This window comes from Salmonella sp. NW884 (assembly GCF_051700745.1).
Taxonomy (GTDB): domain Bacteria; phylum Pseudomonadota; class Gammaproteobacteria; order Enterobacterales; family Enterobacteriaceae; genus Salmonella; species Salmonella enterica.
Genome location: NZ_JAMMDE010000003.1, coordinates 173,015 through 229,947 on the forward strand (window position 1 = coordinate 173,015; position 56,933 = coordinate 229,947).

The 56,933-nt window shown below is 53.2% G+C and carries 55 protein-coding genes, 1 other RNA gene and 1 pseudogene (2 of these 57 running past the window's edge); 29 read left to right on the forward strand and 28 right to left on the reverse strand.

Annotated elements, in window-relative coordinates; genetic code table 11:
* Together NA197_RS08775 and NA197_RS08780 are read right to left on the reverse strand one after the other, a co-directional pair.
* Positions 1 to 492 carry the 5' portion of a nucleoside-specific channel-forming protein Tsx gene (locus NA197_RS08775; protein WP_000752021.1) on the reverse strand. 372 nt of this gene lie to the left of the window's left edge, so 492 of the gene's 864 nt are visible here — the first part of the coding sequence; the start codon lies at positions 490 to 492; its stop codon lies off the left edge, out of view.
* Positions 493 to 791: 299 nt separating this feature from the next.
* Positions 792 to 1,331, reverse strand: a complete 540-nt coding sequence (locus NA197_RS08780; RefSeq protein ID WP_000198484.1) for a DUF3251 domain-containing protein — start codon at positions 1,329 to 1,331, stop codon at positions 792 to 794.
* A gap of 151 nt (positions 1,332 to 1,482) precedes the next feature.
* Here NA197_RS08780 and nrdR point away from each other — a divergent pair, with 151 nt between their 5' ends.
* The 6 genes from nrdR (at position 1,483) to pgpA (ending at position 5,590) form a co-directional block, all read left to right on the forward strand.
* Positions 1,483 to 1,932: a transcriptional regulator NrdR gene (gene nrdR, locus NA197_RS08785; protein WP_000543533.1), complete on the forward strand. Its 450-nt coding sequence runs from the start codon at positions 1,483 to 1,485 to the stop codon at positions 1,930 to 1,932.
* A gap of 3 nt (positions 1,933 to 1,935) precedes the next feature.
* Positions 1,936 to 3,039, forward strand: coding sequence for a bifunctional diaminohydroxyphosphoribosylaminopyrimidine deaminase/5-amino-6-(5-phosphoribosylamino)uracil reductase RibD (gene ribD, locus NA197_RS08790; RefSeq protein ID WP_001150216.1), 1,104 nt, complete (start codon positions 1,936 to 1,938; stop codon positions 3,037 to 3,039).
* Positions 3,040 to 3,127: 88 nt separating this feature from the next.
* Complete coding sequence (ribH, locus tag NA197_RS08795) at positions 3,128 to 3,598, forward strand: 6,7-dimethyl-8-ribityllumazine synthase (RefSeq protein WP_001021372.1); 471 nt, start codon at positions 3,128 to 3,130, stop codon at positions 3,596 to 3,598.
* 20 nt (positions 3,599 to 3,618) lie between these two features.
* A complete protein-coding gene (gene nusB / locus NA197_RS08800) occupies positions 3,619 to 4,038 on the forward strand; it encodes a transcription antitermination factor NusB (protein ID WP_000801129.1) in 420 nt (139 codons plus the stop codon).
* Between the two features lie 78 nt (positions 4,039 to 4,116).
* Positions 4,117 to 5,097, forward strand: coding sequence for a thiamine-phosphate kinase (gene thiL, locus NA197_RS08805; RefSeq protein ID WP_000752133.1), 981 nt, complete (start codon positions 4,117 to 4,119; stop codon positions 5,095 to 5,097).
* Positions 5,075 to 5,590, forward strand: coding sequence for a phosphatidylglycerophosphatase A (gene pgpA / locus NA197_RS08810; RefSeq protein ID WP_000154063.1), 516 nt, complete (start codon positions 5,075 to 5,077; stop codon positions 5,588 to 5,590). The genes thiL and pgpA overlap by 23 nt, the downstream gene beginning before the upstream one ends.
* A gap of 7 nt (positions 5,591 to 5,597) precedes the next feature.
* On the opposite strand, the pseudogene NA197_RS08815 reads toward pgpA, so the two are convergent.
* The 5 genes and pseudogenes from NA197_RS08815 to xseB form a co-directional block, all read right to left on the reverse strand.
* Positions 5,598 to 5,686: pseudogene (locus NA197_RS08815) on the reverse strand (hypothetical protein); the annotation flags it as partial.
* A gap of 7 nt (positions 5,687 to 5,693) precedes the next feature.
* Entirely contained in the window at positions 5,694 to 6,668 is a 975-nt protein-coding gene (locus NA197_RS08820; protein ID WP_064043346.1) for an aldo/keto reductase, read from the reverse strand.
* Positions 6,669 to 6,724: 56 nt separating this feature from the next.
* Positions 6,725 to 8,587, reverse strand: a complete 1,863-nt coding sequence (gene dxs / locus NA197_RS08825; RefSeq protein WP_000006777.1) for a 1-deoxy-D-xylulose-5-phosphate synthase — start codon at positions 8,585 to 8,587, stop codon at positions 6,725 to 6,727.
* A gap of 23 nt (positions 8,588 to 8,610) precedes the next feature.
* Entirely contained in the window at positions 8,611 to 9,510 is a 900-nt protein-coding gene (gene ispA / locus NA197_RS08830; RefSeq protein WP_000348074.1) for a (2E,6E)-farnesyl diphosphate synthase, read from the reverse strand.
* On the reverse strand, positions 9,511 to 9,753 hold the full coding sequence (gene xseB / locus NA197_RS08835; RefSeq protein WP_001124944.1) for an exodeoxyribonuclease VII small subunit: 243 nt from the start codon (positions 9,751 to 9,753) through the stop codon (positions 9,511 to 9,513).
* A 209-nt stretch (positions 9,754 to 9,962) separates the two neighbouring features.
* Here xseB and thiI point away from each other — a divergent pair, with 209 nt between their 5' ends.
* On the forward strand, positions 9,963 to 11,411 hold the full coding sequence (gene thiI / locus NA197_RS08840; RefSeq protein ID WP_020898476.1) for a tRNA uracil 4-sulfurtransferase ThiI: 1,449 nt from the start codon (positions 9,963 to 9,965) through the stop codon (positions 11,409 to 11,411).
* A 43-nt stretch (positions 11,412 to 11,454) separates the two neighbouring features.
* Here thiI and phnV read toward each other — a convergent pair whose 3' ends face one another.
* The 5 genes from phnV to phnR form a co-directional block, all read right to left on the reverse strand.
* Entirely contained in the window at positions 11,455 to 12,252 is a 798-nt protein-coding gene (gene phnV, locus NA197_RS08845; protein WP_000909792.1) for a 2-aminoethylphosphonate ABC transport system, membrane component PhnV, read from the reverse strand.
* Between the two features lie 2 nt (positions 12,253 to 12,254).
* A complete protein-coding gene (gene phnU / locus NA197_RS08850) occupies positions 12,255 to 13,115 on the reverse strand; it encodes a 2-aminoethylphosphonate ABC transporter permease subunit (protein ID WP_000052716.1) in 861 nt (286 codons plus the stop codon).
* Between the two features lie 2 nt (positions 13,116 to 13,117).
* Complete coding sequence (gene phnT, locus NA197_RS08855; RefSeq protein ID WP_000928801.1) at positions 13,118 to 14,227, reverse strand: 2-aminoethylphosphonate ABC transport system ATP-binding subunit PhnT; 1,110 nt, start codon at positions 14,225 to 14,227, stop codon at positions 13,118 to 13,120.
* Between the two features lie 5 nt (positions 14,228 to 14,232).
* A complete protein-coding gene (gene phnS, locus NA197_RS08860; protein ID WP_000778008.1) occupies positions 14,233 to 15,246 on the reverse strand; it encodes a 2-aminoethylphosphonate ABC transporter substrate-binding protein in 1,014 nt (337 codons plus the stop codon).
* Positions 15,247 to 15,443: 197 nt separating this feature from the next.
* Positions 15,444 to 16,163: a phosphonate utilization transcriptional regulator PhnR gene (phnR, locus tag NA197_RS08865; protein ID WP_000836268.1), complete on the reverse strand. Its 720-nt coding sequence runs from the start codon at positions 16,161 to 16,163 to the stop codon at positions 15,444 to 15,446.
* A 139-nt stretch (positions 16,164 to 16,302) separates the two neighbouring features.
* Between phnR and phnW the strand changes: the two genes are divergently transcribed.
* Together phnW and phnX are read left to right on the forward strand one after the other, a co-directional pair.
* Positions 16,303 to 17,406, forward strand: coding sequence for a 2-aminoethylphosphonate--pyruvate transaminase (phnW, locus tag NA197_RS08870; protein WP_000203969.1), 1,104 nt, complete (start codon positions 16,303 to 16,305; stop codon positions 17,404 to 17,406).
* A 9-nt stretch (positions 17,407 to 17,415) separates the two neighbouring features.
* Positions 17,416 to 18,225, forward strand: coding sequence for a phosphonoacetaldehyde hydrolase (gene phnX / locus NA197_RS08875; RefSeq protein ID WP_021000005.1), 810 nt, complete (start codon positions 17,416 to 17,418; stop codon positions 18,223 to 18,225).
* 96 nt (positions 18,226 to 18,321) lie between these two features.
* On the opposite strand, the gene yajL is transcribed toward phnX, so the two are convergent.
* Both yajL and panE read right to left on the reverse strand, forming a co-directional pair.
* On the reverse strand, positions 18,322 to 18,912 hold the full coding sequence (gene yajL, locus NA197_RS08880) for a protein deglycase YajL (protein ID WP_001275806.1): 591 nt from the start codon (positions 18,910 to 18,912) through the stop codon (positions 18,322 to 18,324).
* On the reverse strand, positions 18,875 to 19,786 hold the full coding sequence (panE, locus tag NA197_RS08885; protein ID WP_000705814.1) for a 2-dehydropantoate 2-reductase: 912 nt from the start codon (positions 19,784 to 19,786) through the stop codon (positions 18,875 to 18,877). Before panE ends, yajL begins: the two co-directional genes overlap by 38 nt.
* Before the next feature lie 125 nt (positions 19,787 to 19,911).
* On the opposite strand from panE, the gene NA197_RS08890 reads away from it, so the two are divergent.
* Positions 19,912 to 20,403: a YajQ family cyclic di-GMP-binding protein gene (locus tag NA197_RS08890; RefSeq protein WP_001138913.1), complete on the forward strand. Its 492-nt coding sequence runs from the start codon at positions 19,912 to 19,914 to the stop codon at positions 20,401 to 20,403.
* Positions 20,404 to 20,449: 46 nt separating this feature from the next.
* Here the strand turns inward: NA197_RS08890 and NA197_RS08895 are convergent, their stop codons facing one another.
* Positions 20,450 to 21,814, reverse strand: coding sequence for an MFS transporter (locus NA197_RS08895; protein ID WP_001000938.1), 1,365 nt, complete (start codon positions 21,812 to 21,814; stop codon positions 20,450 to 20,452).
* 524 nt (positions 21,815 to 22,338) lie between these two features.
* Between NA197_RS08895 and NA197_RS08900 the strand changes: the two genes are divergently transcribed.
* Complete coding sequence (locus NA197_RS08900) at positions 22,339 to 23,850, forward strand: tetratricopeptide repeat protein (RefSeq protein WP_020437365.1); 1,512 nt, start codon at positions 22,339 to 22,341, stop codon at positions 23,848 to 23,850.
* 11 nt (positions 23,851 to 23,861) lie between these two features.
* Complete coding sequence (locus tag NA197_RS08905) at positions 23,862 to 25,355, forward strand: tetratricopeptide repeat protein (protein ID WP_000595930.1); 1,494 nt, start codon at positions 23,862 to 23,864, stop codon at positions 25,353 to 25,355.
* Positions 25,356 to 25,436: 81 nt separating this feature from the next.
* Here the strand turns inward: NA197_RS08905 and cyoE are convergent, their stop codons facing one another.
* The 7 genes from cyoE to NA197_RS08940 form a co-directional block, all read right to left on the reverse strand.
* Positions 25,437 to 26,327 carry a heme o synthase gene (gene cyoE, locus NA197_RS08910; protein WP_000971352.1) on the reverse strand — a complete coding sequence of 297 codons (891 nt, stop codon included), beginning with the start codon at positions 26,325 to 26,327 and terminating at the stop codon, positions 25,437 to 25,439.
* Between the two features lie 11 nt (positions 26,328 to 26,338).
* On the reverse strand, positions 26,339 to 26,668 hold the full coding sequence (locus NA197_RS08915; RefSeq protein ID WP_000019878.1) for a cytochrome o ubiquinol oxidase subunit IV: 330 nt from the start codon (positions 26,666 to 26,668) through the stop codon (positions 26,339 to 26,341).
* Entirely contained in the window at positions 26,668 to 27,282 is a 615-nt protein-coding gene (locus NA197_RS08920) for a cytochrome o ubiquinol oxidase subunit III (protein WP_000179833.1), read from the reverse strand. The genes NA197_RS08915 and NA197_RS08920 overlap by 1 nt, the downstream gene beginning before the upstream one ends.
* Complete coding sequence (gene cyoB / locus NA197_RS08925) at positions 27,272 to 29,263, reverse strand: cytochrome o ubiquinol oxidase subunit I (RefSeq protein ID WP_000467158.1); 1,992 nt, start codon at positions 29,261 to 29,263, stop codon at positions 27,272 to 27,274. The genes NA197_RS08920 and cyoB overlap by 11 nt, the downstream gene beginning before the upstream one ends.
* Before the next feature lie 10 nt (positions 29,264 to 29,273).
* Complete coding sequence (cyoA, locus tag NA197_RS08930) at positions 29,274 to 30,230, reverse strand: cytochrome o ubiquinol oxidase subunit II (protein ID WP_001239448.1); 957 nt, start codon at positions 30,228 to 30,230, stop codon at positions 29,274 to 29,276.
* 452 nt (positions 30,231 to 30,682) lie between these two features.
* Positions 30,683 to 32,158, reverse strand: a complete 1,476-nt coding sequence (gene ampG, locus NA197_RS08935; protein ID WP_000098473.1) for a muropeptide MFS transporter AmpG — start codon at positions 32,156 to 32,158, stop codon at positions 30,683 to 30,685.
* Positions 32,159 to 32,201: 43 nt separating this feature from the next.
* On the reverse strand, positions 32,202 to 32,780 hold the full coding sequence (locus NA197_RS08940) for a lipoprotein (RefSeq protein ID WP_001537832.1): 579 nt from the start codon (positions 32,778 to 32,780) through the stop codon (positions 32,202 to 32,204).
* A gap of 303 nt (positions 32,781 to 33,083) precedes the next feature.
* Between NA197_RS08940 and bolA the strand changes: the two genes are divergently transcribed.
* The 9 genes from bolA to fadM all read left to right on the forward strand — a co-directional run bounded on the left by bolA (position 33,084) and on the right by fadM (position 43,648).
* The gene (gene bolA, locus NA197_RS08945) at positions 33,084 to 33,401 is read left to right on the forward strand and encodes a transcriptional regulator BolA (RefSeq protein ID WP_000973433.1); all 318 of its coding nucleotides are present in this window, start codon (positions 33,084 to 33,086) and stop codon (positions 33,399 to 33,401) included.
* A gap of 346 nt (positions 33,402 to 33,747) precedes the next feature.
* Positions 33,748 to 35,046 (forward strand): trigger factor, encoded by a 1,299-nt coding sequence (gene tig, locus NA197_RS08950; protein ID WP_001198403.1) that lies wholly within the window; start codon positions 33,748 to 33,750, stop codon positions 35,044 to 35,046.
* Between the two features lie 246 nt (positions 35,047 to 35,292).
* Positions 35,293 to 35,916: an ATP-dependent Clp endopeptidase proteolytic subunit ClpP gene (gene clpP / locus NA197_RS08955; protein ID WP_000122257.1), complete on the forward strand. Its 624-nt coding sequence runs from the start codon at positions 35,293 to 35,295 to the stop codon at positions 35,914 to 35,916.
* A gap of 251 nt (positions 35,917 to 36,167) precedes the next feature.
* On the forward strand, positions 36,168 to 37,439 hold the full coding sequence (clpX, locus tag NA197_RS08960; RefSeq protein ID WP_000130314.1) for an ATP-dependent protease ATP-binding subunit ClpX: 1,272 nt from the start codon (positions 36,168 to 36,170) through the stop codon (positions 37,437 to 37,439).
* Between the two features lie 185 nt (positions 37,440 to 37,624).
* Positions 37,625 to 39,979 carry an endopeptidase La gene (gene lon, locus NA197_RS08965; protein ID WP_001067723.1) on the forward strand — a complete coding sequence of 785 codons (2,355 nt, stop codon included), beginning with the start codon at positions 37,625 to 37,627 and terminating at the stop codon, positions 39,977 to 39,979.
* 190 nt (positions 39,980 to 40,169) lie between these two features.
* The gene (hupB, locus tag NA197_RS08970; protein WP_254888479.1) at positions 40,170 to 40,460 is read left to right on the forward strand and encodes a nucleoid-associated protein HU-beta; all 291 of its coding nucleotides are present in this window, start codon (positions 40,170 to 40,172) and stop codon (positions 40,458 to 40,460) included.
* Between the two features lie 290 nt (positions 40,461 to 40,750).
* Positions 40,751 to 42,622, forward strand: a complete 1,872-nt coding sequence (gene ppiD, locus NA197_RS08975; RefSeq protein WP_000969434.1) for a peptidylprolyl isomerase — start codon at positions 40,751 to 40,753, stop codon at positions 42,620 to 42,622.
* 149 nt (positions 42,623 to 42,771) lie between these two features.
* Entirely contained in the window at positions 42,772 to 43,146 is a 375-nt protein-coding gene (locus tag NA197_RS08980) for a helix-hairpin-helix domain-containing protein (RefSeq protein WP_000680322.1), read from the forward strand.
* A gap of 103 nt (positions 43,147 to 43,249) precedes the next feature.
* Positions 43,250 to 43,648 (forward strand): long-chain acyl-CoA thioesterase FadM, encoded by a 399-nt coding sequence (gene fadM / locus NA197_RS08985; protein WP_001194543.1) that lies wholly within the window; start codon positions 43,250 to 43,252, stop codon positions 43,646 to 43,648.
* A gap of 105 nt (positions 43,649 to 43,753) precedes the next feature.
* Here fadM and queC read toward each other — a convergent pair whose 3' ends face one another.
* Positions 43,754 to 44,449 carry a 7-cyano-7-deazaguanine synthase QueC gene (queC, locus tag NA197_RS08990; RefSeq protein ID WP_000817201.1) on the reverse strand — a complete coding sequence of 232 codons (696 nt, stop codon included), beginning with the start codon at positions 44,447 to 44,449 and terminating at the stop codon, positions 43,754 to 43,756.
* 64 nt (positions 44,450 to 44,513) lie between these two features.
* The gene (locus NA197_RS08995) at positions 44,514 to 46,214 is read right to left on the reverse strand and encodes an SgrR family transcriptional regulator (RefSeq protein WP_001238163.1); all 1,701 of its coding nucleotides are present in this window, start codon (positions 46,212 to 46,214) and stop codon (positions 44,514 to 44,516) included.
* 100 nt (positions 46,215 to 46,314) lie between these two features.
* Here NA197_RS08995 and cof point away from each other — a divergent pair, with 100 nt between their 5' ends.
* Entirely contained in the window at positions 46,315 to 47,133 is an 819-nt protein-coding gene (cof, locus tag NA197_RS09000; protein WP_000113030.1) for an HMP-PP phosphatase, read from the forward strand.
* A 49-nt stretch (positions 47,134 to 47,182) separates the two neighbouring features.
* On the opposite strand, the gene cdsH is transcribed toward cof, so the two are convergent.
* On the reverse strand, positions 47,183 to 48,238 hold the full coding sequence (cdsH, locus tag NA197_RS09005; RefSeq protein ID WP_000987850.1) for a cysteine desulfhydrase: 1,056 nt from the start codon (positions 48,236 to 48,238) through the stop codon (positions 47,183 to 47,185).
* Positions 48,239 to 48,350: 112 nt separating this feature from the next.
* On the opposite strand from cdsH, the gene decR reads away from it, so the two are divergent.
* The 5 genes from decR (at position 48,351) to amtB (ending at position 54,265) form a co-directional block, all read left to right on the forward strand.
* Entirely contained in the window at positions 48,351 to 48,809 is a 459-nt protein-coding gene (gene decR / locus NA197_RS09010; RefSeq protein ID WP_023234242.1) for a DNA-binding transcriptional regulator DecR, read from the forward strand.
* A 40-nt stretch (positions 48,810 to 48,849) separates the two neighbouring features.
* Positions 48,850 to 50,622, forward strand: coding sequence for a SmdA family multidrug ABC transporter permease/ATP-binding protein (locus NA197_RS09015; protein WP_001235560.1), 1,773 nt, complete (start codon positions 48,850 to 48,852; stop codon positions 50,620 to 50,622).
* Positions 50,615 to 52,396 carry a SmdB family multidrug efflux ABC transporter permease/ATP-binding protein gene (locus tag NA197_RS09020; RefSeq protein WP_001256082.1) on the forward strand — a complete coding sequence of 594 codons (1,782 nt, stop codon included), beginning with the start codon at positions 50,615 to 50,617 and terminating at the stop codon, positions 52,394 to 52,396. Before NA197_RS09015 ends, NA197_RS09020 begins: the two co-directional genes overlap by 8 nt.
* Before the next feature lie 212 nt (positions 52,397 to 52,608).
* Entirely contained in the window at positions 52,609 to 52,947 is a 339-nt protein-coding gene (gene glnK / locus NA197_RS09025; protein ID WP_000780341.1) for a P-II family nitrogen regulator, read from the forward strand.
* A 31-nt stretch (positions 52,948 to 52,978) separates the two neighbouring features.
* On the forward strand, positions 52,979 to 54,265 hold the full coding sequence (amtB, locus tag NA197_RS09030) for an ammonium transporter AmtB (RefSeq protein ID WP_000684912.1): 1,287 nt from the start codon (positions 52,979 to 52,981) through the stop codon (positions 54,263 to 54,265).
* Positions 54,266 to 54,364: 99 nt separating this feature from the next.
* Here amtB and tesB read toward each other — a convergent pair whose 3' ends face one another.
* Complete coding sequence (tesB, locus tag NA197_RS09035; RefSeq protein ID WP_000084176.1) at positions 54,365 to 55,225, reverse strand: acyl-CoA thioesterase II; 861 nt, start codon at positions 55,223 to 55,225, stop codon at positions 54,365 to 54,367.
* Positions 55,226 to 55,439: 214 nt separating this feature from the next.
* Between tesB and NA197_RS09040 the strand changes: the two genes are divergently transcribed.
* Entirely contained in the window at positions 55,440 to 56,009 is a 570-nt protein-coding gene (locus NA197_RS09040; protein WP_000779802.1) for a YbaY family lipoprotein, read from the forward strand.
* Positions 56,010 to 56,041: 32 nt separating this feature from the next.
* Here NA197_RS09040 and NA197_RS09045 read toward each other — a convergent pair whose 3' ends face one another.
* Positions 56,042 to 56,431, reverse strand: a complete 390-nt coding sequence (locus NA197_RS09045) for an MGMT family protein (RefSeq protein ID WP_000961285.1) — start codon at positions 56,429 to 56,431, stop codon at positions 56,042 to 56,044.
* 84 nt (positions 56,432 to 56,515) lie between these two features.
* On the opposite strand from NA197_RS09045, the gene ffs reads away from it, so the two are divergent.
* Positions 56,516 to 56,612: signal recognition particle sRNA small type (gene ffs / locus NA197_RS09050), an RNA gene on the forward strand.
* 49 nt (positions 56,613 to 56,661) lie between these two features.
* Here the strand turns inward: ffs and NA197_RS09055 are convergent.
* Positions 56,662 to 56,933: the 3' end of an EAL domain-containing protein gene (locus tag NA197_RS09055; RefSeq protein WP_052932475.1), read on the reverse strand. Its footprint extends 1,279 nt past the window's final position; the window shows 272 of its 1,551 coding nt (coding positions 1,280–1,551); the start codon falls outside the window, past its right edge — the gene reads right to left on this strand; the stop codon is at positions 56,662 to 56,664.

A 56,933-nucleotide genomic window follows, 5' to 3' on the forward strand; every position in this document is an offset into this window, starting at 1 on the left:
CAGCGACAGGCCCATCGGCAGGCCGGTGTCGATATCGGTCCCCAGACCCATATACCACGTGCTCTGGCGGCTGGCTTTGTTATCGCCCATATCGTAGATGTAGTTGTTGGCGAAATACCACTCTTTAAACGGGCCGAAGCTCAGGTCTGCGCCGGTCAGCTTATCAATCGAGAAACGCGGTTCGATTTCCATGAACAGCGGAGAACCGTCGGACCAGATACCTTTATCGTTGCCGTTACCCCAATCAAAGGTTTTGGGAATATCGATATAGCCGTAGAAATCAAACCAGTCTTTTTTGGCAAATGCTTCATATTCCAGATAGACGTCGTTGTTCAATTTCGGCGAGAAACGGGTATGGTAGCTGCCTACCACGTTTACGCTCTGGTGCCACCAGTCGGACAAATACTGCGGCTGATCATTTTCTGCTGCGTTAGCAGTAAAAGATGAGGTGAGCGCCAGCGCTGCGCTGACTGCGAGTAAAGTTTTTTTCATATGTATGCCACTGTTTGAAATCCCTTACGGGAGTGAAAAGAACGCAATTTGCGTTTCTAAATATTTCGTGTTTCTGCGGAGCCTATTATAAAAATCATTGCTCACAAAAATATGTCTTGTTTCACATATCTATCATTTACGTAATCGATTGCGTTCACGTTTGCGCATTTTAGACGCGGCGACAGTACTATCTTTCATGAATATTACCAATCAATGTCATAAATGACGGAAATGTCAGTAGGGCAACAAAAGTCGCGCGGGGGATGTTGCGGAACGCACAAAACGCTCCGCCAGAACGTTTATTGATTAACAGGCTGAATATCATGGATGCGAATGAAGCCTAACTGCGCCGGTGTGATCCCCTTCAACGGTAACGAAATATTGACATCACTGGGCGCCAGCAAGCTGGCAGGGGCATTTACCAGAAGGCTCTGTGCATTCACCTCCTGATAGTTCTCCGTAGTGCCCTGAAGTTGCCCGTACTCTACGGTAGCGCTGAATGCCGGCAGCGGATCGCGGGACTCGCCCTGAATGTGTAACGTTGCGTGAGCGCCGTCTGCGACAGGCGTAATTTCCAGCAATGTCATACGTAGCGTACCGATCTGGCTCTCCAGCCGGGCAGGCGTATTGGCGCCAGGCAACAAATAGACGCCGCGGGTTGACTCCGCATTCAGCTTATTTTGTTGGGTAATTTTTACCGTTTCCTGATTCAGTTGGGTCATCTCTTTATTCAGGGTGCTAATGCTTTGATGCATCTGGCGAACTTCGCTCTGCGGCGCGCAGGCGGTCAGGCTCAAGAGACTTCCCACCAGGAGAATTCTTAGGTAACGTCTTGTCATGTCGATCATTTCCTTCATGGTTCGATAGCGTAATGGTAGTGCGCTATACGCACAAAGGCACCGATCCTTTATCTCAAAAGCGCTCCGCCTTTGTTGTCGCGCCAGTTCAGGGTAAAATAGCATTTCCTAAATCATCTGGTCAGGACGCTGTATGCATTGCCCATTTTGTTTCGCCGTAGATACCAAAGTCATTGACTCTCGTCTTGTAGGCGAGGGCTCGTCCGTGCGCCGCCGTCGGCAGTGCCTGGTGTGTAATGAACGCTTTACGACCTTTGAAGTGGCTGAACTGGTCATGCCGCGCGTGATAAAAAGCAACGATGTGCGCGAACCCTTTAATGAGGATAAGCTGCGTAGCGGCATGTTGAGAGCGCTGGAAAAAAGACCCGTCAGCGCAGATGATGTTGAAATGGCATTGAACCATATTAAGTCACAATTACGTGCCACTGGGGAGCGTGAAGTTCCCAGCAAGATGATTGGCAACCTGGTCATGGAGCAGCTGAAAAAACTCGATAAAGTCGCGTATATTCGCTTTGCCTCCGTCTATCGCAGTTTCGAAGATATCAAAGACTTTGGCGAAGAAATCGCTCGCCTACAGGACTAAGCCATGCAGGATGAGTTTTACATGGCGCGAGCGCTCAAACTGGCGCAGCGTGGACGTTTCACCACTCACCCGAACCCTAATGTCGGCTGTGTCATTGTTAACAATGGCGACATCGTCGGCGAAGGTTATCACCATCGCGCCGGAGAGCCGCACGCCGAGGTCCATGCGCTGCGGATGGCGGGCGCAAAAGCCAAAGGCGCAACCGCCTATGTCACGCTTGAACCCTGTAGCCATCATGGGCGAACGCCGCCATGTTGCGATGCGCTGATTGCGGCCGGCGTCGCGCGCGTGGTCGCCGCGATGCAGGACCCGAACCCACAGGTCGCCGGGCGCGGGCTGTATCGCCTGCAACAGGCGGGTATTGCGGTCAGCCACGGGTTAATGATGAGTGAAGCGGAGGCGCTCAATAAAGGCTTCCTCAAGCGGATGCGTACCGGATTCCCTTACCTTCAGCTTAAACTGGGCGCCTCCGTGGATGGACGGACGGCGATGGCCAGCGGCGAAAGCCAGTGGATCACCTCGCCGCAGGCCCGGCGTGACGTTCAGCGCTTGCGTGCGCAAAGTCACGCTATCTTAACCAGTAGCGCGACGGTATTGGCTGACGATCCGGCCTTGACGGTGCGTTGGGCGGAGTTAGACGCCTCTACGCAGGCGTCTTACCCGCAGGAAAATCTGCGCCAGCCGGTGCGAATTGTTATCGACAGCCAAAACCGGGTAACGCCTGCGCATCGTATTGTGCAGCAGCCTGGCGAAACGTGGATTGCGCGTACCCAGGAAGATAGCCGCGCGTGGCCCGATGCGGTTCGTACTATCAGCGTGCCGGCGCACAACGGACATTTGGATCTGGTTGTACTGATGATGCAGTTAGGCAGGCAGCAGATTAATAGCATATGGGTTGAAGCCGGACCGGGACTGGCAGGCGCGTTGCTGCAAGCTGGGCTGGTGGATGAACTGATTGTCTATGTCGCGCCTAAATTGTTGGGAACCCAGGCGCGGGGATTATGCGAATTGCCGGGGCTTGAGAAGCTCGCCGACGCGCCGCAATTTACCTTCAGCGAAATACGTCATGTCGGCCCGGATGTTTGCCTGCATATGGTGAGCGCATGAGTTCTCCCGTCGAAAGGGGAGCAGCGCTCAAATTATTATGATAAAATCCGCCCCCCTGCGGGGCCAAATGAACCCTGGAAGAGAGAATATGAACATTATTAAAGCTAACGTTGCAGCCCCTGACGCTCGTGTCGCCATCACTATTGCGCGTTTCAATCAGTTTATCAACGACAGCCTGCTGGATGGCGCGGTTGATGCCCTGACGCGTATTGGTCAGGTAAAAGATGATAATATTACCGTAGTGTGGGTGCCTGGCGCTTATGAACTGCCGCTGGCGACCGAAGCGCTGGCGAAAAGCGGTAAATATGACGCCGTGGTTGCGCTGGGAACCGTGATTCGCGGGGGGACTGCGCACTTTGAATATGTGGCAGGCGGCGCCAGCAATGGCCTGGCAAGCGTTGCCCAGGACAGCGGCGTGCCGGTAGCCTTTGGTGTTCTGACCACCGAGAGTATTGAACAAGCCATCGAACGTGCTGGTACAAAAGCCGGTAATAAAGGCGCAGAAGCTGCGCTGACCGCGCTTGAAATGATTAATGTATTGAAAGCCATTAAGGCCTGATTTTTTGTAAGGGGAATTCCGTGAAACCTGCTGCTCGTCGCCGCGCCCGTGAGTGTGCCGTCCAGGCGCTTTACTCCTGGCAGTTGTCCCAGAACGACATCGCTGATGTTGAATACCAGTTCCTGGCGGAACAGGACGTAAAAGACGTCGACGTTCTCTATTTCCGTGAACTGCTATCCGGGGTGGCGACTAACAGCGCGTACCTGGATGGTTTAATGAAACCGTATCTGTCCCGCCTGCTTGAAGAGCTGGGACAGGTTGAAAAAGCCGTGCTGCGTATTGCGTTGTTTGAGCTGTCAAAACGCAGCGATGTGCCTTATAAAGTGGCCATCAACGAAGCGATTGAACTGGCGAAAACCTTTGGCGCTGAAGACAGCCACAAATTCGTCAACGGCGTACTGGATAAAGCAGCTCCGGTGATTCGTCCCAACAAAAAGTGATTCACAGGCCGGAAAGATAGCGGGCGATCGATACCCGCCGTCTCCGGCCTTTTCTTTTTTTCTGCTGAGGCATAACGTATGGCATGTGGCGAGTTTTCCCTGATTGCCCGTTATTTTGACCGTGTAAGAAGCTCTCGTCTTGATGTTGAAACCGGTATTGGCGACGATTGCGCGCTCCTGAATATTCCTGAAAAACAGACCCTGGCGATCAGTACCGATACGCTGGTGGCAGGCATCCATTTCTTACCCGATATCGATCCTGCCGATCTGGCGTATAAAGCGCTGGCGGTGAATTTAAGCGATCTGGCGGCGATGGGCGCCGATCCGGCATGGTTAACGCTGGCGCTCACGCTTCCTGACGTCGATGAGGCGTGGCTTGCCGCGTTCAGCGACAGCCTGTTTGAACAACTGGATTACTACGACATGCAGCTCATTGGCGGCGATACCACGCGCGGCCCGCTGTCGATGACGCTAGGTATTCATGGCCTTGTGCCAGCCGGTCGGGCGCTGAAACGTTCTGGCGCAAAACCGGGCGACTGGATTTATGTTACTGGCACGTTGGGCGATAGCGCTGCCGGGCTGGCGATTCTACGGGGTGATTTTCGCGTGGGAAGCTGGGGGGATGCCGACTATCTGGTCAAACGCCATCTGCGCCCGACGCCGCGTATTTTACAAGGGCAGGCGCTACGCGATCTCGCCAGTTCAGCGATCGATCTTTCCGACGGTTTGATCTCCGATCTTGGTCACATTCTGCAAGCCAGCAACTGCGGCGCGCGAATCGATTTGGAGGCGCTGCCTGACTCCGAAGAACTGTGGGGACATGCCAATGATCCCGAACAAAAGCTTCGCTGGATGTTATCCGGCGGCGAAGATTATGAACTGTGCTTTACCGTCCCGGAGCTGAACCGTGGCGCGCTGGATGTCGCGCTTGGTCATCTGGGCGTGCCGTTTACCTGTATCGGGCAAATGACGGCGGATATCGAAGGGATCGCCTTTGTGCGTGACGGAGAACCTGTCACTTTTGACTGGAAAGGATATGACCATTTTGCCACGCCATAAAGATGTTGCGAAAAGTCGCCTGAATTTGCGCAATCCGTGGCACCTGCTCGCTACCGGCTTTGGCAGCGGGCTGAGCCCCGTGGTGCCGGGCACGATGGGCTCGCTGGCGGCGATCCCCTTCTGGTATCTGATGACGTTTCTGCCGTGGCAGCTTTATTCGCTGGTCGTGATGTTTGGGATCTGCATTGGCGTTTATCTTTGCCATCAGACGGCGAAAGATATGGGCGTACACGACCACGGCAGTATTGTCTGGGATGAATTTATCGGTATGTGGATAACGCTAATGGCGTTGCCGACGACGGACTGGCAGTGGGTGGCAGCCGGGTTCGTTATTTTCCGCATTCTGGATATGTGGAAACCCTGGCCGATCCGTTGGTTTGATCGCAACGTGCACGGCGGCATGGGGATTATGATCGATGATATCGTCGCCGGCGTGATATCCGCCGGCATACTGTATTTTATCGGTCATCACTGGCCGCTCGGTATTATTTAAAGGGGTTGCCGGATGGCGGCGTAAACGCCTTATCCGGCCTATCCCCGAACAATATGTCGATTTCGCAGGCCCGATAAGCGCCGCGCCATCGGGCAATGGCGGATTATTTAAATCCCACCACCGGATGCTGTTTGTACGGTGTTTCGAGTTCGGCAATCTGCTCCGGTTTGAGCGTTAAATCAACGGCATTCAGCAACTCATCTAACTGCTCTTCACGCGAAGCGCCGATAATCGGCGCGGCGACGCCTCGTTTGCTGAGCAGCCAGGCCAGCGCGACCTGCGCTCGCGTTGCGCCAAGCGCCTCGCTGACGCCAGCCAGCCGTTCCGCTATTTGCGCATCATTTTTATCGCTTTCAGCGTATAAATTTTTGCCCACGTCATCCGAGACCAGCCGGGCCGTGGTTTCTCCCCAGGGGCGAGTTAAGCGCCCGCGCGCCAGCGGGCTCCACGGAATCACGGCGACGCCTTCCTGCCAGCACAGCGGTAGCATCTCACGCTCTTCCTCGCGGTAGATCAGGTTATAGTGATCCTGCATGGTGACAAACGGCGCCCAGCCGTGTTGTTTTTGTAGCGCCAGCGCCTGGGCAAATTGTGAGGCGTGCATTGAGGAAGCGCCGATATAGCGGGCTTTACCCGCCTTCACCACGTCGCTTAGCGCTTCCAGAGTTTCTTCTATCGGCGTGGTGTAATCCCAGCGGTGGATTTGCAGGATATCGACATACTCCATTCCCAGACGGGTGAGGCTATCGTCAATAGAGCGCAGGATTTGCGCGCGGGACAATCCTTCCGGCAGATCGCCGACGCGATGGAAGACTTTCGTCGCTACCACCACCTCGTCGCGCCGGGCGAAATCACGCAGCGCGCGACCGACAATCTCTTCGCTGCTGCCGTCGGAGTAGCTGTTGGCGGTATCAAAAAAGTTAATGCCGCCCTCAAGGGCGCGCTTGATGATGGGACGGCTGCTCTCTTCGGGAAGCGTCCAGGCGTGATTGCCGCGACTCGGCTCGCCGAATGTCATACAGCCCAGACAAAGGCGGGACACCCGAAGATCGGTATTTCCTAACGTATTGTATTGCATGACTCCGCTCCTGTTATACCCGTCACTCTTCAAGCATAGCAGGAGCAAAGAGGGGATTATGCCAGCCAGGCCTTGATTTTGGCTTCAATGCCTGCGGCGTCAAGCCCCAGTTCCGCGCGGGCTTCTTCCTGCGTTCCTTGCGGGATAAAGAAATCCGGAAGACCGATATTCAGCACAGGTACAGGTTTACGATGGGCCATTAGCACTTCGTTTACGCCGCTGCCAGCGCCGCCCATAATGGCGTTTTCTTCCAGCGTCACCAGCGCGTCATGCTGCGCGGCCATCTCCAGAATTAGCGTGTCGTCCAGCGGCTTAACAAAGCGCATGTCGACCAGCGTGGCGTTAAGCGCTTCGGCGACTTTCGCCGCCTCAGGCATTAAGGTGCCAAAGTTCAGAATCGCCAGTTTTTCGCCATGACGCTTCACAAGGCCTTTACCAATAGGCAGTTTTTCCAGCGGGGTTAGCGCCACGCCCTGCGCATTACCGCGTGGATAACGTACTGCCGTCGGGCCGTCGTTATAGTGATACCCGGTAAATAACATCTGGCGACATTCGTTTTCGTCGCTTGGCGTCATGATCACCATATCCGGGATGCAGCGCAGATAGGAGAGATCGAACGCGCCCTGGTGTGTTTGCCCATCCGCGCCAACGATACCGGCGCGATCGATGGCGAACATGACCGGCAGTTTCTGGATAGCGACGTCATGGATGACCTGATCGTAGGCGCGTTGCAGGAAAGTAGAGTAGATCGCCACGACGGGCTTATAGCCGCCAATCGCCAGACCTGCGGCGAAGGTGACGGCATGCTGCTCGGCGATGGCGACGTCAAAATAGCGATCCGGGAATTTACGTGAAAATTCCACCATGCCGGAACCTTCGCGCATTGCCGGGGTGATCGCCATCAGCTTGCTGTCTTTGGCGGCGGTTTCACACAGCCAGTCACCGAAGATTTTTGAATAACCTGGCAGACCGCCGCTGCTTTTCGGCAAACATCCGCTGGAAGGATCAAATTTAGGCACCGCATGGAAAGTGATCGGATCTTTTTCCGCGGGCTCATAGCCGCGGCCTTTCTTGGTCATGATATGCAGGAACTGCGGGCCTTTCAGGTCGCGCATGTTCTTCAATGTGCTGATAAGCCCCATGACATCGTGACCATCGACCGGCCCGATGTAGTTAAAGCCCAGCTCTTCGAACAGTGTTCCCGGCACAACCATGCCTTTAATATGTTCTTCGGTACGCTTGAGCAGTTCTTTAATTGGCGGTACGCCGGAGAAGACCTTTTTTCCGCCTTCGCGCAGAGAAGAGTAAAGCTTACCGGAAAGTAGCTGCGCCAGATGGTTGTTGAGCGCGCCGACGTTTTCCGAAATCGACATTTCATTGTCGTTCAGAATGACCAGCATGTCGGGCCGGATATCGCCTGCGTGATTCATTGCTTCAAACGCCATACCGGCGGTGATGGCGCCGTCGCCAATCACACAGACGGTGCGGCGATCTTTGCCTTCTTTCTCCGCCGCCACGGCAATACCGATACCGGCGCTGATGGAGGTGGAGGAATGCCCAACGCTCAGCACATCGTATTCGCTTTCTCCGCGCCACGGGAACGGGTGCAGACCGCCTTTCTGGCGAATGGTGCCGATTTTGTCGCGACGACCGGTAAGGATTTTATGTGGATAAGCCTGGTGTCCAACATCCCAGATTAGCTGGTCAAACGGGGTGTTGTAGACATAATGCAGCGCCACGGTAAGTTCTACCGTGCCCAGCCCGGAAGCGAAATGCCCGCTGGAACGGCTTACGCTGTCGAGTAAGTAGCGGCGTAGCTCGTCGCAGAGTTTCGGCAGACTCTCTTTCGGTAACAGTCGTAACTCCTGGGTGGAGTCGACCAATGCCAGGGTAGGGTATTTGGCTATATCAAAACTCATCGCAAGCTCATTGGATATGGGGTTTATTTATCACGCTGGATTATGTAGTTCGCTAGCGCTTCCAGTGCCGAGGTGTCCAGTGATTGCGCGGCCAGCTGATGTAACGACTGACGGGCGTCCTCTATCAGGTCCCGGGCTTTATTCCGGGCTTGCTCAAGACCCAGAAGTGCAGGGTAGGTACTTTTGCCAAGCTGCTGGTCTGCGCCCTGACGTTTACCTAACGTTGCAGTATCGCCCACCACATCCAGAATGTCATCCTGAACCTGGAAGGCAAGGCCGATACTCTCTGCATAGCGGTCAAGTATCGGCAGAGTATTCCGTCCTTTATCGCCCGCGCTCAACGCGCCAAGTCTAACGGCGGCGCGAATGAGCGCGCCGGTCTTATGGCGATGAATGCGTTCCAGCGCGTCCAGAGTGATCCGCTGGCCTTCTGCCGCCAGATCCAATGCCTGACCGCCGCACATACCGGCGATACCGCTGGCGTTCGCCAGTTCGGCGATCATCGCGATACGATCGCGATCGGCGACTTCCGGCATCGGCGCGTCGCTGATAATGGCAAACGCCAGCGTTTGCAACGCGTCTCCCGCCAGGATTGCGTTGGCTTCGCCAAATTTAATATGGCAAGTCGGCAGGCCGCGACGCAAATCGTCATCGTCCATTGCTGGCAGGTCGTCATGGATCAGCGAATAGGCATGAATGCATTCGACCGCCGCAGCTGGCGCATCCAGCGTTGCCGTACTGACGCCAAACATTTGACCGGTGGCGTAAACCAGAAATGGCCGCAGGCGTTTACCGCCTAATAATGCGCCATACTGCATGGCTTCGACCACGGGAGTGTTCTGAAAGGGCAGTGGCGCGATAAAACGGCTCAGCGCCTGATTCGCTTGCGTTACGCAAGCCTGTAGCTGCTGCGTAAAGTCCATTTACTCATTATCCGCGATAAAAGGCTCAGGTGAAGCCTCTTCATTATCAGACAGCAAAATTTGCACGCGCTGTTCCGCCTGCTGCAGTTTTGCCTGCCCCTGACGCGCCAGTTGTACGCCGCGCTCGAATTCATTCAGCGCGTCTTCCAGCGGCAAATCGCCGCTTTCCAGGCGGGTAACAATATGTTCCAGCTCGCTCAGCGCAGTTTCAAAGCTGGCGGGCGCCTCATTTTTCTTCGGCATGATGACTGTTTGACTCTCTGTAATGGCAGTACAAGTCTATGGTAACGGACTCACACTGATAAGCAAATAACGCGCAATGGTAAGGGGAAATGCGCAAGATGTCCGTGATAGTGATATACTTCCGCGCCTGGATGCAGCCGTAGGTATGGGCTGCTGTACTATTTCTCCACGACAAGCCTTAGATAGCTTGCTAAAGAACCATTGCCGCCATGAAGTTTATCATTAAATTGTTCCCGGAAATCACTATCAAAAGCCAATCTGTGCGTTTGCGCTTTATAAAAATTTTAACCGGGAACATCCGTAACGTTTTAAAGCACTACGATGAGACCCTCGCGGTTGTCCGTCACTGGGATAACATTGAAGTTCGCGCCAAAGATGAAAACCAGCGTCTGGCGATTCGCGACGCGCTGACCCGCATCCCGGGGATTCACCATATTCTTGAAGTCGAAGATGTGCCGTTCACCGATATGCACGACATTTTCGAGAAAGCGTTGGCGCAGTATCGCGAACAGCTTGAAGGCAAAACCTTCTGCGTGCGGGTAAAACGTCGCGGTAAGCATGAGTTTAGCTCCATTGAAGTGGAGCGCTATGTTGGCGGCGGATTAAATCAGCATATTGAATCGGCGCGCGTGAAGCTCACTAACCCGGATGTGACGGTGCATCTGGAAGTGGAAGATGATCGCCTGCTGCTGATCAAAGGGCGTTATGAAGGTATTGGCGGTTTCCCGATTGGCACCCAGGAAGACGTGCTGTCGCTGATCTCCGGCGGTTTTGACTCCGGCGTCTCCAGCTATATGCTGATGCGTCGCGGCTGTCGCGTACACTACTGCTTCTTTAACCTTGGCGGCGCGGCGCATGAAATCGGCGTTCGCCAGGTGGCGCATTACCTGTGGAACCGCTTTGGCAGCTCCCATCGCGTGCGTTTTGTGGCGATTAACTTCGAACCAGTGGTTGGCGAGATTCTGGAGAAAGTTGACGACGGCCAGATGGGCGTGGTGCTCAAACGTATGATGGTACGCGCGGCGTCGAAAGTGGCGGAACGTTACGGCGTACAGGCGCTGGTGACCGGCGAAGCGCTGGGCCAGGTGTCCAGCCAGACGCTAACCAACTTGCGCTTGATCGATAACGTGTCTGACACGCTGATCCTGCGCCCGCTGATCTCTTACGATAAAGAGCACATTATCAACCTGGCGCGCCAGATTGGTACGGAAGATTTTGCCCGTACGATGCCGGAATATTGTGGCGTGATTTCAAAAAGTCCGACGGTGAAAGCCATTAAAGCGAAAATTGAAGCCGAAGAAGAAAATTTCGACTTCAGTATTCTCGATAAGGTGGTAGAAGAAGCGAACAACGTCGATATTCGTGAAATCGCCCAGCAGACCCAGCAGGAGGTGGTGGAAGTAGAAACCGTGAGCGGTTTTGGCGCCAACGATGTGATTCTGGATATCCGTTCTGTCGATGAGCAGGATGACAAGCCGCTGAAAGTGGAAGGCGTCGACGTCGTTTCGCTGCCTTTCTACAAGCTGAGCACTAAATTTGGCGACCTCGATCAGAGCAAAACCTGGCTGCTGTGGTGCGAACGCGGGGTAATGAGCCGCCTGCAGGCGCTCTATCTGCGCGAGCAGGGCTTTGAAAACGTGAAAGTGTATCGTCCGTAATTCCTTTGCCGGGTGGCGGCTATGTCCTACCCGGCCTACCGTTTTATTTCTGCCCCAACCGTTTTGCAATGCGCTCCAGCTTCATCATCAGCAGCAGCGTCATGGCCACCAGCACAATGGTCAGCGCCGCGCCGTCGGCGATATTTCCACGGTCGGTCAGGCTAAAGATAGCTACCGGCAGCGTCGTCCAGCCCGGCGGATAAATCATCATCGTCGCGCCCAACTCCCCCATGGAGAGCGATAAACTCAGCGCTAGCGCTGACATCATCCACGGCATCAATAACGGCAACGTCACGTGACGCAGACGATACCAGGGCGATGCCCCCAGACTCGACGCGACGTTTTCAATATCGGCGGAAATTCGCGCCAGTCCGGTCGACACGTTACTGAAGGTAAAGGCGGAAATCAGCACAAAGTGCGCTGTCAGCACAATCCATAGGGTGCCGTTCATTTGCAATGGCCCCTGGCTGAAAGCAACCAGAATGCCCAGGCCCACGGACACAGACGGAATCGCACTCGGCAGATAGAACACCATACTTAACCATTTCTGCGTTTTCACCCCATATTGACGCAGCGCCAGCGCCGCCCAAACGCCGCAAAGCAGCGCAAACAGGCTGGCGCAAAAGCCAATCGTGAGGCTGGCAAGTAGGGCATCCCATGCCGCACCGTGCAGAGCGTTAACAAAGTGGTTCAGCGTGAAGCCACTCGGCAGAATACCGTTCCACTGCTGGCTAAGGCTGGACATCAGAATCACCGCCAGCGGCAGGAAAAAGAACACGATAAACAGTACGCTAGCCACAACGCCCGCCGCTGCGCGTCCTTTAGGTGACCAAATTAGCATGGCTAGCTCCTTACGCCGGTACGCGATGCCGCCAGGCGATAGAGGGAGAACAGCCCCAGCGACAAGACAATGTTAATCAACGCAATCATGCAGGCGACCGTATAGTCGGACTCCAGAATCGCTTTGCTGTAAACCATCATCGGCAGGGTGTTAACCCCTTTCGCGCCAATAAACAGTACGATGCCAAACTCGTTAGTGGTCAACAGCAGGCACAGGCTGCCACCAGCCATCAGCGCCGGTAGCGCCGCCGGGAAAATCACCTGCCCAATCACCCGTAACGGGTGCGCCCCCAGAATGCTGGCTGCTTCTAGCTGGCTTTTATCAATTTGCCGCAGCGCGGCCATCAGTGGCCGCATCACCAGCGGAGTGAACACCGTGATCTCCGCCAGAATGACGCCCTGCATCGAGTAGAGAAAATCTACCGGCGGTAGCTCAAAGGCAAACAGGCTCATCAGCGTACCGTTGAGCAGACCCGCTGACCCATAAATAAAGGTGAACGCCAGCGTAATCAGGAAGGTCGGCAGCGCAATAAAAGTATCGACGACCCGACCAATCAACTCGCTACCGGGGAAAGGAATAAACACCAGAATCAGCGACATCACGCTGCCCAGCAGCAGGCAACCGGCGGTGGCGAAAAAGGCGATTTGCAACGTGTTCAGCAACGCGCCGACAAAGCGTTTCGAGTCGACCACCTGCCGGAAGGTCTCGAGCCCGATCTCGCCATTGGCACCGCGTAGCGCCTGTTCAACGATGAGCGACAGAGGCCAGAAAAACAGCGTCGCCAGCACCAGCAACGGGAGCAGCAGCCACAGCAGTGGGCGTAGGTTAAGCGCCGGTTTTTCCAGAGGTAAAATGAGTGACATGGTTATACCTCAATCAGGACCGCATCATCCGGTTCGAACCACAGCGCCAGCTTGTCGCCCACGCGCGGCAGCGGATTGACATGCGTCAACACCATCCGCACCGTTTCGCCAGCAACGTCACACAGCAGATGGGTTAAATCGCCCTGCCAGTGCACCGATTGCAGTGTGGCGTTGAAGCGGTTGCTGTAGGCCGAACGCGGCGTCAGGCTGAGGTGCTGAGGACGAATGCACAGCAGTTTGTTGTAACCGTGGTGGCTGCCCCGGCTGAACGCGCGAATCACCGCACCGCCGCAGCTGACGTCCACCAGCCCCGGAGCCTCCGTTATCCCCAGCGCGATAGCGGAGAGAATATTGGCGCGACCTAAGAATTCGGCGGCAAAACGATTGGGCGGATGCTGATATAGCGCGCGGGTTTCGCCGTGAGCAATCAGCGAGCCATCCTTCATAATGCCGATTTTATCGGCCAGAGTGAGCGCTTCCGTTTGATCGTGGGTGACGTAGAGAATAGTGAGTTCCGGCAGCTCACGGTGAAGACGGGCGATTTCTTCCACCATATTATGACGAATCTGTGCGTCCAGCGCTGACAGTGGTTCATCCAGCAACAGCACGCGCGGGCGCACGGCAATCGCGCGGGCGATGGCCACGCGTTGCTGCTGGCCGCCGGAAAGTTGATGCGGATAACGGGCGGCGTAATCACTCATGCCAACCGTTTTCAGCGCCTGCGTTACACGCTCATTAATTAGCGCCTTTGGCTGCTTCTGCGCACGCAGGCCAAAAGCGACGTTGTCTTCCACTTTCAGATGCGGGAACAAGGCGTAGTTCTGCACCACCATCGCCAACCCGCGTTTATAGGGTGGCAGATGGGTGACGTCCGTATCGCCAATCAGAATACGACCGCCTGCAGGTTGCACAAAGCCCGCAACCGCACGCAGCACCGTCGTTTTTCCAGATCCTGATGGGCCAATCAGCGCCAGCACTTCGCCAGGTTCAATCGTCAAAGAGAGCGGTTTAAGCACCACGTTGCCGTGATACGCAACGCGCAGCGAGTCGAGGACTATCCCCGATGTCCCCTGCGATGCAGGGGCGTGAACGGTGGTCGTTTTCATCAGCATCAGGCTTACTCGCTTTCGGTCACTTTGTGCCAACGGCTAATATCTGCCGACAGCGAAACGGCTACGTCATCCCAATTTGGCTGCCAGCTCTGCACGCCTTCTAACGCGGCAGTGGCGGCCTTATAATGTTCGTCGCTCGGCGTCACGTCGCTGCGTACCGGCATTCCCCAGGAGAGTTCGCTGACGCGAGTCTGCGCTTCTTTACTCAGCAGGAAGTTAATCAGCTTTTTACCATTTTCACTCTGCGGCGCCCCCTGGACCAGGCCAATGACATAAGGGATGGCCAGCGCGCTGCGCTCGCCTTTGTCGTTGGCCGGCCAGAAGATTTTCACGTTCGGGTTACGTTCCATCTGCGCGAGGTTCATTTGCAGGTCGCCGTTAGCGACGTAGATTTCACCTTTATTAACCAGCGCGGTTAGCTTGCCGGTAGAGGCAGATGGCCCGACGTTATTGGCCTGCAGCTTGCCGAGATACGCAAAACCGGCATCTTTACTGCCGAAGCTGTGGAAAGCCTGCAGCATCACCGCCGTGCCGTCAGCGGCCTGACCTGGCGTGGAATACTGGAGTTTATTTTTGAATTTACCGTCAAGCAGATCCTGCCAGCTCGCCGGGGCAGTTTTCAGCAGCTTGCTGTTGTAGATAAAGCTCAGATAGTTCTTTACCAGCGGCGAATAAAGGTTGTTGGCATCGGGGATAGCCGATGCGGCGTCGGTGTTAAAGTTCGCCAGCAGCTTTTCGGCGGCGGCGCGCTGAATGAATGGCGGCGCGGTTACCAGCACGTCGGCCTGTGGATTCGTGCGCTCTTTTGCCAGACGTTCCACTACCACGCCACCACCGCCTTCAACATAGCGTACGGTAATGCCGGTCGCTTTGGTGAATGCGTCAAACTGTACCTGGTACCAGCTGTTATCGCCATCATGCAGCCCGTCGATGGAGTACACCGTGACCACCGATTCCGCCCATGACGGGGCGCTGGCGAGAGCGAAGACAGACAGCAGAGCAAGTCGGGAAAGTTTCATCGTAATAGCCTCATAGCGTACGTTGCATTTTCTGGCCTATACCAGGTTTGCTTTTTACGCTAAACGGCTTATATGACAAAACGATGAAAGAGAAATAAATCAGTCCACGCCGGATGATGCTGCGCTTATCCGGATAGCCGTGAGACGATACGATTGACAGGCCGGATAAGTCCCGCAGCCAACATCCGGCGCATCCGCTAGTGGGTATCTACCTCAATACGCAGGCTGTCGTGACGCCAGTATTCGATATCCAGATCCAGCACTCGCCCGTGTTGATCGTAGTTCAGACGGCGCAGCAACAGCGCCGGGCGTCCTTCCATAACTCCCAGCGCCTGTGCGGCCTGCGCAGGCATGGCGGTGGGGTAGAACGACAGATGCATGCTGGTATAGACGAGGTTGTAGTGCGACTCGTATACCTCGGTCAGGCTGCCGTTGAGATCGTACTGCAGCAGCTCAGGCACGCGGGCGGGCAAACAATGGTTTTCGCAGTAGCACACGGCGCGGCCATCGGCGTAACGCAGACGGGTCAGCAGATAGATTTGATCAAACGGCTGGAGCTGGAGGGGCTCCATGACCTCGACAGGCACGGTGGTTAACACGCCGCTCAGTAGCGCGGTTTTTGGCTCCCGCCCCTGCTCGCGGCAAAGCTTATGGAAGTTGGTGTTCTGGGTCGGATCCAGCCACAGGCGTTCCGGCGTAACGAACCAACCGCGACGATCGGCGCGCCAGATAAGCCCACTGGACTCCAGCTGCGCCAGGCTTTCGCGAATAGTAATGCGCGTGGTGTTGAAGATCGCGCACAGTTCGCGTTCAGATGGCAGTTTATCACCGCTTTTCAACGCACCGCTCTGAATACGCGCCTGAAGCTGCGCCTTGATCAACAGGTACTGCGGGATATCGCCCGGGATAGATTTCATGCTTACTCGCTTCCGTTTTGCCTGCCGCCATTATACAAGCAGAGATGAATTTTTTGTTGCAGCGCGATTTTCTCTTTGACCCGTCGTGGCAAAGATCGTCATGATAAATGCAATCTGGTATAGACCAAAGGTAAATAACATGACTTCGCGTAACTATCTGTTGCTGACTCCTGGCCCGCTCACCACCTCTCGTACCGTGAAAGAAGCGATGTTGTTCGATAGCTGTACCTGGGATGATGATTATAATATCGGCGTGGTGGAACAGATCCGCCAGCAGCTGACCGAACTGGCAACGGCCTCCGAAGGCTACACCTCCGTACTACTGCAAGGCAGCGGTAGCTATGCTGTGGAAGCCGTACTGGGCAGCGCATTGGGGCCGCAGGATAAGGTGCTGATCGTCAGCAACGGTGCATACGGCGCACGAATGGTCGAGATGGCCGGCCTTATGGGTATCGCCCATCACGCTTACGACTGCGGCGAAGTTGCGCGCCCGGACGTGCAGGCGATCGACGCGATCCTCAACGCCGACCCGACGATCAGCCATATCGCCATGGTGCATAGCGAAACGACCACCGGGATGCTCAACCCCATTGATGAGGTGGGCGCTCTGGCGCATCGCTATGGCAAAACCTACATCGTTGACGCCATGAGCAGCTTCGGCGGCATCCCCATGGATATTGCAGCATTACACATCGACTATCTGATCAGCTCCGCCAATAAATGCATTCAGGGCGTGCCGGGTTTTGCCTTCGTGATTGCCCGCGAGCAAAAACTGGCCGCGTGCAAAGGGCGTTCCCGCTCGCTGTCGTTAGATCTCTACGCCCAGTGGCGTTGCATGGAGGATAACCACGGCAAATGGCGTTTTACTTCGCCCACACATACCGTCCTGGCGTTTGCCCAGGCGCTGAAAGAGCTGGCGAAAGAAGGTGGCGTGGCGGCACGTCATCAACGCTATCAGCAAAATCAGCGCAGCCTGGTGGCCGGAATGCGGGCGCTGGGCTTTAACACGCTGCTGGATGACGAGCTTCATTCGCCCATTATCACCGCCTTTTATTCACCGGAAGACCCGCAGTATCGCTTTAGCGAATTTTATCGCCGCCTCAAAGAGCAGGGCTTTGTGATCTATCCTGGCAAAGTGTCGCAAAGCGACTGCTTTCGCATCGGCAACATTGGCGAAGTATATGCCGCCGATATCACTGCCCTGCTGACCGCCATTCGTACCGCCATGTACTGGACGAAATAAGGAACCATGATGAACCGTATTCACGCTGTTATTCTCGACTGGGCGGGCACCACCGTCGATTTTGGCTCCTTCGCGCCGACGCAAATTTTCGTCGAGGCGTTCCGTCAGGCATTTGATGTGGAGATCACCCTCGCCGAAGCACGCGTGCCAATGGGGCTGGGTAAATGGCAACACATTGAAGCGCTGGGAAAATTACCTGCTGTTGACGCGCGCTGGCAGGCAAAGTTTGGCCGCTCCATGAGCGCAGCAGATATTGATGCCATCTACGCCGCTTTCATGCCGTTACAGATTGCTAAAGTTATCGATTTTTCTTCTCCTATTGCCGGAGTTATCGACACGATCGCGGCGCTACGAGCCGAGGGTATCAAGATAGGCTCCTGCTCCGGTTACCCACGAGCGGTGATGGAGCGCCTGGTTCCCGCCGCTGCCGAGCATGGCTATCGTCCGGATCATTGGGTGGCAACGGACGACCTGGCCGCGGGTGGTCGCCCGGGGCCGTGGATGGCGCTGCAAAACGTGATTGCGCTGGGCATTGATGCGGTCGCGCACTGTGTGAAGGTAGATGATGCCGCGCCGGGCATTAGCGAGGGGCTTAACGCGGGGATGTGGACGGTGGGGCTGGCGGTATCGGGTAACGAATTCGGCGCAACATGGGACGCCTATCAGACAATGTCGAAAGAGGACGTTGCGGTCCGCCGCGAGCACGCGGCCAGCAAGCTGTACGCCGCCGGGGCGCATTACGTGGTGGATTCACTGGCGGATTTACCTGGGGTGATTGCGCATATTAATGCGCGTCTGGCGCAGGGCGAACGCCCGTAAAATAACTGCCGGATGGCGCTGTCGCTTATTCGGCCTACAGACTGTACCGTTTTGTAGGCCGGATAAGGTGTTTACGCCGCCATCCGGCAATCATTCTTATTCGTAGTAGTTATAAATCCCCGCCGCCATCACCAGTTGCGAAGCCACTTCATGCGCTTTTTCACGACCAGCCAACAGGTCGATGATTTTCAAACCAAAATCGATAGCGGTACCCGGTCCCTGGCTGGTTAATAATTTTACCCGCGCATCCCACACCACACGCTTATCCAGCCACTGTTCGGCGGGGATCTTATCTTTCAGCGCCGGAAAACCGGTCATATTGCCGATAGGGAAGATATCGTGCGGCACGAGCACTGTGGCGGCTGCGGCGCAAATGGCTGCGACAATGCGCCCGGAGCGGTGAAACTGTTTTACGGTTTCGACCAGCAGCGGGCTGTCGCGAAAGCACTCGGCGCCTTTAATTCCGCCGGGCAACACGATGATGTCATAATCGCCGTCGGCAACTTCAACCAGCGGCGCATCCGCCAGTAGCTTTACACCGCGCGAGCAGACAATCGTCAGGTTGCCATCGCTGGCGACGCTGGCGGTAGTGACGTGGATTCCGCCGCGAACCAGCAGATCGATAGTGGTGACCGCTTCGGTCTCTTCACTACCAGGGGCGAGGCATACCAGTGCCTGAGCGCTCATACTCACTCTCCTTTCGCTTTACCATTTCAAACAGGCGGCTATTTTCCGGAACGGCGAGACCGTGCACACGGGCGCGCTTGAGTAAATAACCGGTGATGTAGTCAATTTCGGTATGGCGCATGGCACGCACGTCCTGCAACATGGATGAGATGTTTTCTGCCGTACTGTCAATCACTTGCTCAACATAATAGCGTAAATCGTCTGCCGATGTGTGGTAGCCTTCACGTTCAATCACGGCGGCGACCTCTTCGCAAATTGCGTTGATTTCATCAGGATGATGGCGCAGCTCGCCGTTCGGGCAGTTCCAAAGCGCGGTGAGCGGGTTGATAACACAGTTGACCGCCAGTTTGCGCCACATCTCTGCGCGGATATTGTTATGCCAGGCGACATCGGGCAGTACCCCCTGCAGGATATCGGCGAGATAACTGTAATCGCCGTCTTGCTCGCGTGCCGGGCCAATATGCGTAGTACCGTTAGCGACATGAATAATGATATTACCGTCGCGGCGCGCAGCATGGGTGATAGTCCCCATCAACATCGGCTGTTGGATATTTTGCAGTTCTTCTATGGTTCCCATTCCATTATGAATGAGCAGGATAGGCGACGTCACCGGTAGGGTTGACGCCAGGGTTCGTACTGCGTCGGAAACCTGCCACGCTTTCAGCGTGACTAACAACAGTTCGCTCTTCGCCAAAAAATCCGGATCGTTTGCCGTCAGTGATTCGTTGAAAAAGGAACCATCGGTATCGATCAGATTTACGCTGCAATAAGGTTGTGGCACCCGTAGCCAGCCCTGTACGTCATGTCCATGTTTGCACAGTGCCGAAAGCCAAAGTTGTCCTAAGGCTCCGCATCCCAGTACAGTAATTTTCATTGTTCCTCCTCACCTGCAACAGCGCCAGGTGTTATGGCGCTAATTATAGCGTCATCAGCTAAGCTTCTCGTTAAGCCTCGTTGCAGGTATTATGCAACGCAACGAAAATGAAGGGAGAAGAAAAGATGCCATCTTTCGATATTGTTTCTGAAGTTGATCTGCAGGAAGCGCGTAACGGCGTGGATAACGCGGTTCGCGAGGTTGAGTCTCGTTTTGACTTTCGTGGCGTAGAGGCGACTATTGAACTGAACGATGCCAATAAAACCATCAAGGTGCTGAGCGAGTCCGATTTCCAGGTCAATCAGTTGCTCGATATTCTGCGCGCCAAGCTGCTTAAACGCGGTATTGAAGGCGCTTCGCTGGATGTACCGGACGAGTTCGTGCATAGCGGTAAAACCTGGTATGTGGAAGCGAAGCTGAAGCAGGGCATTGAAAGCGCCGTGCAGAAGAAAATCGTCAAGCTGATTAAAGACAGCAAACTGAAGGTGCAGGCGCAAATTCAGGGGGAAGAGATTCGCGTGACGGGCAAATCACGTGACGATCTGCAATCGGTAATGGCGCTGGTTCGCGGCGGCGATTTGGGCCAGCCGTTCCAGTTCAAAAACTTCCGCGATTAAGTTGTTATGCCGGATAGAGCCTCGCCGCCATCCGGCAATGCAGCATTCATCCTTTGCTGATAAGCTGTTCAACTTCAAAGCGATTGGTCACTTTGCTGTCGATTTTGACGTAAGCGGAATGCTCTTCCGCCACGATCAGCGCTTCGCTTACGCCTTTCATTGCCAACAGTCGCTGTTTTAGCCTGTCGTCAGCAACAATATCCGCTGGAATTTCCACGCGCAGGCTGCTGACATAGGGCGGCTCTTTCATGGTACTTGCCACTGCCAGCCATACCATCGCCAGTACGGCCCCGGCAAGGAAAACGGTTTGCCCATCAAACGTGCCGTCTATCCAGCCGCCCAGCGAGCCGCCAAGCGCCACGCCAAGAAACTGACTGGTAGAATAGACGCCCATCGCCGTTCCTTTATACCCCGCGGGCGACTCTTTGCTAATAAGCGAAGGCAGCAGCGCCTCCATCAGATTAAAGGCGAGGAAAAAGAGTTGTACGCCAATCACCAGCTCCCAGAAATGTTGGCCCGCTCCCCACAACACGATTTCTGCGACGACAATGAGCCCCACGCAGAACAGGAATACCTGCTTCATCCGCCGTTTGACTTCAGCATAGATAATAAAAGGCACGACGGCGGCAAAGGCGATCACCATGGTTGCCAGATACACCTTCCAGTGTTCGGCGGCAGGGAAACCGGCATCGGCAAGCTGGCCGGGCAGGGCGACAAAGGTGGACATCAATAAAATATGCAGACACATAATGCCGAAATTGAGCTTGAGCAGCCTCGGCTCCGCCAGCACTTTACTGAAGCTGCCTTTGACCATCCCGGATTCGCGATTCAGCACATGGTTAGTACTGTTGGGAACCACCCAGATCGTCAGAAGAATGCCCAGAGTGGCGAGGGCGGCGATCATCCAGAACAACGCGTTCAATCCCAGACTATGGGTAACGATCGGCCCTAATACCATCGCAATCGCGAAGGTGATACCAAAGCTGACGCCGATAAACGCCATCGCTTTGGTACGGTTTTGCTCGCGGGTGAGGTCAGACAGGAGCGCCATGACGGCGGCGGCAATAGCGCCGGACCCCTGTAGCGCTCGCCCCAGAATAATGCCCCAGATAGAGTGGGAGAGCGCGGCAATGACGCTGCCCGCGACAAATACCGCCAGTCCGCCGACAATCAGCGGTTTACGGCCAATGCGGTCGGACAGCAGCCCAAAGGGAATTTGAAAGATAGCCTGCGCCAGCCCGTAAATACCGATCGCAATGCCGATTAATGCTTCGCTGGCGCCCTGTAGCGCCATACCGTATGTGGTCAGTACTGGTAGAACCATAAACATGCCCAGCATACGCAACGAAAAGACGGTCCCTAAACCCCATGTGGCGCGCAGCTCCCCTGGCGTCATTTTATAATCGTTCATTGCCACCTCTGTATAAAAGCTGGGAGTAGTGTAGTGCGGGGAGTGTGCCGGGTAAATAGAGGGTTAATTAGCAAATATTATGTTTTTGAAACAGTTGAGCTAAAAAAGAGATAAATTGTTAACACGATAGGGGCGATCGGGAGAGTCAGCATAGCCTTGTGCTCATTCATATTCCGATCTCCTTGAGCTGTAGTGGCTATCTGAGCCGTATCAGTATAGTGTAGCGGTTAGCCACGGCCTTCAGGCTGTGTACGCTGTTGCTCCATGTAGCAATAGCAGACTCGTCAAGTCAGACTGTCAGCGAACCGCGCTGCTGGCCGGTGGGTGACTTTAAACTTTTGCTTTGCCATAGGAACCCGATTCTGAAACGATGGCAATGATCAGAACCGTCCATCTCCTGAAAATTTGATTTATTCAACAACGCCGAGACTGATAGCAAACTTTCTGCGTGATGGCGCGCGTTTATCAGGCAGAAGGTTCGTCATCAGTCTTATTTATTATATTATTCAAGGAGTGAATTCGTTGTGAAAATTAAATTCTTATCATTATGTATTTTAGCGGGTGTTTTATTTGTTAGCCAGGTGAATGCTTCAGCGAACAACGGTAAAGATGATGTAAAATATGCTGCGCTTACCCAGAAGGATCTTGATGCTTTGCCTGTGGAAAAAAGAGCTTCGGTTCTGGATGAACTGGGGTTTATCCATGAATACGGTATTGGTGTACCGATGAATCGCGAACGGGCGTTGCAGTATTACAAGCAGGCCTGTGAACTTGGCGGTAACTATGGTTGCTATAATGTGAAGTATGCTTATCAGTATGGCGACGGAGTGGCGAAAGATAGCGCTCAGGCCAATAAGTATGCTAAGAAAATGAATCTGGATAATTTATTGATTGAGCAAGAATATATTGATAAGTTTTCGCAAGAAATTTACATGGCAAAAGCATTGGCCGATACGGATAAATCGCAGCGGGCGGCATTTATTAGTATACTAATTCATGCTCTAAATAATAGACCCGAGAGCGATGCGCTTTTTTTTAGCCGTATTGGATTTAACCAGGAAAAAACATTTCGGCTGGCTACGTTATGGTCGCAGGATGGCGACCCGCAAATGGATTATCAGATGGGGCGACTCACCCTTAATGACTTTTCCGGTCGCTATGCGGACGAGCCTTATCAAGCCAGACCTGCGTCATTGAAGTGGTTTCGCGCCGCCGCGGAAAAAGGTGTCGTTGAGGCCCAATCTCTCTTGGGGGGTATTTATTCGGGGGGAGAGGGCGATGAGTGGGGGATTAAGCCAGACATTCAGGAAGCACAAAAATGGTATGGACAGGCGGCTAAGCAGGGGGACAGCGATGCACAGATTGCGTTAGGTAAAATCTATTATTCTGGCGCAACAGGGCGCACTGATTACGCTAAAGCGCTGGCATTATTTACGCAGGTTGAAAATGATGGTACTAATTCGCGCTCAACGATGCCGTTGAGTTGGATGTATTATAACGGTTTAGGTACTGCACCTGATTGTGATAAAGCCTGGTCGTATTACAAGAAAGCATCTCGATATGTAGGTAAGATGGTTGAGGAAAAAATATTTTTAAGTAAGTGCGCAGCGGATATTCAGAGTCGAAAAAACAACGCGGATGCTTTACCTAAAGTAACGCTAAAAAAAGAGAGTGTTTTCTCTCGCGGGATAACGGCTAAACCGAAAGAATGCGCACTAATTTTTCAGATTGGCACAGATAAAATCCGTAACATGGCGAATTTGCATATTACGCTTGAGCTGAAAAATGATGATGGAATGGCAACTGAGGAAACGTTGATGATTCCGCCATTCGGTTTGAATACTCTGGGGATAGATATGCAAAATCATGATGTTGATCCTCTCATTACCACATACGATCTCCCGCTGTATACGCAAGATTTTTGTCACGGGATCGGCGATATCCATTTTACGCTGAAATCCGCTACGGCAACGATTAACGGTAAGAATGTCGATTTACTGAAAGCTGATAGTGTGCGCTTTTTAGATAAAGAATAAGGGAATGAAAAATGATAAAACGGAAATGGAGTATTTTGTTTCTGCTTGGGCTTTCTTTCGCATCGGTATGTCAGGCAGGTGATGATATTGACGCGTTGTATAGCCGTATTGCGCAGAAAGATATTCAGGCGCTAAATGAGCTAAAAGCGTTAGCCAAAGATAATAATGCTCAAGCGCTGGCGGAGTTGGGGTTTATTTATGAGTACGGTGTTTCAGTATCTGTGGATATTCCGCAAGCAATAAAGTACTACGAGCAGGCTTGTGATTTGGACGGTGATTATGGTTGCTTTAATGCAGCTTATTTCTATGAATATGGCATCGGTACCCAAAAGGACATTACGCAAGCGAAAACATTAGCAAAACAGCTTAGAGAAAAAATTAATCTATCCAATATCAATCTCGATAAAAAGGTGAGTGAACGTATAATTGGGAGTGTTTATAGTAATAAACTTGAGGCATATAGAGACCTTTCATTTCGTCCTCATTTTATTCAAGGCTTAAGTTTCTATTTTTATGCCCCGCAATCAGATGAGCGAAAACTGCTGAGTCGAATAGGTTTTGACTCATCACATCTTGCGCGGATAGCGATACTCTGGGCGAGAGAGGGTGATCCTGAGGTCGCGTATCAGACGGCAAAACTGGTCTCTACTTTGTATTTTAATAATGAAACGAAAACGATAGATATTGCTGAAGCGCTGAAATGGCTCCGAATTTCGGCCGAGAAGGGGGATGCCGACTCACAGACGCTGTTAGGTTTTCTTTATGAACACGCTGGATTGGGATTACAACCAGATGGAGAGAAAGCCAGGAAATGGTATGAAATGGCGGCGCAGCAAGGTAATGGAGAAGCATTGTATACGTTAGGTCGTATGTACTATTCTGGCGTAATGGTTAACGTTGATTACGATAAAGCGCTGTATTTTTTTAAAAAAGCTTATGAGAAAGAATTACAGGCGGCCGCTGATTATTTAGCACAGATGTATTTTAATGGCCAGAGTGTAGATGTCGATTGCCAACAATCCTGGCACTATTACGATAACAGCTATATAAAAAAGATGACACAACGCGATTATCTTGATTATTGTGAAAAAGATCGAAAGCGCCGTAATGATTTTAGTCAGCAACTTCCTGAGCTGACATTAGAAAAATATGCGGGATTATTTGGCAGGATTGATAATATTCCTCTGTGTCAGATTGGATTTGTTGTCAATACGAATAAGTTAATTCATGTTGCGAACTTACGTGTGGAATTGATATTAAAAAATGATGCTGGAGTTAGTGACGAAAGAATGGTCGCTTTTCCTCCTTTGGGTCTCAATACTCTGGGTGCTGAACAGGGTATGGGGGATTCTTTTAAGTCGATGGGATATCTCTTGATGAAAAACGGTGACTTGTGTGATTACCATAAACTTACTTTCACCGTGAAGTCAGCGACGGCAACAATCAATGGTAAAAAAGTTGATTTACTGAAAACGGATAATTTACATATTATTCAGAATCGATAACTCGTGGGGCGTTACTGCCTGATGAAATGGATAAAAAAACCGCCGTTTGTGACACGGCGGTTTTTTCAATAGCAACGCTTGTTACCAGACGTAAGTCAGCAGATTCTGCGAATTCGGCACCATAAAATCAACGGACATCATGATACTCAGCGCGGTAATCGCAATGATAGAGAAGCCGAACAGCTTGCGCGCCCAGACCTTATCATCTTCCACTTTGTAACCGCGTAGCGCCATGCCGAGCCACCAAACGCTGACCGCCGCGGCGACCACCAGGTATTTGTAACCGGCATAACCGCCCAACGTGAGCATTAGCGTTGCAACGGCAAACGCAATGATATACAGCGTGATGTGGTTTTTAGCGACTGAGATTCCTTTTACCACCGGCAGAACCGGGATATTGGCCGCCTGATAGTCCTTAAAGCGGAAAATGGCGATGGCGTAAGAGTGCGGCATCTGCCAGAGGCTGAAAATAGCCAACAGAATCGCCGCGCCGCTGTCAAAGTCGCCCGTTACGGCGCAGTAGCCAATCACCGGCGGCGCTGCGCCGGAGAGAGAACCAATCAGCGTTCCGTAGACGGAGTGACGCTTCATGTACAAGCTGTACACGCCAACGTAGACCACGAAGCCCATCACCCCCAGCCAGCAGGCCAGAGGATTGGCGCCAAACCACAACAGCATAAAGCCAGCAATACCCAGCAGGGTGGCGTATACCAGCGAGACGCCAGGAGAAATCAGGCCTTTGACCAGCACCCGATTCTTGGTCCTTTCCATCTTCCTGTCGATATCCCTGTCGATGTAGTTGTTAAATACACAACCCGACGCCACAACCAGTGACACCCCGACCAGCGTATAGATGAACAGGGGATAGTCAATGCTGCCCTTTGAAGCCAGCAGAAATCCCCCGATCACCGAGATCAGGTTGCCAAAGATGATGCCTGGTTTCGTTACTTGCAGGTATTGCTTAAACATCATACTCGCCGCTCTTAGTGCATCATCATGTTGTAGTTGAGGTTCCACATAATCCAGATGGAGCCCACAACCAGGATGGCGATGATCAGCACGGTAAAGATGAAGGCCGTCATGTTCCAGCCTTCATCAGATTTGGTGTTCATGTGCAGGAAACACACCAGATGCACCAAAATCTGCACCACTGCCATTGCCAGGATAGATCCCAGAATAACGGCCGGAGAGGCAGCGCCGGTCATCACCATCCAGAATGGAATAACCGTCAGGATGACCGACAGGATAAAGCCGGTCATGTACGTTTTTACGCTGCCGTGGGATGCGCCGCCGCTCTCGGTAGAATGACTCATTACATCGCCCCCATCAGATAAACAACAGTGAATACGCAAATCCAAATCACATCCAGGAAGTGCCAGAACAGGCTCAGACACATGATGCGGGTACGGTTAGTGCTGGTCAGACCGCGACGGGCAACTTGCACCATCAGCACCGCCATCCAGATCAAACCGGAAGTGACGTGCAGACCGTGCGTGCCGACCAGCGCGAAGAACGCAGACAGGAAGCCGCTGCGATCCGGGCCCATACCGTTAACAATCAGGTGATGGAATTCATAGAGTTCCATCCCGATAAATCCGGCGCCAAACAAGAAGGTCAACGCCAGCCAGGAGATAACCTGGCTCTTGTTGTTCTTGTGCATGGCGATCGCCGCCATGCCGTAGGTAATGGAGCTAAATAACAGCAGGAAGGTTTCAACCAGAACGAACGGCAGTTCGAAAATGTCCTTACCTGTCGGGCCGCCAGCGGTGCCGTTCACCAGAACGGCATAGGTAGCAAACAGAATAGAGAACAGAATGCAGTCGCTCATCAGGTAGACCCAAAATCCGAAGATTTTGTTCTGGCCTGCGTCATGGTGCCCGTGTTCGTGCGCGTGGGCAGTCGCGTGCGTTAAAGTATCAGTTGCCATTTTTCAGCCCTGCCTTAGTAATCTCATCGAAATGCTGGTTTTCCAGTTTTTCGACTTCCGGGACCGGCACGTAGTAATCCACATCTTCATCAAAGCTTTTTACAATCCAGCTGATGATCATGCCTGCGAAACCCACTATCGCCAGCCACCAGATATGCCAGATCATGGCGAAGCCAAATACCGTCGCGAAGGCGGCGATAACAATACCGGCACCGCTATTTTTCGGCATATGAATCTCTTCATACTGTCCAGGCTGTTGGTACGCTTCGCCTTTTTCTTTCATTTCCCAGAAGGCGTCACGTTCGTGAACGTGCGGCACAACGGCAAAGTTATAGAACGGCGGCGGAGACGAGGTTGACCACTCCAGCGTACGGCCACCCCATGGGTCGCCGGTCAGATCGCGGTTCTGATCGCGGTCGCGAATAGAAACGAAGATCTGAATCAGTTGGCACAGGATACCCAGCGCAATCAGCGCGGCGCCGGCGGCGGCAACCATCAGCATCGTATGGAACTGCGGATCAATTTGCTGGCTGAGGCGACGGGTCATGCCCATGAAGCCCAGTACATACAGCGGCATAAAGGCTACAAAGAAACCGATAATCCAGAACCAGAAGGCGCGTTTACCCCAGGTTTCGTTCAGCTTGAAGCCAAACGCCTTCGGCCACCAGTAGGTCATACCCGCGAAGCAGCCAAACACTACGCCGCCGATGATCACGTTATGGAAGTGCGCAATCAGGAACAGACTGTTGTGCAGGACGAAGTCCGCGCCCGGTACCGCCAGCAGCACGCCGGTCATACCGCCGACCGAGAAGGTCACGATAAAGCCGATGGTCCACATCATTGCGGAATGGAAGACGATACGGCCCTGATACATGGTGAACAACCAGTTGAAGATCTTCACCCCGGTCGGGATGGCGATAATCATGGTGGTGATACCGAAGAAGGCGTTAACGTTCGCGCCTGCGCCCATCGTGAAGAAGTGGTGCAGCCAAACGATAAACGACAGTACGGTAATACAGACGGTCGCCCAAACCAGCGAGGTATAGCCGAACAGACGTTTACGCGAGAAGGTCGCTGCGATTTCGGAGAATACCCCGAAGACCGGCAGAATCAGAATGTACACTTCCGGATGGCCCCAGGCCCAAATCAGGTTGATGTACATCATCATGTTGCCGCCCATATCGTTGGTAAAGAAATGGGTGCCCAGATAGCGATCCAGGGTCAGCAACGCGACGGTAACCGTCAGAATCGGGAAAGAGGCGATGATCAGTACGTTGGCGCACAAAGAGGCCCAGGTAAAGACCGGCATCTTGAACATTGTCATACCCGGCGCACGCATCTTCAGGATCGTCACGAAGAAGTTGATACCGGTTAACGTCGTACCAATACCCGAGAGTTGCAACGCCCATATCCAGTAATCGACCCCGACGCTGGGACTGTACTCTATTCCCGATAGCGGCGGATAAGCCAGCCACCCTGTCTGCGCGAATTCACCCACGCCCAGCGAGAGGTTAACCAGAATAACGCCGACAACGGTGAACCAGAAGCTCAGGTTGTTCAGGAAAGGGAACGCAACGTCGCGCGCGCCGATCTGCAGCGGAACCACCAGGTTCATCAGACCGATAACGAAGGGCATCGCCACGAAGAAGATCATGATTACGCCGTGAGCGGTAAAGATCTGATCATAGTGGTGCGGCGGTAGAAAACCCGCTTCGCCTGCGGAGGCAAGCGCCTGCTGGCTACGCATCATGATGGCATCGGCGAAACCACGTAACAGCATCACAATCGCGACGATGATATACATGATGCCGAGGCGTTTATGGTCAACCGACGTTAACCACTCTTTCCATAGGTAGGTCCACTTACCGAAGTAAGTAATCGCTGCCAGTATCGCCAGTCCCCCGACGATAATTGCAGCGATCGTTACCATGACGATAGGTTCATGGAACGGTACTGCATCCAGTGATAATTTTCCGAACATCTTATCTTCCTCAACCCTTGGAGTTGGCGGATTCCGCGTGGCTCATGTCCATACCTTCCATTCCTTCATGCGAGCTGTGCTCACCTTCAGGTTGGGTCATGTCCATGCTCTTACCGTGGTCCATGAATTTGTTAATAACGTCCTTGAACAAATCTGGTTTCACGCTGGAGAAATATTCCACCTTGTTGTACTCGCTTGGCATAGCCACTTTCTCGAACGCCGCCATATCATTCATGGTGTTCGGAGACTGCTTCGCTTTTGCGACCCATTGGTCGAATTCTGCGCGGTCTTTGGTGGCGATAGCTTTAAACTTCATACCAGAGAAGCCCGGGCCACTATAGCTGGCGGAGATGCCATCGTAGGTTCCGGGTTCGTTGGCGATCAGATGCAAACGTGTTTGCATACCGGCCATGGCATAAATCTGGCTACCCAGACGCGGGATAAAGAAGGAGTTCATCACGGAGTTGGAAGTCACTTTGAAATAAACCGGCGTGTTCGCCGGGAAGGCGATCTCGTTGACGGTGGCGATACCCTGCTCCGGATAGATGAAGAACCATTTCCAGTCCATGGAAACCACTTCGATGGTGATCGGTTTTTCGTCATGCGCCAGCGGCTTGCTTGGTTCAAGCGCGTGCGTGGTTTTCCAGGTCAGTACGGCAAGGAAAATGATGATCAAGATAGGCACCGTCCAGACCACGGCTTCCACTTTATTGGAGTGTGACCAGTTCGGGCTATACTTCGCATCCTTATTACTCGCACGATACTTCCAGGCGAAACCAACAGCCATCAAGATGGCGGGAATAACGACGATCAACATCAGGCCAAATGCCGTCAGTATCAGCGAACGTTGCTCCAGTCCAATCTGTCCTTTGGGATCCAGCAGCGCAGAATTACAGCCACTGAGTAATGCAGTGCCTGCAATTAATGACAACCATCCCAAACTTTTATTGTATTTCCTGAGTCTCATTTAACGACCTCAATTCCACGGGACCTGGTGGCGTTTAAAGTGTAGGGGCATTTTACGGTAAGGTTACATTACTGTAAACATGATTGGTTCTGTGTTACCAAGTTCTGCCGCGCATGTCACATATGTTGCCAAGTATGTCGAAATAACTTTAAGACACTGTTGAAACTTTGCGTTATAACGGATGAGGTCTGTAAGTGGGATGTTGAGGGATAATTGGTATAACCAATGTAAAAATAAAACAATTACTTAACAATTTATTATCAATAAAAGGACAATCAACGGCAGAAATTTAAATTTAATCGGCTGAATCGTGTAAAGAAAATAGGTAGCGTAGAAATTACCAATAATTTCCAAAATTCTGTTGCGCACAAAAAGACAAATATATTTTTTATCAATTGATGGTTATTTAGCCGTTATAATTCCGGGTCGTTATTACAACGGCAAATAATGTTTTAGAGCAGGCGTGTTTTTCGTAGTGCCAGGTAGTCCAGCAACCCGCCAAAGACAATGCCGCACACGGCAACCGCTACCGCAGTCTCAAGCAATCCGGACAGGAATGAGAAGTTAGTGTAATCCAACGCGTTCATGGTCAGCAGGAGTACCCATACCGCCAGCAAAGCGACGCCCGCGAGCAGGATTGAAAGCGCGAAATTGTAGGCGCCACGGTATTGCGTGCGGGGAATGAAACGCTCGTTCTGCCAGCTATATTCCAGCGTTTGCCGACAGACCAGCAACAGTAACAGCCCGGGAACGGCGGCAACAACCGAGAAGAGGTAGAATGTCGGCCAGCCGTGCGCTTCAACGAACCAGCCCGCTACAGGACCAACATAAACGCGGCCTACTGCGGAGAGGGCCGACAGTAGGGCAAACTGTGTTGCGGAAAACGACTTATTACATAGCGTCATTAATAAGGCGACAAAGGCGGCAGTACCCATCCCGCCGCACAGATTTTCGAAAAAGACCGCCGCGCCCATGCTGAACATGTTTTTATCGGTAATGGAGAGCAACCAGTAACCGGCGTTGGACGCGCCTTGCAAAATGCCGAAAATCAGCAGCGCGCGAAACAGCGAAAGACGCTGCATTAATATGCCGCCGTATAACGCGCCGACGATCGTCGCCAGCAGGCCCAGCGTTTTATTGACCACGCCGACTTCGCCGGCGTCAAAGCCGACGCCGCGAATCAAAAAGGTGGTGGTCAGGCTCATAGCGAAGGCATCACCCAGTTTATAAAGCACAATGAGCAGTAAAATCAGCCAGGCGTTATTACGGCCAAAGAAATCGCGTAGCGGCGCGACGACGGCCTGTTCCAGCGATTTCGGGGACGGGATAGTATCGGTCGGTTCCGGCGCCAGTAAGGTGGCGATAATGCAGGGGATCAGCAATGCCGCCATCAGCCAGTACATGCCCTGCCAGCCGAGCCAGCGATCGGCCAGCCATAGCGCCAGTCCGCCGGAAACCAGCATTCCCAACCGGTAGCCAAGCACGCTGATTGCCGCGCCAGCGCCGCGTTCTTCTGCGGGTAAAACATCGGTTTTCCAGGCGTCGAACACGATATCCTGCGAGGCGGAGCAAAAAGCAATCACCACCGCCAGCGCCGCCATCCAGCGTAGCTGCGTGCCGGGTTCAAGAAAGCCCATCGCCGCAATCGCCGCCAGTAACAACAGTTGGGTGGCGAGTAACCAACCGCGACGACGACCTAAAAAAGGCGGCGTGTAGCGGTCCATCAGCGGGGACCAGAGAAACTTAAACACATAGGCCTGACCAACCAGCGAGAAGAAGCCAATCGTTTTAAGATCGATATTCTCGACGGTCATCCACGCCTGTAGCGTACCGGAAGTGAGCGCCAGCGGGAGACCGGAGGCAAAACCCAATATCAGCAGAATGGCTGAGCGCGGTTGCTGGAAAATACGTAAATATTGACTTGACATAGGCATCTACAGACCCGGCTTCTGCCGGGTCTTGTTGTTGCTATTAACGGGCGTTTTGCTTGATAAAATCGTGAATACTGGTGTCCTGAGACATATCAGCAATGGTATCGGTCAGAACGCTGTTTACCGCGTCGGCAATATTCTGGTTAGAGGCCTGGAACGCCCCTTCAATAGAGTAGTTGGCGCGATAGTTTTTGGTCATCTTGCTGCCATTTGCCGCGGTCGCAATAATCGCGATATCCGCTTTGGTCGCGATGTTGTAGCGCACGCTGCCCTGGGAAACATCAGCATACAGTTGGTTAACAATAATCTGCAGATTAACCGCGCCGTTAGGCCCGATCATATAGCCCCGCGCCGTCATCTGTTTTTCCAGGACTTCTTGTAACAGGAAGCGTAAATCGCGGGAGGCGGTTAACGTTACCAGCTGGTTGTTACGCGTGACTTTCGCTAACGCCTGATCCTGGCGCTGGTCCGCGCCGGTAATGCTAACGGTGACGCCCATCAGGCTCGGGTCCTGCTGTGGCAAGGTGATCTTCGGCGCGACGTCAATGGTCGTCGGCGGTGTGGCGCATCCTGCCAGCATAAACAGAGCGACTAACGGAAAGAGAAGTTTTTTTAACATATTCAGGCTCTCAATGACGCTTAAAACGTGATAGGTAAAAATTCCCGCCATCATAACACCGCTAACGGCGAGGGGAAGTGGTCAACGCAGGTAAATTCGTCGTAATGTCCGATTTGGTATTGATAACGGCGCGAGCGGGGATTTTGAGCGCTAAAAGAATGATTAAGGCAGTAAACTTCATACGTTTGGCTGAAATAATCAGACGAAAGCTAAATTTTTGTTGTCATGCTGTAATGGAAACGGTAAAAGCGGCTAGTATTTAAAGGGATGGGTGACATCACAGCGTTGTCGGAGGAGATTTTCATGATGATACGTGAGCAAATAGAAGAAAAATTAAGGACAGCGTTCGACCCCGTGTTTCTCGAAGTTGTGGATGAAAGCTATCGTCACAATGTTCCTGCAGGATCGGAAAGCCATTTTAAGGTCGTGCTGGTGAGCGATCGCTTTACAGGCGAACGTTTTCTTAATCGTCATCGGATGATTTACGGTACGTTAACGGCGGAACTCTCCACAACCGTACATGCGCTGGCACTGCATACTTATACCCTCAAAGAGTGGGAAGGGTTGCAGGATACTATCTTCGCGTCGCCTCCTTGTCGCGGCGCGGGAAGCATCGCGTAGCAAAACGGATTTGCAACTACCTCCGCTTTTCCAGTATGTTGCTACAGAATTATGTGAAAACGGCCTGCGGGCCGTTTTGTTTTGTCTGAATTTTGAGCGTGTCGTACAGTATTCAGACAAAAATTAGCCGAGAATTGTGAAAACCGCCGCAGCATCGCACAATCACCGTTCTCGACTCACAAAAGTGATGCCGCTATAATGCGCCGTCTTATATATGAACGTCTTCGGGATGATTCTGACGACAGGGAATGTGATTGATTATGAGAACATCCCGGTTCCGCGAAGCAAATAGCACGTGCTTGCGGAGTAGAGTTGACCGAGCACTGTGATTTTTTGAGGTAACAAGATGCAAGTTTCAGTTGAAACCACTCAGGGCCTTGGCCGCCGTGTAACGATTACAATCGCTGCTGACAGCATCGAGACCGCTGTAAAAAGCGAGCTGGTCAACGTAGCGAAAAAAGTACGTATTGACGGCTTCCGTAAAGGCAAAGTACCGATGAATATCGTCGCTCAGCGTTATGGCGCTTCTGTTCGCCAGGACGTGCTGGGCGATCTGATGAGCCGCAACTTCGTTGACGCGATCATCAAAGAAAAAATTAACCCGGCAGGCGCGCCGAACTATGTTCCGGGCGAATACAAAGTGGGTGAAGACTTCACTTACTCCGTCGAGTTTGAAGTCTATCCGGAAGTTGAGCTGACCGGACTCGAGTCCATCGAAGTTGAAAAACCGGTTGTTGAAGTCACCGACGCTGACGTTGATGTGATGCTGGACACCCTGCGTAAGCAGCAGGCGACCTGGAAAGAAAAAGACGGCGCTGCTGATGCGGAAGACCGCGTGACCATCGACTTCACCGGCTCTGTAGACGGCGAAGAGTTCGAAGGCGGCAAAGCGACCGATTTTGTTCTGGCGATGGGCCAGGGTCGTATGATTCCGGGCTTTGAAGACGGCGTTAAAGGCCACAAAGCTGGCGAAGAGTTCACTATCGATGTGACCTTCCCGGAAGAGTACCATGCTGAAAACCTGAAAGGTAAAGCGGCTAAGTTCGTTATCAACCTGAAGAAAGTTGAAGAACGCGAACTGCCGGAACTGACCGAAGAATTCATCAAACGTTTCGGCGTTGAAGATGGTTCCGTAGCCGGTCTGCGCGCTGAAGTACGTAAAAACATGGAACGCGAGCTGAAAGGCGCGGTGCGTAACCGCGTTAAGTCTCAGGCGATCGAAGGTCTGGTAAAAGCTAACGACATCGACGTACCGGCTGCGCTGATCGACAGCGAAATCGACGTTCTGCGTCGTCAGGCTGCGCAGCGTTTTGGTGGTAACGAGAAACAGGCTCTGGAGCTGCCGCGCGAACTGTTCGAAGAACAGGCTAAGCGTCGTGTAGTTGTCGGTCTGCTGCTCGGCGAAGTCATTCGTACCAACGAGCTGAAAGCGGACGAAGAACGCGTTAAAGGCCTGATCGAAGAGATGGCGTCTGCTTACGAAGATCCGAAAGAAGTGATTGAGTTCTACAGCAAAAATAAAGAGCTGATGGACAATATGCGTAACGTCGCTCTGGAAGAACAGGCTGTTGAAGCGGTTCTGGCAAAAGCGAAAGTGTCTGAAAAAGCCACTTCCTTCAATGAGCTGATGAACCAGCAGGCATAATTTGTCGCGTTAAAAGCACGAAATTTGCACAAAAACCCGTCACCTTTCAGTGACGGGTTTTTTTTGTCACGCATTTTGCATGGTAAGGGTGCGAAAACCGCGTTTCAGTGTTAGCGTTAGAACAAAAGATTGTTATGCTTGAATTATGGCGATGCCGTACCCATTACAGAGGGACTGGCTGATAATCCGTCCATCAGGTTACAATCAGTACAGCAGGTTTTTTCAATTTTTATCCAGGAGACGGAAATGTCATACAGCGGAGAACGAGATAATTTGGCCCCTCATATGGCGCTGGTGCCGATGGTCATTGAACAGACCTCACGCGGTGAGCGCTCTTTTGATATCTATTCTCGTCTACTTAAGGAACGCGTCATATTTCTGACCGGCCAGGTCGAAGACCATATGGCTAACCTGATCGTGGCGCAGATGCTGTTCCTGGAAGCGGAAAACCCGGAAAAAGATATCTATCTGTACATTAATTCTCCTGGCGGCGTAATTACTGCGGGGATGTCCATCTATGACACCATGCAGTTTATTAAGCCAGACGTCAGCACCATTTGTATGGGACAGGCGGCCTCTATGGGGGCGTTTCTGCTGACTGCCGGGGCGAAAGGCAAACGTTTCTGCTTGCCGAACTCTCGCGTCATGATCCACCAGCCGCTGGGCGGCTACCAGGGCCAGGCGACGGATATTGAAATTCACGCCCGCGAAATTTTGAAAGTAAAAGGGCGCATGAATGAACTTATGGCGCATCATACGGGTCAATCTCTTGAGCAGATTGAACGTGATACTGAGCGCGATCGCTTCCTCTCCGCGCCTGAAGCGGTAGAGTACGGTTTGGTTGACTCAATTTTGACCCATCGTAATTGATGCCCTGGACGCAAGTGTGCCGCTATACACTTCATCCTTCACGCTACCTCGGTGTTGGCTGCCAGCGCGCCTCCCAGTGACTTACTTATGTAAGCGCCTGCGGAGTCGACGAGTTGCCGCCTTGATGTAGCTCGAATGATTTTGTGTATATACTAATGAAGGGCGGCACAACGCTGATTAGCGGCTTGCGCCTGAGAATGGCATTTGCGTCGTCGTGTGCGGCACAAAGAACAAAGAAGAGGTTTTGACTCATGACAGATAAACGCAAAGATGGCTCGGGCAAATTGTTGTACTGCTCTTTTTGCGGCAAAAGCCAGCATGAAGTGCGCAAGCTGATTGCCGGTCCATCCGTGTATATCTGCGACGAATGCGTCGATTTATGTAACGACATTATTCGCGAAGAAATTAAAGAAGTTGCTCCGCACCGTGAACGTAGTGCGCTGCCGACGCCGCATGAAATTCGTACCCACCTGGACGATTACGTTATCGGCCAGGAGCAGGCGAAAAAAGTGCTGGCGGTGGCGGTCTATAACCACTACAAGCGTCTGCGTAACGGCGATACCAGCAATGGCGTCGAGTTAGGTAAAAGCAACATTCTGCTGATTGGACCGACCGGTTCCGGTAAAACGCTGCTGGCGGAAACGCTGGCGCGCTTGCTGGATGTGCCGTTCACTATGGCGGATGCGACCACGCTAACCGAAGCGGGTTACGTTGGTGAAGACGTCGAGAATATCATTCAGAAACTGTTGCAGAAATGCGACTACGACGTGCAAAAAGCGCAGCGTGGGATTGTCTACATTGATGAAATCGATAAGATTTCGCGTAAATCAGACAATCCGTCCATTACCCGCGATGTTTCCGGCGAAGGCGTACAGCAGGCGTTGCTGAAACTGATCGAAGGCACCGTCGCCGCGGTTCCACCGCAGGGCGGTCGCAAACATCCGCAGCAGGAGTTCTTACAGGTAGATACCTCTAAGATTCTGTTTATCTGCGGCGGCGCGTTTGCCGGTCTGGATAAAGTGATCGCTAACCGTGTTGAAACCGGCTCCGGCATTGGTTTTGGCGCGACGGTGAAAGCGAAGTCCGACAAAGCCAGCGAAGGCGAGCTGTTGTCGCAGGTTGAACCGGAAGATTTGATCAAATTTGGTCTGATTCCTGAGTTTATCGGTCGTCTGCCAGTGGTAGCGACGCTGAATGAACTCAGCGAAGAAGCGCTGATTCAAATCCTGAAAGAGCCGAAAAATGCGCTGACCAAGCAGTATCAGGCGCTGTTTAACCTGGAAGGCGTCGATCTGGAATTCCGTGACGAAGCGCTGGACGCTATCGCCAGGAAAGCAATGGCGCGTAAAACCGGCGCCCGTGGCCTGCGTTCTATCGTCGAAGCGGCGCTGCTGGATACCATGTACGATTTGCCATCTATGGAAGACGTCGAAAAAGTGGTGATCGACGAGTCCGTTATTGCCGGTCAGAGTAAGCCGTTGCTGATTTACGGCAAACCGGAAGCGCAGGCTTCTGGCGAATAATTAAACATTCATACAATCAGTTAGCCAAAAAAGGGGGGATTTTATCTCCCCTTTCGTTTTTCCTGTAAACACGCCGTTGAATGTGTGGGAAACATCCCCATATACTGACGTACATGTTATAGGTGGTATGGAGCACAGCTATACTATCTGATTACCTGGCGGACACTAAACTAAGAGAGAGCTCTATGAATCCTGAGCGTTCTGAACGCATTGAAATCCCCGTATTGCCCTTGCGCGATGTGGTGGTTTATCCGCACATGGTCATACCCTTATTTGTAGGGCGGGAAAAATCTATCCGTTGTCTGGAAGCGGCTATGGACCATGATAAAAAAATCATGCTGGTCGCCCAGAAGGAAGCATCGACGGATGAGCCGGGTGTAAACGATCTTTTCACCGTCGGGACCGTGGCCTCTATTTTGCAGATGCTGAAACTGCCTGACGGCACCGTAAAAGTGCTGGTCGAGGGGTTACAGCGCGCGCGTATTTCCGCGCTGTCTGACAACGGCGAACATTTCTCCGCGAAGGCGGAGTACCTTGATTCGCCAGCCATTGATGAGCGTGAACAAGAAGTGCTGGTGCGTACCGCTATCAGCCAGTTCGAAGGCTACATCAAGCTGAACAAAAAAATTCCGCCGGAAGTGCTGACGTCACTCAATAGCATTGACGACCCTGCACGTCTGGCTGACACCATCGCCGCGCATATGCCGCTGAAACTGGCGGATAAACAGTCCGTACTGGAGATGTCCGACGTTAACGAACGTCTGGAATATCTGATGGCGATGATGGAATCTGAAATCGATCTGCTGCAGGTTGAGAAACGCATTCGCAACCGCGTGAAAAAGCAGATGGAGAAATCCCAGCGCGAGTACTATCTGAACGAGCAAATGAAAGCGATTCAGAAAGAACTTGGCGAGATGGACGACGCGCCGGACGAAAACGAAGCGCTGAAGCGTAAGATCGACGCGGCGAAAATGCCGAAAGAGGCGAAAGAGAAAGCGGAAGCGGAACTGCAGAAGCTGAAAATGATGTCTCCGATGTCGGCGGAAGCGACCGTGGTGCGCGGCTACATCGACTGGATGGTGCAGGTGCCGTGGAATGCGCGTAGCAAGGTCAAAAAAGACCTGCGTCAGGCGCAGGAAATCCTCGATACTGACCATTATGGTCTGGAGCGCGTGAAAGACCGCATCCTTGAGTATCTCGCGGTTCAAAGCCGTGTAAATAAAATCAAGGGGCCGATCCTGTGTCTGGTGGGGCCGCCGGGGGTAGGTAAAACCTCGTTGGGCCAGTCCATCGCTAAAGCAACAGGGCGTAAATACATCCGTATGGCGCTGGGCGGCGTGCGTGATGAAGCGGAAATCCGCGGTCATCGCCGGACTTACATTGGCTCTATGCCGGGTAAACTGATCCAAAAAATGGCCAAAGTGGGGGTTAAAAACCCACTGTTCCTGCTCGATGAGATCGACAAAATGTCTTCTGACATGCGCGGCGATCCGGCTTCCGCACTGCTGGAAGTGCTGGATCCGGAGCAGAACGTGGCGTTCAGCGATCATTACCTGGAAGTGGATTACGATCTCAGCGATGTGATGTTCGTCGCCACTTCCAACTCCATGAACATTCCGGCGCCGCTGCTGGATCGTATGGAAGTGATCCGTCTGTCCGGTTATACCGAAGACGAGAAGCTGAATATTGCTAAACGTCACCTGCTGCCGAAGCAGATCGAGCGTAACGCGCTGAAGAAAGGCGAACTGACGGTCGACGATAGCGCGATTATCGGTATTATCCGCTATTACACGCGTGAAGCGGGCGTGCGTAGTCTGGAGCGTGAAATCTCCAAACTGTGCCGCAAAGCGGTTAAACAACTGTTGCTCGATAAGTCGTTAAAACATATCGAAATTAACGGCGATAATCTGCACGACTACCTCGGTGTGCAGCGCTTTGATTATGGCCGCGCGGATAGCGAAAACCGCGTAGGTCAGGTGACGGGGCTGGCGTGGACGGAAGTGGGCGGCGATCTGTTGACCATCGAAACCGCCTGCGTCCCGGGCAAAGGCAAGTTGACCTATACCGGCTCGCTCGGTGAAGTGATGCAGGAATCCATTCAGGCGGCGCTGACCGTGGTGCGTGCGCGCGCGGAAAAACTGGGTATTAATCCGGACTTTTACGAAAAACGCGATATCCACGTTCACGTGCCGGAAGGCGCAACGCCGAAAGACGGTCCAAGCGCCGGTATCGCGATGTGTACCGCGCTGGTTTCCTGCCTGACCGGTAATCCGGTGCGCGCAGATGTGGCAATGACCGGTGAGATCACGCTGCGTGGTCAGGTGTTGCCGATCGGCGGCCTGAAAGAAAAACTGTTGGCGGCGCATCGCGGCGGGATTAAAACGGTCTTAATTCCGTTCGAAAATAAACGTGACCTGGAGGAAATTCCGGACAACGTGATTGCCGATCTGGATATTCATCCTGTGAAGCGCATTGAGGAAGTTCTGACGCTTGCTCTGCAAAACGAACCGTCTGGAATGCAGGTTGTAACCGCAAAATAGTGACCTCGCGCAAATAGCGCTAATAAAAACAGGGCTGGCAGGCTATTTCGGACTTGCCAGCCTTTTTTTGTATAGCTAATTTAGATGGTTGATTGGGTCTGCCACCATTAACGGGTGTTGTAAGGGCGTGGCAGGCCTGATATAACTGCTGCGCGGTCGTACTTCGAAGGATTCAGGTGCGATATAAATTATAAAGAGGAAGAGAAGAGTGAATAAATCTCAACTGATCGAAAAAATTGCTGCAGGGGCTGATATCTCTAAGGCTGCGGCTGGACGTGCGTTAGATGCGATTATTGCTTCTGTTACCGAATCTCTGAAAGAAGGGGATGACGTTGCACTGGTAGGCTTTGGTACTTTTGCTGTTAAAGAGCGTGCTGCCCGTACTGGTCGCAACCCGCAAACAGGTAAAGAGATCACCATCGCCGCTGCCAAAGTGCCGAGTTTCCGTGCAGGTAAAGCGCTGAAAGACGCGGTAAACTAAGCGTGATCCCCTCGGGGGATGTGACAAAGTACAAGGGCGCATCAACTGATGTGCCTTTTTTATTGGCGATTCGGGACTTTCTGTGCGTTGCGGGCTGACAATTGCCCTCGTTTCTTGTCACAATAGGCTTTTGTGCGCCGCGTTCAGAAAATGCGATGCGCGTGAAGTCTCTATACGCAAATCATTCAGGTTGCGTCGACGCGGCGACTGAGCGAATCACTCGGTAGCCAGCGGAGAAGCCGCCTGAAAGATAAAGTGTAAAGTCACCTACAGCGGAGTGTGGTTACACCATGATGGACAGCTTACGCACGGCTGCAAACAGTCTCGTGCTCAAGATTATTTTCGTTATCATTATCGTGTCGTTCATTTTGACCGGCGTTAGTGGTTACCTGATTGGCGGAAGCAATAACTACGCCGCAAAAGTGAATGGCCAGGAAATCAGCCGGGCACAGTTTGAGAATGCGTTTAACAACGAACGTAACCGTATGCAGCAGCAGTTGGGCGACAGGTATTCTGAACTGGCGGCCAACGAAGGTTATATGAAAAGCCTGCGCCAGCAGGTGCTGAATCGTCTGATAGATGAAGCGCTGTTGGATCAATATTCCCGCGAACTGAAACTGGGCATCAGCGATGAGCAGGTAAAGCAGGCGATTTTCGCCACTCCCGCTTTTCAGGTGGACGGTAAGTTTGACAACAACCGCTATAACGCGATTGTGAATCAGATGGGAATGACCGCCGATCAGTACGCTCAGGCGCTGCGTAACCAGCTTACCACTCAGCAACTGATCAACGGCGTGGCCGGTACTGATTTTATGCTGAAAGGGGAAACCGACGAACTGGCGGCATTAGTCTCTCAACAGCGCGTGGTGCGTGAAGCCGTTATTGATGTCAACGCGCTGGCGGCGAAGCAGCAGGTGACCGATCAGGAAGTGTCCAGCTACTACGATCAGAATAAAGTCCGCTTTATGACGCCGGAACAGTTCCGCGTAAGCTATATCAAGCTGGATGCCGCGACGATGCAGGCACCGGTCAGCGATGCGGATATTCAGGCCTATTATGACCAGCATGTAGATCAGTTTACTCAGCCGGAGCGTATTCGTTACAGCATTATTCAGACCAAAACGGAAGATGATGCGAAAGCGGTACTGGATGCGCTGAACAAGGGCGAAGATTTCGCCACGCTGGCGAAAGAGAAATCTACCGATATCATCTCTGCGCGTAATGGCGGCGATATGGGCTGGCTGGAAGAGTCTGCCACGGTGCCGGAACTGAAAAACGCCGGATTAAAAGAAAAAGGCCAGATATCTGGCGTGATTAAGTCGTCTGTCGGTTTTCTGGTGGCGCGTCTGGATGATATTCAGCCTGCCAAAGTGAAACCGTTAAGCGAGGTTCGCGACGACATTGCCGCGAAAGTGAAACAAGAAAAAGCGCTGGATGCTTACTATGCGTTGCAGCAGAAAGTGAGCGATGCGGCAAGCAACGACAATGAGTCGTTAGCAGGCGCTGAACAGGTCGCTGGCGTAAAAGCCGTTGAAACCGGCTGGTTTAGCCGTGACACCTTACCGGAAGAGCTGAACTTCAAACCGGTAGCCGATGCTATCTTTAATGGCGGTCTGGTGGGCGAAAACGGTACGCCGGGGCCGAATTCAGACATTATCACCGTGGATGGTGACCGGGCTTTTGTCGTACGCGTGAGCGAACATAAACCTGAAGCCGTGAAGCCGTTGGCAGAAGTGAAAGAACAGGTCACTGCCCTGGTGAAGCATAATAAAGCGGAACAACAGGCGAAGCTGGATGCGGAAAAACTGCTGGTCGAGCTGAAAGCGGGCAAAGGCGCGGAAGCGATGAAAGCGGCGGGGCTGAGTTTTGGCGAGCCTAAAACGTTAAGTCGTACCAGTCAGGATCCGGTGAGTCAGGCGGCCTTTGCGTTAAGCCTTCCGACGAAAGATAAGCCAGTTTATGGCGTGGCGAACGATATGCAGGGTAACGTCGTTCTGCTGGCGTTTGACGAGGTGAAAGCGGGCGCCATGCCGGAAGCGCAGAAAAAAGCGATGGTGCAGGGCATCACGCAGAACAATGCGCAAATTGTCTTTGAGGCGCTGATGAGCAATCTGCGTAAAGAGGCGAAAATCAAAATCGGCGACGCTCTGGAACAGCAGTAATCGTCGAGGCGCTTCGCAAAAAATTGCAAAACGTTGTATCCCACAAAGGCCGCTTTCGCGGCCTTTTCCATTTCTGAGAATTGCCGTTTGTTCGTTTTTCTCCGCCCCGCTATCGTGGCTGCACTGTTAACAAACAAGGAGAAAACAGTATGAAACACGGAATTAAAGCACTGCTTATTACGCTTTCTTTAACCTGCGCGGGCATGGCCCATAGCGCGCTGGCGGCGACGCCTGTCGCAAAAAATGCAGCGGTGGAAACAAAAGCGGATACGCCTTCTTCATCCTCCGCCAAAGCGGCATTACCTGCTAAAGCCAGCGATGATGAAGGTACCAGGGTGAGCATTAATACCGCGTCTGCGGAGGATCTGGCGCGGGTGATGAACGGCGTTGGGCTGAAAAAAGCGCAGGCTATTGTGAGCTATCGGGAGGAGTATGGTCCTTTTAAAACGGTGGATGATTTAAAGCAGGTGCCGGGAATGGGAAGCGCGCTGGTGGAGCGTAATCTGGCAGTTTTAACATTGTAATCACTTGCACAGTGGCCAAAATTTGCCAGACTGTAGAGGTCATACCAGTTATGACCTCTGTACTTGTCGTTTACTTATAACAACAACGTAAGGTTATTGCGCTATGCAAACACAAATCAAAGTTCGTGGATATCATCTTGATGTTTATCAACATGTTAATAATGCCCGCTATCTGGAGTTTCTGGAAGAAGCCCGTTGGGATGGTCTGGAAAACAGCGACAGCTTTCAGTGGATGACGGCCCGCAATATTGCCTTTGTGGTGGTAAACATCAATATAAATTACCGTCGCCCGGCGGTATTGAGCGATCTATTGACCGTGACCAGCCAGGTACAACAGCTTAACGGTAAAAGCGGCGTATTAAGCCAGACGATTACGCTGGAGCCAGAAGGGCAGGTGGTGGCCGATGCGCTCATCACGTTTGTTTGTATTGATTTAAAAACGCAAAAAGCGCTGCCGCTGGAAGGCGAATTGCGTGAAAAGCTGGAACAGATGGTGCAATAACGCTTCGCAGTCTGATGGCGTTGAACTTGTCCGGCCTGGAGATATTGACCATGGTGAATATCGCCAGGCCGGATAAGGTGCGTGCGCCGCCATCCGGCAAAACAATCACCTTAACCCGGTTTTTTGCTTCATTGCCGCCATCACCGCCGCTTTATTCGACAGATAATGATTCAGGCCGTTAGCGCGCAGATTACAGGCTGCGCAATGACCACAGCCATCGCCTTTAATGCCGTTATAGCAGGTCAGCGTCTCTTCGCGAACCAAATCCAGTTGGCCCCAATAATCGGCCAGCGCCCAGGTTTCAGCTTTATCAATCCACATTAAGGGCGTTTCGAAACGGATATCTTTCGCCATGCCCAGATTCACCGCGTGATTCAGCGCTTTGACGAACTCATCGCGACAGTCTGGATAGCCGGAAAAATCGGTCTCGCAAACGCCAGTGATCACCGCTTCGGCTTTAACCTGATAAGCGTAAATCGCCGCCAGCGTCAGAAAGAGAATATTGCGTCCCGGTACGAAAGTATTGGGGATACCGTCAGCGTTCGGTTCATAGTCCGGCACCGGAATGCTATCCCGCGTCAGGCTGCTGACCGCCAGTTCGTTCAGCAAAGTGACATCCAGCACTTTATGCGCGCGTGCGCCAAGTTTTAACGCCAGCGCCCGCGCGACATCAATCTCTGCGCGGTGGCGCTGACCATAATCAAACGTGACACAATGCACTTCATCATACTGATGCCGCGCTTGCGCCAGACAAGTGGTGGAGTCCTGACCTCCACTAAATACAACAACGGCGCGTTTCATAGTTATCCTGATCAATGACGAAAGCCAATATGGTAACGCGTACGGATAATCCCGACCAGCTTCTTCACGGCGAAGGCGGCGGAAGCCAGGCTTCGCTAAATTCAAACCAGCCGCGAGGGGTGAGTCGAACGCCGTTAACGCCCGGTGGGGCGCTGATGCGATAGTGATAATTAAATAGTGGCGTAAGTGTGGCGTCATCCATCAGGTTAGCAAAAACTTGTTGTAGCGCGGCGCGGCGATCTTTTTCATTGGGCTGAATTTGCAGAGCGTCAAGCGTAGCCTGCAGATGGGAAAACGCAGGCGCGTCCAGGACATGTGACCAGATCTGATCGCAACGTAGCCACTGCTCCAGCGTATATTCCGGCGCTTCGCCGATCAGCCTGTCGCCCATCATCAGATCCGCTTGCGCCAACGCAGGGCAGTTATCCCAGTTTTTGGCATTATGAAAAATCAACGTTAACTCACAGCCGAGCGTCGCCAGGTAATGTCGAAGCTGTTCCGCCATCGTATGCAGCTCTACGGGAAGGTGATACGCCAGGGTAAGTTTTTTTGGCAATGGCGTTTCATCAACGTCCTGCCATTGCGGGATTGTCCAGCCGGGTAGCAGCCCCTGACTTGGCATAATCAAGTTCTCATCTACCGGCAAGGTTTTCAGCAGCGAAGTATGATGGATAATATGTATCAGACGCCGCGCCTGCTGTACGTTGAGCCGTGAGCCCTTTTTGAGGGTTAAATAACAAAAGCCCAGGCTGATACCACTACTTACCTGACTCAGCGTCGCCAGCTCTTCCGGTTTGCCGATGGCAATCTGCACCGGATGGCGGCAACTGGTGCCCAGATCCTGGGCAAACAGTTGCGGGGTGATCCAGAATTCAATCGCTTTCAGCAGCGGATGGCTGAGGTGATAATGGTCATGACTTTCCAGACGCACCAGTTCCGGCGTGAACAACGCCAGGCGAAAAGGACCGGTGCCGATAAGCGGCAGGTCAGGATGCGCCAGACCGCTACAATAGCTCGCCAGACGATGCGCCAGCCAGTAATCAGGTCGGTGAAGGAGAAAGGTCAGGCACTGAGGATGCGTTACTTCGATCCGTGCGACGCTAATAAACAATTTGCTTAGCGCCGGTAGGGTAAGCAGCCTTTCCAGGCGTTCGTGTAGCTGCGCGGTATCCACCGCATCGCCATTATGCCAGTGCAGCGTGGAGCGAATATAAAAATCCCAGCGTAAACCGTCGGCGGAAACCTCCCAGTGATGCGCCAAATCCCCGCAAGGATATTGACTGTCGCGGTCGAAGCGCGTTAACCCGGAAAAAACTTGCCCTGCGAGATGCTGTTCCGCGCGGCCTGGCAGGAAACCCGGCTGCAGCGGATCAAGCGGACGATAGTAGGGAATACGCAATGTCGGCGTATCGTTTTGCCATTGGCCGCCCATAAAAGGCTGGAGCATCGCCCGTAACTCGCCCGGCGCCAGCTGCGCCAGTTCCAGTACGTTGAGCTGCTGCCCTTTTTCCAGCGCCTGTTCCATCATGGCGGTGCGGAGCGATTCCGGCGTGACCAGAAACTGGAGCCGTCCACGTTTCCCGCGCCCGGACTGCGCCTCCCATCTTAGCCAACCCGCCTGCTGGGCCTGACGCAGCAGCGTTCGCAGATGGCGCTCGCTACAAAAACAGCGTTCGGCCAGTTCGCTAACGGTGACATGTTGCGTTTCCCCGGCGGAAGGCTGCCAGAGGCGTTGATATTGATTAAGCCGATTCAGTAGCCTCATAGAAACCCGGAACACTTCCTTTTATCTGTTCACTATTACTTCCGTATATCTCAGGTAATACTGAACAACAAGTTAACCGCGTCACAGTGTGGAGAAAGAGATGGCCCGTCTGGCAGCATTTGATATGGATGGCACGTTATTAATGCCCGATCACCATTTGGGTAGAGAAACGATCGCCACGCTGGCGCGTCTGCGCGAACGCGATATCACCCTGACATTCGCTACGGGTCGTCATGTGCTGGAAATGCGGCATATTCTGGGGACGCTTTCACTGGATGCTTATCTTATTACCGGTAACGGGACGCGAATTCACTCGCTGGAAGGCGACGTGCTGCATCGTCAGGATCTCGATCCTCAGGTTGCCGATACGGTGATGCACCATGCCTGGGATACCCGAGCCAGTATGCATGTGTTTAATGACAACGGCTGGTTTACAGGCCAGGAGATCCCCGCGCTACTCCAGGCGCACGTCTACAGCGGCTTTCGTTATCAGGTTATCGATATAAAAAGTATTCCGGCCCATCAGGTGACGAAGATCTGTTTTTGCGGCGATCATGACGATCTGATCCGTTTGCGCATTCAGCTCAATGAGGCGCTGGAAGAACGCGCGCACCTCTGTTTCTCTGCCGTCGACTGCCTGGAAGTGCTACCGCTGGGGTGCAATAAAGGATCGGCGCTGGCGGTATTGAGCAACCATTTAGGGCTTTCACTGGCAGATTGCATGGCGTTTGGCGACGCGATGAACGATCGGGAAATGCTGGGCAGCGTCGGGCGGGGGCTCATTATGGGCAATGCCATGCCGCAGCTTATCGCCGCGCTGCCACACCTTTCGGTTATCGGACATTGTGGTAATCAAGCGGTATCACACTTTTTGACGCATTGGCTGGACAATCCGCATCTACCTTATTCCCCCGAATGAGAGATCTCTTCCAGCAAGCCAGACATTCAGTCTGGCTTTTTTTTGGTTTCTAGTCGCCGGTAAGTAATTTTGCGATGGCCGCTGACCACGGCGTCAAATCGCCGATATGGTCGCTAACCCAGGACGGATGGTAATAGGTATCCAGATAGCGATCGCCGCTATCGCACAATAACGTCACGATAGCGCCGGTTTCTCCAGCCTCGCGCATCCGGGCCGCAAGCTGCAGCGCTCCCCACATATTCGTGCCGGTAGAGGCGCCGACTTTACGGCCTAGCTGCGTTTCCAGCCAGTGTGCGGTGGCAACGCTGGCGGCGTCCGGTACGCGCAGCATCTCATCCACGACATCCGGAATAAAAGAAGGCTCTACTCGCGGACGACCAATTCCTTCAATTTTACTGCCCACCGGGCTGCGTAATGAAGCGTCGCGATCCTGCCAGTAAGGTAAAAAGACGGAATTTTCCGGATCCACCACCATGAGCTGAGTATCATAGCCCTGGCAGCGAATATAGCGCCCAATCGTCGCAGAGGTTCCGCCCGTTCCGGCGCTCATGACGATAAATCGCGGTACCGGATGGGGTTCGTTGCGCATCTGGCGGAAAATACTGTCGGCAATATTATTGTTGCCCCGCCAGTCGGTAGCTCGTTCTGCGTAGGTAAACTGGTCCATATAGTGACCGTTCAGTTCATGCGCCAGCCGCTCGGAGGCGGCATAAATTTCGCAGGCGCTCTCCACAAAATGACAGTGGCCGCCATAAAATTGAATCTGTTCGATTTTACGTTTTGCGGTACAGGCGGGCATGACGGCGATGAACGGCAGTCCCAGTAAACGCGCGAACCAGGCTTCGGAAATCGCCGTTGAGCCTGATGACGCTTCAATAATCGGAGTGCCTTCTTTAATCCAGCCATTGCACAGCCCATAAAGGAACAGCGAGCGCGCCAGACGATGCTTGAGGCTACCGGTGGGATGCGTGCTTTCGTCTTTCAGGTAAAGCTGGATACCTGGAAATGCCGACAGGGGCAAACGAATAAGATGCGTATCCGCCGAGCGCTGGTGGTCAGCGTTAATTTCATTAATGGCATTTTTAACCCAATTGCTACTCATCATTAATATCCATTTATCATTTTGTGCCAAGAGTAGCGAAAAGTACGGAAAAAATTGTTGCTATTTGACCTTTAAATTACAATGTAAGGAGAAAAATATTCTCTATGGGGTGGGTATGTTAGATAAAATTGACCGTAAACTGCTTTGCTTATTGCAGCAGGACTGTACCCTCTCTTTGCAGGCGCTGGCGGATGCCGTTAATCTGACGACAACGCCTTGCTGGAAGCGGCTTAAACGCCTGGAAGATGACGGTATCCTGCTTGGCAGGGTCGCGCTGCTGGACCCGGAAAAACTGGGGCTGGGATTAACCGCTTTTGTGTTGATAAAAACGCAGCACCACAGCAGTGAATGGTACTGTCGGTTCGTGGCCGTCGTCTCTGAGATGCCGGAAGTGCTTGGCTTCTGGCGGATGGCGGGGGAATACGACTATCTGATGCGAGTTCAGGTGGCCGACATGAAGCGGTATGACGACTTCTATAAACGTCTGGTCAATAGCGTCCCAGGACTGTCAGACGTCACCTCCAGTTTTGCGATGGAACAGATTAAGTACACCACCTCTCTGCCCATTGAATAATTCTCCCGGTATTGCCGGAAATCATATCAGGAAATAACGCGTGCGATTATTTGCTCAATTAAGCTGGTACTTTCGCCGGGAATGGCGTCGCTATCTTGGCGCGGTGGCCCTGCTTATGCTTATTGCGATGCTTCAGCTGATCCCGCCCAAAGTGGTGGGGATTGTCGTGGATGGCGTAACCGCACAGCATTTTACTCCAGGCCGAATAGCGATGTGGATTGGCACCATTGCCCTGATCGCCGTAGTGGTCTATTTGTTGCGCTATGTCTGGCGCGTGCTGCTATTTGGCGCTTCTTATCAATTAGCCGTCGAACTGCGTGAAGATTATTATCGCCAGCTGAGTCGTCAGCATCCTGAATTTTATCAGCGCCATCGAACGGGCGATCTTATTGCGCGTGCGACGAATGATGTGGATCGCGTCGTATTTGCGGCGGGCGAGGGCGTTCTGACGCTGGTTGACTCGCTGGTAATGGGCTGCGCGGTACTGATTGTCATGTCGACGCAAATTAGCTGGCAGCTAACGCTATTAGCGCTGTTGCCGATGCCGATTATGGCGCTGATGATCAAACGTTACGGCGATCGACTGCATGATTATTTCAAACTGGCGCAGGCCGCCTTCTCCAGCCTGAACGACCGCACGCAGGAGAGTCTGACCAGCATCCGCATGATCAAAGCGTTTGGTCTGGAGGACCGCCAGTCTTCGCTGTTTGCGGCGGATGCCGAAGATACCGGCAAGAAAAATATGCGCGTGGCGCGTATTGACGCGCGTTTTGATCCAACCATTTACATCGCCATTGGCATGGCGAACCTGCTCGCGATTAGCGGCGGAAGCTGGATGGTGGTTAACGGCAGCCTGACGCTGGGCGAACTCACCAGCTTTATGATGTATCTGGGGTTGATGATTTGGCCGATGCTGGCGCTGGCCTGGATGTTTAATATCGTGGAGCGGGGGAGCGCCGCTTACAGCCGCATCCGCGCCATGCTGGCGGAAGCGCCGGTAGTTAAGGATGGCGAAGAGCCGGTCCCGGCGGGGCGCGGCGAACTGACGGCGGCCATTCGTGAGTTTTGCTATCCGCAAACGACGCATCCGGCGCTGGAGAATGTGAACTTTCGTCTTAAACCGGGTCAGATGCTGGGGATATGCGGTCCGACCGGCGCGGGGAAAAGCACAATATTGTCGCTTATCCAGCGCCATTTTGATGTGACGCAGGGAGAAATCCGATTCCATGACATGCCGTTGACGCATCTGCAACTGGATAGCTGGCGTAGCCGACTGGCGGTCGTCAGCCAGACGCCGTTTTTGTTCTCGGACTCTATTGCCAATAATATTGCGCTCGGACGCCCGGAGGCGACCCAGGAGGAGATTGAACAGGTGGCGCGTTTAGCCAGCGTACATGAGGATATTCTCCGTTTGCCTCAGGGCTACGACACGCAGGTAGGTGAACGTGGCGTCATGTTATCGGGAGGGCAAAAACAACGTATCTCGATTGCCAGAGCGCTACTGTTGAATGCGGAAATTCTGCTTCTCGATGATGCGCTTTCAGCAGTAGATGGTCGTACGGAGCATCAGATTTTGCATAATTTGCGCCAGTGGGGCGAAGGGCGTACGGTCATCATCAGCGCGCATCGTTTATCCGCGCTGACCGACGCCAATGAAATTATCGTTATGCAACATGGTCATGTTGTTCAGCGCGGCGATCACGATCAACTGGCGCAGCAGATTGGCTGGTATCGCGATATGTATCGCTATCAGCAACTGGAGGCCGCTCTGGATGACGCGCCGGAACGCGGCGAGGAGGCGGTGAATGCGTAGTTTTGGACAGCTATGGCCGACGCTGAAACGGTTGCTGGCGTATGGCTCGCCATGGCGAAAACCGCTCTCTGTCGCGGTGATGATGCTGTGGATTGCGGCGGCGGCGGAGGTTAGCGGTCCGCTGCTGATCAGCTATTTCATTGATAACATGGTGGCCCGCCACCATTTACCGTTGGGCAAGGTCGCGGGGCTGGCGGCCGCCTATGTGGGGCTACAGTTTCTAGCGGCGGGTCTGCATTACGCCCAGTCTTTATTATTTAACCGGGCGGCCGTTGGCGTGGTTCAGTCCTTGCGCACGGACGTCATGGATGCCGCCTTGCGCCAGCCGCTAAGCGCCTTCGACACACAGCCTGTCGGACAATTAATTTCACGCGTGACCAACGATACGGAAGTCATCCGCGATCTGTACGTCACGGTCGTCGCAACGGTATTACGTAGCGCGGCGTTGATCGGCGCCATGCTGGTCGCCATGTTCAGCCTTGACTGGCGGATGGCGCTGGTGGCGATTTTGATTTTTCCGGCGGTATTGACCGTGATGGTCATTTATCAGCGCTACAGCACGCCGATTGTACGCCGCGTGCGGGCATACCTGGCGGATATTAACGACGGCTTTAACGAAATCATCAACGGGATGAGCGTAATTCAGCAGTTTCGCCAGCAGGCGCGCTTCGGCGAACGCATGGGCGAGGCCAGCCGCTCGCACTACATGGCGCGGATGCAGACACTACGCTTAGACGGCTTTTTATTGCGTCCGCTGCTTAGCCTCTTTTCTGCGCTCATTTTGTGCGGTCTGTTGATGCTTTTCAGCTTTACGTCTGCCGGCACGATTGAGGTCGGGGTGCTGTATGCGTTCATTAGCTATTTGTCACGTCTGAACGAGCCGCTCATTGAACTGACCACCCAGCAATCCATGCTACAGCAGGCGGTTGTGGCGGGAGAGCGTGTTTTTGAACTGATGGATCGCCCGCGCCAGCGCTATGGCAGCGACGACAGGCCGTTACAAAGCGGGGCGATTGATATTGATCATCTGTCGTTTGCTTACCGCGACGATAATCTTGTTTTACAGGACATTACGCTCTCAGTACCGTCCCGTAGCTTTGTGGCGCTGGTGGGGCACACCGGCAGCGGGAAGAGCACGCTCGCCAGCTTATTAATGGGGTATTACCCCCTGACACAAGGCGAAATTCGGCTGGATGGGCGAGAGATCTCCTCTCTTAATCATCGCGTTTTACGCCAGGGCGTGGCGATGGTTCAACAGGACCCGGTAGTGATGGCGGATACCTTTCTGGCTAATGTGACGCTGGGGCGCGATGTCTCCGAGGCGCAGGTGTGGCAGGCGCTGGAAACAGTACAACTGGCAGATCTGGCGCGCGGTCTGAGCGACGGGCTGCATACGCATCTCGGCGAGCAGGGAAATACACTGTCCGTCGGGCAAAAACAGCTATTGGCGCTGGCGCGCGTGCTGGTTGACGCCCCGCAAATATTAATTCTTGATGAGGCGACGGCCAGCATCGATTCCGGCACTGAGCAGGCGATACAGCAGGCGCTGGCGGCGATTCGCGAGCGCACCACGCTGGTGGTTATTGCCCATCGGCTATCGACAATCGTGGAGGCGGATACCATTCTGGTTCTCCATCGCGGCCAGGCGGTGGAGCGCGGGACGCATCAACAATTGCTGGCGGCGCAAGGGCGCTACTGGCAAATGTATCAATTACAGTTAGTTGGCGAGGAGTTAGCCGCCAGCGTACACGAAGAACCCGGCCCTGCAGCGTAAGGTTTTGCGCCACAGGGCAAAGCCTCGCCCATTATGCACCGTCGTGGTGCGTTTTTCTTTCCCTGCTTCGATTTTGGGGCGCGTCAATATAAAGACGCGCCGCTAACCGCGCTTTTCCTCGCTCGCCAGCTTCTGGCACATCCTTTGCAATATCCATCCTGAAGAGTCCATGCGCGGCGGCAGCCGTTACCTAATTCTGACTGGAGGGTTCTATGAAGCTGGTTACCGTGATTATCAAACCGTTCAAGCTGGAGGACGTGCGGGAGGCGCTTTCTTCCATTGGCATTCAGGGACTGACCGTCACCGAAGTGAAAGGGTTTGGCCGTCAGAAAGGACACGCCGAACTGTATCGCGGCGCGGAGTACAGCGTGAATTTCCTGCCGAAGGTCAAAATTGATGTGGCTATCGCCGACGACCAACTGGAAGAGGTGATCGATATCATCAGTAAAGCGGCTTACACCGGAAAAATTGGCGACGGCAAAATTTTCGTCGCGGAGCTCATGCGCGTTATTCGGATTCGTACCGGCGAAGCTGACGAAGCAGCGCTGTAAGACCCGCCACACAGCAACAGGAAATGAAAAAATGAAGATAGCGATGATAAAAACCACACTGGCTTCACTGGCGCTGCTGCCTGGGCTAACGATAGCCGCGCCAGCGGTTGCCGATAAAGCGGATAGTGCTTTTATGATGATTTGCACCGCGCTGGTGCTGTTCATGACGATACCGGGTATCGCGCTGTTTTACGGCGGATTAATTCGCGCTAAGAACGTGCTGTCAATGTTAACGCAAGTGACCGTCACCTTTGCGCTGGTCTGTATTTTATGGGTGGTGTACGGCTATTCGCTGGCTTTTGGCGAAGGGAATCATTTCTTCGGTAATGCTGATGGAGCGATGTTGAAGAATATCGCGTTGACGGCGGTAACGGGTACGATTTATCAGTATATTCATGTCGCGTTTCAGGGATCTTTCGCCTGTATTACCGTCGGGCTGATTGTCGGCGCGCTGGCGGAGCGTATTCGTTTTTCGGCGGTACTGATTTTTGTCGTGGTGTGGTTCACGCTCTCTTATATCCCGATTGCGCACATGGTGTGGGGCGGCGGCCTGCTGGCTGCTCACGGCGCGCTGGATTTTGCCGGTGGTACAGTGGTGCATATTAACGCCGCTATCGCCGGGCTGGTAGGGGCTTATTTAATTGGCAAACGCGTCGGCTTTGGGAAAGAAGCATTTAAACCCCATAACCTGCCGATGGTCTTTACCGGTACTGCGATTCTGTATATCGGCTGGTTTGGATTTAACGCGGGTTCTGCGGGTAGCGCAAACGAGATAGCAGCGCTGGCCTTTGTGAACACCGTGGTGGCGACCGCCGCCGCGATTCTGGGGTGGATTATCGGCGAGTGGACGCTACGCGGTAAGCCTTCCCTGCTGGGAGCCTGTTCCGGCGCGATTGCCGGTCTGGTCGGCGTGACGCCAGCCTGTGGCTATGTTGGCGTTGGCGGCGCGCTGGTTATCGGCGTTATTGCGGGTCTGGCGGGATTGTGGGGAGTCACCATGCTTAAACGTCTGCTACGGGTAGATGATCCGTGCGACGTATTTGGCGTTCACGGCGTTTGCGGAATAGTCGGCTGTATCCTGACCGGCGTTTTTGCCGCCAGTTCGCTGGGCGGCGTTGGCTTTGTCGACGGCGTTACGATGGGACATCAGGTGATGGTACAGCTGGAAAGTATTGCTATTACGGTCGTCTGGTCCGGCGTTGTCGCGTTTGTTGGTTACAAACTGGCGGATATCCTTGTTGGACTGCGTGTACCGGAAGAGCAGGAGCGCGAGGGGCTGGATGTGAACAGTCACGGCGAGAATGCGTATAACGCGTGATTGCGCAACATGCCTGATGGCGCTGCGCTTATCCAGTTTACCGTAGGCCGGATAAGCGCAGCGTCATCAGGCCATTAACGCCGCATAGCGGCATGTTTTTTAATTGTGATTACGCATTACCCCTTCCTGCACGGTTGAAGCGACCAGCGCGCCATCCTGAGTATAAAACTCGCCGCGAACAAAGCCCCGGGCGCTGGAGGCGGAAGTGCTCTCTACGCTATAAAGTAGCCATTCATTAAAATTGAACGGGCGATGGAACCACATAGAGTGATCGATAGTGGCGATCTGAATGCCCTTTTCCAGAAAACCGATGCCGTGAGGCTGAAGCGCGACGGGAAGGAAATTCAGGTCAGAGGCATATCCCAGTAAATATTGATGGACGCGAATGTCATCCGGAACGGTGCCGTTGGCGCGAATCCATACCTGACGCACAGGCGCGGCGACGTGACCTTTCAACGGATTGTGAAATTCGACGGGACGAATTTCCAGCGGGCGATCGCAGAGAAACTTTTCTTTCAGAATCGGCGGCAGTAAATGCGCCAGCGATTGCGCGATTTCCGTTTCTGACGGTAGTCCTTCCGGCCCGACTGCCGTCGGCATGGTTTTTTGATGTTCGAAACCCGGTTCCGGCGCCTGGAATGAGGCGGTCATATAAAAGATGGGTTTCCCGTTCTGAATAGCGGCAACGCGGCGGGCGCTGAAGCTGTTCCCATCGCGCAGCACTTCTACGTCATAGATAATGGGTTTTTGGCTGTCGCCTGGCCGCAGAAAATAACTGTGGAATGAATGCACCAGTCGCGCTTCCGGCACCGTTTCTTTGGCGGCATAGAGCGCCTGGCCCACCACCTGACCGCCAAATACCTGGCGCAGCCCTAAGTCTTCACTTTGGCCCCGAAAGAGTCCTTCTTCAATTTTTTCCAGATTCAATAATGTCAGCAAATTATTCAGTGTCTGACTCATACATACTCTCCAGGTGACAACGATGCCGAAGCGAGGTAGGGCAGAGTATAACGCAATTTTGCAAGTGGTCCGATGGGTACAAAAGTCTGAATAACAGACCAATTCCAGGCAAAAATGAGTGACATGTGCCACACTTAATCACGTTATGTTTCTGTTAACCACTCTTCCGGCGGGGGGAAAGGCCTGCTGGTGCATTGATGATAAGGAGAATTGAATGAAACTCGTGCACATCGTAAGTGGTTTAGCGGTTGCGATATCTCTGGCGGCCTGCGCTGATAAAAGCGCTGATATCCAGACGCCTGCGCCAAACCCTAACATGTCGATTACAGCTAACCAGTCTACTATTCAGCAACCCAATGTTTCCGGTACCGTCTGGATCCGCCAGAAGGTCGCTCTGCCGCCAGATGCGGTGCTGACCGTGACGCTTTCAGATGCTTCGCTGGCTGATGCGCCGTCTAAGGTGCTGTCGCAAAAAGCGGTACGTACCGAAGGTAAACAGGCGCCTTTCAGTTTTGTGTTGCCGTTTAACCCATCAGATATTCAACCTAACGCGCGCATTCTCCTGAGCGCGGCCATCACCGTTGACAATAAGCTGGTATTTATTACCGATAGCGTGAAACCGGTGATTAACAATGGCGGTACTAAAGCGGATCTTACGCTGGTACCGGTACAGCAAACGGCGGTGCCTGTGCAGGCCAGCGGTGGTGCGACGACGACGGTTCCATCGACTTCGCCGACCCAGGTCAATCCGTCTTCTGCCGTTCCTGCGCCTACCCAGTATTAATCCTGCGCCAACCCTCTCCGTTACGGAGAGGGTTAATACACCCAGCGATAGCGTTGTAAATCGATTTGTCCGCTTCCCGACACCACCACGCCTTCCGCCAGTAATGCCTGACGTTGCCGCTGTAGATCCGGCCCGGTAAGTGATATTGCGCCGTGGCGATTCACCACCCGATGCCATGGTAAAGTGCTGCCTTCCGGCAGACGTTTTAAAACTCCGCCGACCTGACGCGCCGCCCGAGGGGAACCGGCAAGCCGGGCGACATCACCGTAGGTCGTGACAAACCCTTCCGGGATCGAGGCGACGATTTGCCAGACGCGTTGAGGAAAAGTGTCCTGAATATCCATAATAGAATCCTGCGTTAATGCTTCAGGATAATCTGGAATAAGGGGGGAGGAAAGCCCGGATGCGCAAGAAACCAGCATCCGATGCCTGATGGGTTGCAATTGCACGATATAGCAGTGATAATGCGCCTGCGCGTTGGTTCACAACGCTCTCAATGGGGGCTCTGTTGGTTCTCCCGCAACGCTACTCTGTTTACCAGGTCAGGTCCGGAAGGAAGCAGCCAAGGCAGATGACGCGTGTGCCGGGATGTAGCTGGCAGGGCCCCCACCCAATTCTGCCTTTCCACACTGTTCTTTTCTGCTGTGCGACGTTATAGCCGCTGTTCCGCCCAAAGAATAAATGCCGTAGCGGGTAGGGGCTTACTGTATAACCAGCCCTGACCATAATGTACGCCATGCTGGCGTAGCCACTGTTCTTGCCTGGTCGTTTCGATGCCTTCTGCGACCATCTTAAGTTTGAGCGTTTTCGCCATTTCAATAATATGCGGCGTGACGTTTTTATATTCCAGCGCATCGACAAAAGATTTATCAATTTTAAGGACATCCACATCCAGATTTTGTAAGTAGCTGAGGCTGGAATAGC

Bases quoted from the DNA above. Each gene is read 5' to 3' on its own strand.
- NA197_RS08780 (WP_000198484.1), bottom strand. From the start codon at position 1,331: ATGACAAGACGTTACCTAAGAATTCTCCTGGTGGGAAGTCTCTTGAGC.
- nrdR (WP_000543533.1), top strand. From the start codon at position 1,483: ATGCATTGCCCATTTTGTTTCGCCGTAGATACCAAAGTCATTGACTCT.
- ribD (WP_001150216.1), top strand. From the start codon at position 1,936: ATGCAGGATGAGTTTTACATGGCGCGAGCGCTCAAACTGGCGCAGCGT.
- ribH (WP_001021372.1), top strand. From the start codon at position 3,128: ATGAACATTATTAAAGCTAACGTTGCAGCCCCTGACGCTCGTGTCGCC.
- thiL (WP_000752133.1), top strand. From the start codon at position 4,117: ATGGCATGTGGCGAGTTTTCCCTGATTGCCCGTTATTTTGACCGTGTA.
- pgpA (WP_000154063.1), top strand. From the start codon at position 5,075: ATGACCATTTTGCCACGCCATAAAGATGTTGCGAAAAGTCGCCTGAAT.
- NA197_RS08820 (WP_064043346.1), bottom strand. From the start codon at position 6,668: ATGCAATACAATACGTTAGGAAATACCGATCTTCGGGTGTCCCGCCTT.
- dxs (WP_000006777.1), bottom strand. From the start codon at position 8,587: ATGAGTTTTGATATAGCCAAATACCCTACCCTGGCATTGGTCGACTCC.
- ispA (WP_000348074.1), bottom strand. From the start codon at position 9,510: ATGGACTTTACGCAGCAGCTACAGGCTTGCGTAACGCAAGCGAATCAG.
- xseB (WP_001124944.1), bottom strand. From the start codon at position 9,753: ATGCCGAAGAAAAATGAGGCGCCCGCCAGCTTTGAAACTGCGCTGAGC.
- thiI (WP_020898476.1), top strand. From the start codon at position 9,963: ATGAAGTTTATCATTAAATTGTTCCCGGAAATCACTATCAAAAGCCAA.
- phnV (WP_000909792.1), bottom strand. From the start codon at position 12,252: ATGCTAATTTGGTCACCTAAAGGACGCGCAGCGGCGGGCGTTGTGGCT.
- phnU (WP_000052716.1), bottom strand. From the start codon at position 13,115: ATGTCACTCATTTTACCTCTGGAAAAACCGGCGCTTAACCTACGCCCA.
- phnT (WP_000928801.1), bottom strand. From the start codon at position 14,227: ATGCTGATGAAAACGACCACCGTTCACGCCCCTGCATCGCAGGGGACA.
- phnS (WP_000778008.1), bottom strand. From the start codon at position 15,246: ATGAAACTTTCCCGACTTGCTCTGCTGTCTGTCTTCGCTCTCGCCAGC.
- phnR (WP_000836268.1), bottom strand. From the start codon at position 16,163: ATGAAATCTATCCCGGGCGATATCCCGCAGTACCTGTTGATCAAGGCG.
- phnW (WP_000203969.1), top strand. From the start codon at position 16,303: ATGACTTCGCGTAACTATCTGTTGCTGACTCCTGGCCCGCTCACCACC.
- phnX (WP_021000005.1), top strand. From the start codon at position 17,416: ATGAACCGTATTCACGCTGTTATTCTCGACTGGGCGGGCACCACCGTC.
- yajL (WP_001275806.1), bottom strand. From the start codon at position 18,912: ATGAGCGCTCAGGCACTGGTATGCCTCGCCCCTGGTAGTGAAGAGACC.
- panE (WP_000705814.1), bottom strand. From the start codon at position 19,786: ATGAAAATTACTGTACTGGGATGCGGAGCCTTAGGACAACTTTGGCTT.
- NA197_RS08890 (WP_001138913.1), top strand. From the start codon at position 19,912: ATGCCATCTTTCGATATTGTTTCTGAAGTTGATCTGCAGGAAGCGCGT.
- NA197_RS08895 (WP_001000938.1), bottom strand. From the start codon at position 21,814: ATGAACGATTATAAAATGACGCCAGGGGAGCTGCGCGCCACATGGGGT.
- NA197_RS08905 (WP_000595930.1), top strand. From the start codon at position 23,862: ATGATAAAACGGAAATGGAGTATTTTGTTTCTGCTTGGGCTTTCTTTC.
- cyoE (WP_000971352.1), bottom strand. From the start codon at position 26,327: ATGATGTTTAAGCAATACCTGCAAGTAACGAAACCAGGCATCATCTTT.
- NA197_RS08915 (WP_000019878.1), bottom strand. From the start codon at position 26,668: ATGAGTCATTCTACCGAGAGCGGCGGCGCATCCCACGGCAGCGTAAAA.
- NA197_RS08920 (WP_000179833.1), bottom strand. From the start codon at position 27,282: ATGGCAACTGATACTTTAACGCACGCGACTGCCCACGCGCACGAACAC.
- cyoB (WP_000467158.1), bottom strand. From the start codon at position 29,263: ATGTTCGGAAAATTATCACTGGATGCAGTACCGTTCCATGAACCTATC.
- cyoA (WP_001239448.1), bottom strand. From the start codon at position 30,230: ATGAGACTCAGGAAATACAATAAAAGTTTGGGATGGTTGTCATTAATT.
- ampG (WP_000098473.1), bottom strand. From the start codon at position 32,158: ATGTCAAGTCAATATTTACGTATTTTCCAGCAACCGCGCTCAGCCATT.
- NA197_RS08940 (WP_001537832.1), bottom strand. From the start codon at position 32,780: ATGTTAAAAAAACTTCTCTTTCCGTTAGTCGCTCTGTTTATGCTGGCA.
- bolA (WP_000973433.1), top strand. From the start codon at position 33,084: ATGATGATACGTGAGCAAATAGAAGAAAAATTAAGGACAGCGTTCGAC.
- tig (WP_001198403.1), top strand. From the start codon at position 33,748: ATGCAAGTTTCAGTTGAAACCACTCAGGGCCTTGGCCGCCGTGTAACG.
- clpP (WP_000122257.1), top strand. From the start codon at position 35,293: ATGTCATACAGCGGAGAACGAGATAATTTGGCCCCTCATATGGCGCTG.
- clpX (WP_000130314.1), top strand. From the start codon at position 36,168: ATGACAGATAAACGCAAAGATGGCTCGGGCAAATTGTTGTACTGCTCT.
- lon (WP_001067723.1), top strand. From the start codon at position 37,625: ATGAATCCTGAGCGTTCTGAACGCATTGAAATCCCCGTATTGCCCTTG.
- ppiD (WP_000969434.1), top strand. From the start codon at position 40,751: ATGATGGACAGCTTACGCACGGCTGCAAACAGTCTCGTGCTCAAGATT.
- NA197_RS08980 (WP_000680322.1), top strand. From the start codon at position 42,772: ATGAAACACGGAATTAAAGCACTGCTTATTACGCTTTCTTTAACCTGC.
- fadM (WP_001194543.1), top strand. From the start codon at position 43,250: ATGCAAACACAAATCAAAGTTCGTGGATATCATCTTGATGTTTATCAA.
- queC (WP_000817201.1), bottom strand. From the start codon at position 44,449: ATGAAACGCGCCGTTGTTGTATTTAGTGGAGGTCAGGACTCCACCACT.
- NA197_RS08995 (WP_001238163.1), bottom strand. From the start codon at position 46,214: ATGAGGCTACTGAATCGGCTTAATCAATATCAACGCCTCTGGCAGCCT.
- cof (WP_000113030.1), top strand. From the start codon at position 46,315: ATGGCCCGTCTGGCAGCATTTGATATGGATGGCACGTTATTAATGCCC.
- cdsH (WP_000987850.1), bottom strand. From the start codon at position 48,238: ATGATGAGTAGCAATTGGGTTAAAAATGCCATTAATGAAATTAACGCT.
- decR (WP_023234242.1), top strand. From the start codon at position 48,351: ATGTTAGATAAAATTGACCGTAAACTGCTTTGCTTATTGCAGCAGGAC.
- NA197_RS09020 (WP_001256082.1), top strand. From the start codon at position 50,615: ATGCGTAGTTTTGGACAGCTATGGCCGACGCTGAAACGGTTGCTGGCG.
- glnK (WP_000780341.1), top strand. From the start codon at position 52,609: ATGAAGCTGGTTACCGTGATTATCAAACCGTTCAAGCTGGAGGACGTG.
- amtB (WP_000684912.1), top strand. From the start codon at position 52,979: ATGAAGATAGCGATGATAAAAACCACACTGGCTTCACTGGCGCTGCTG.
- tesB (WP_000084176.1), bottom strand. From the start codon at position 55,225: ATGAGTCAGACACTGAATAATTTGCTGACATTATTGAATCTGGAAAAA.
- NA197_RS09040 (WP_000779802.1), top strand. From the start codon at position 55,440: ATGAAACTCGTGCACATCGTAAGTGGTTTAGCGGTTGCGATATCTCTG.
- NA197_RS09045 (WP_000961285.1), bottom strand. From the start codon at position 56,431: ATGCTGGTTTCTTGCGCATCCGGGCTTTCCTCCCCCCTTATTCCAGAT.